Origin of the sequence: Halomonas sp. CSM-2 (genome assembly GCF_002119345.1) — a bacterium.
GTDB classification, from domain to species: Bacteria; Pseudomonadota; Gammaproteobacteria; order Pseudomonadales; family Halomonadaceae; genus Vreelandella; species Vreelandella janggokensis.
On the sequence record NZ_NBYR01000006.1, the window covers coordinates 57,672 to 115,342 of the forward strand.

50 protein-coding genes (2 of these 50 cut by a window edge) are annotated in these 57,671 nt (G+C 57.8%); 31 read left to right on the forward strand and 19 right to left on the reverse strand.

Annotated elements, in window-relative coordinates:
- The 4 genes from cyoC to B7L15_RS06340 all read right to left on the reverse strand — a co-directional run.
- Nucleotides 1-301, reverse strand: the beginning of a protein-coding gene (cyoC, locus tag B7L15_RS06325; protein ID WP_085918158.1) for a cytochrome o ubiquinol oxidase subunit III. The gene continues 320 nt to the left of window position 1, outside the view; 301 of the gene's 621 nt are visible here — the first part of the coding sequence; its start codon is at nucleotides 299-301; its stop codon lies beyond the left edge, outside the window.
- Nucleotides 302-303: 2 nt separating this feature from the next.
- A complete protein-coding gene (gene cyoB / locus B7L15_RS06330) occupies nucleotides 304-2,343 on the reverse strand; it encodes a cytochrome o ubiquinol oxidase subunit I (protein WP_085918159.1) in 2,040 nt (679 codons plus the stop codon).
- Nucleotides 2,344-2,346: 3 nt separating this feature from the next.
- Nucleotides 2,347-3,303, reverse strand: a complete 957-nt coding sequence (gene cyoA, locus B7L15_RS06335) for a ubiquinol oxidase subunit II (RefSeq protein ID WP_085918160.1) — start codon at nucleotides 3,301-3,303, stop codon at nucleotides 2,347-2,349.
- Between the two features lie 308 nt (nucleotides 3,304-3,611).
- The gene (locus B7L15_RS06340; protein WP_085918161.1) at nucleotides 3,612-4,379 is read right to left on the reverse strand and encodes a DeoR/GlpR family DNA-binding transcription regulator; all 768 of its coding nucleotides are present in this window, start codon (nucleotides 4,377-4,379) and stop codon (nucleotides 3,612-3,614) included.
- A gap of 355 nt (nucleotides 4,380-4,734) precedes the next feature.
- Between B7L15_RS06340 and B7L15_RS06345 the strand changes: the two genes are divergently transcribed.
- The 8 genes from B7L15_RS06345 (at nucleotide 4,735) to B7L15_RS06380 (ending at nucleotide 12,803) form a co-directional block, all read left to right on the forward strand.
- Nucleotides 4,735-5,574, forward strand: coding sequence for an outer membrane protein OmpK (locus B7L15_RS06345; RefSeq protein ID WP_085918162.1), 840 nt, complete (start codon nucleotides 4,735-4,737; stop codon nucleotides 5,572-5,574).
- A 33-nt stretch (nucleotides 5,575-5,607) separates the two neighbouring features.
- On the forward strand, nucleotides 5,608-6,891 hold the full coding sequence (locus tag B7L15_RS06350) for a NupC/NupG family nucleoside CNT transporter (protein ID WP_085918163.1): 1,284 nt from the start codon (nucleotides 5,608-5,610) through the stop codon (nucleotides 6,889-6,891).
- Nucleotides 6,892-6,980: 89 nt separating this feature from the next.
- Complete coding sequence (gene deoC, locus B7L15_RS06355; RefSeq protein WP_085918164.1) at nucleotides 6,981-7,784, forward strand: deoxyribose-phosphate aldolase; 804 nt, start codon at nucleotides 6,981-6,983, stop codon at nucleotides 7,782-7,784.
- A gap of 1 nt (nucleotide 7,785) precedes the next feature.
- Nucleotides 7,786-9,111: a thymidine phosphorylase gene (deoA, locus tag B7L15_RS06360; protein ID WP_176243646.1), complete on the forward strand. Its 1,326-nt coding sequence runs from the start codon at nucleotides 7,786-7,788 to the stop codon at nucleotides 9,109-9,111.
- The gene (locus tag B7L15_RS06365) at nucleotides 9,111-10,355 is read left to right on the forward strand and encodes a phosphopentomutase (protein ID WP_085918166.1); all 1,245 of its coding nucleotides are present in this window, start codon (nucleotides 9,111-9,113) and stop codon (nucleotides 10,353-10,355) included. Before deoA ends, B7L15_RS06365 begins: the two co-directional genes overlap by 1 nt.
- Before the next feature lie 14 nt (nucleotides 10,356-10,369).
- On the forward strand, nucleotides 10,370-11,095 hold the full coding sequence (gene deoD, locus B7L15_RS06370; RefSeq protein ID WP_085918167.1) for a purine-nucleoside phosphorylase: 726 nt from the start codon (nucleotides 10,370-10,372) through the stop codon (nucleotides 11,093-11,095).
- 23 nt (nucleotides 11,096-11,118) lie between these two features.
- A complete protein-coding gene (cdd, locus tag B7L15_RS06375) occupies nucleotides 11,119-11,526 on the forward strand; it encodes a cytidine deaminase (protein WP_085918168.1) in 408 nt (135 codons plus the stop codon).
- Between the two features lie 152 nt (nucleotides 11,527-11,678).
- Nucleotides 11,679-12,803, forward strand: a complete 1,125-nt coding sequence (locus B7L15_RS06380; protein ID WP_085918169.1) for an aminotransferase class V-fold PLP-dependent enzyme — start codon at nucleotides 11,679-11,681, stop codon at nucleotides 12,801-12,803.
- An 84-nt stretch (nucleotides 12,804-12,887) separates the two neighbouring features.
- Here the strand turns inward: B7L15_RS06380 and B7L15_RS06385 are convergent, their stop codons facing one another.
- Both B7L15_RS06385 and B7L15_RS06390 read right to left on the reverse strand, forming a co-directional pair.
- On the reverse strand, nucleotides 12,888-13,577 hold the full coding sequence (locus tag B7L15_RS06385; protein WP_085918170.1) for a CBS domain-containing protein: 690 nt from the start codon (nucleotides 13,575-13,577) through the stop codon (nucleotides 12,888-12,890).
- 139 nt (nucleotides 13,578-13,716) lie between these two features.
- Nucleotides 13,717-15,144, reverse strand: coding sequence for a hypothetical protein (locus tag B7L15_RS06390; protein ID WP_085918171.1), 1,428 nt, complete (start codon nucleotides 15,142-15,144; stop codon nucleotides 13,717-13,719).
- A 133-nt stretch (nucleotides 15,145-15,277) separates the two neighbouring features.
- Here B7L15_RS06390 and B7L15_RS06395 point away from each other — a divergent pair, with 133 nt between their 5' ends.
- Together B7L15_RS06395 and B7L15_RS06400 are read left to right on the forward strand one after the other, a co-directional pair.
- Nucleotides 15,278-16,267, forward strand: coding sequence for a J domain-containing protein (locus B7L15_RS06395; RefSeq protein ID WP_085918172.1), 990 nt, complete (start codon nucleotides 15,278-15,280; stop codon nucleotides 16,265-16,267).
- Between the two features lie 37 nt (nucleotides 16,268-16,304).
- Nucleotides 16,305-16,736, forward strand: a complete 432-nt coding sequence (locus B7L15_RS06400; RefSeq protein WP_085918173.1) for a hypothetical protein — start codon at nucleotides 16,305-16,307, stop codon at nucleotides 16,734-16,736.
- On the opposite strand, the gene B7L15_RS06405 is transcribed toward B7L15_RS06400, so the two are convergent.
- Nucleotides 16,653-19,142, reverse strand: a complete 2,490-nt coding sequence (locus tag B7L15_RS06405) for a mechanosensitive ion channel family protein (RefSeq protein WP_085918174.1) — start codon at nucleotides 19,140-19,142, stop codon at nucleotides 16,653-16,655. The two genes, B7L15_RS06400 and B7L15_RS06405, sit on opposite strands and share 84 nt — an antisense overlap.
- 141 nt (nucleotides 19,143-19,283) lie before the next feature.
- Between B7L15_RS06405 and B7L15_RS06410 the strand changes: the two genes are divergently transcribed.
- Together B7L15_RS06410 and B7L15_RS06415 are read left to right on the forward strand one after the other, a co-directional pair.
- Entirely contained in the window at nucleotides 19,284-20,306 is a 1,023-nt protein-coding gene (locus B7L15_RS06410; RefSeq protein ID WP_085918175.1) for an amidoligase family protein, read from the forward strand.
- A 93-nt stretch (nucleotides 20,307-20,399) separates the two neighbouring features.
- Nucleotides 20,400-21,083 carry a gamma-glutamyl-gamma-aminobutyrate hydrolase family protein gene (locus B7L15_RS06415; RefSeq protein WP_085918176.1) on the forward strand — a complete coding sequence of 228 codons (684 nt, stop codon included), beginning with the start codon at nucleotides 20,400-20,402 and terminating at the stop codon, nucleotides 21,081-21,083.
- Here B7L15_RS06415 and tpx read toward each other — a convergent pair.
- A complete protein-coding gene (tpx, locus tag B7L15_RS06420; RefSeq protein WP_085918177.1) occupies nucleotides 21,073-21,576 on the reverse strand; it encodes a thiol peroxidase in 504 nt (167 codons plus the stop codon). The genes B7L15_RS06415 and tpx overlap by 11 nt on opposite strands.
- A gap of 98 nt (nucleotides 21,577-21,674) precedes the next feature.
- Between tpx and B7L15_RS06425 the strand changes: the two genes are divergently transcribed.
- Nucleotides 21,675-22,391, forward strand: a complete 717-nt coding sequence (locus B7L15_RS06425; protein WP_085918178.1) for a glutamine amidotransferase — start codon at nucleotides 21,675-21,677, stop codon at nucleotides 22,389-22,391.
- Here the strand turns inward: B7L15_RS06425 and nfi are convergent, their stop codons facing one another.
- Both nfi and B7L15_RS06435 read right to left on the reverse strand, forming a co-directional pair.
- Nucleotides 22,392-23,084, reverse strand: a complete 693-nt coding sequence (gene nfi, locus B7L15_RS06430; RefSeq protein WP_085918179.1) for a deoxyribonuclease V — start codon at nucleotides 23,082-23,084, stop codon at nucleotides 22,392-22,394.
- Nucleotides 23,085-23,198: 114 nt separating this feature from the next.
- Nucleotides 23,199-24,911, reverse strand: coding sequence for a DEAD/DEAH box helicase (locus B7L15_RS06435; protein ID WP_085918180.1), 1,713 nt, complete (start codon nucleotides 24,909-24,911; stop codon nucleotides 23,199-23,201).
- A 523-nt stretch (nucleotides 24,912-25,434) separates the two neighbouring features.
- On the opposite strand from B7L15_RS06435, the gene B7L15_RS06445 reads away from it, so the two are divergent.
- Nucleotides 25,435-25,632: a CsbD family protein gene (locus B7L15_RS06445; RefSeq protein WP_085918181.1), complete on the forward strand. Its 198-nt coding sequence runs from the start codon at nucleotides 25,435-25,437 to the stop codon at nucleotides 25,630-25,632.
- Nucleotides 25,633-25,737: 105 nt separating this feature from the next.
- Complete coding sequence (locus B7L15_RS06450; RefSeq protein ID WP_085918182.1) at nucleotides 25,738-26,235, forward strand: PRC-barrel domain-containing protein; 498 nt, start codon at nucleotides 25,738-25,740, stop codon at nucleotides 26,233-26,235.
- 86 nt (nucleotides 26,236-26,321) lie between these two features.
- Here the strand turns inward: B7L15_RS06450 and B7L15_RS06455 are convergent, their stop codons facing one another.
- Together B7L15_RS06455 and B7L15_RS06460 are read right to left on the reverse strand one after the other, a co-directional pair.
- Complete coding sequence (locus B7L15_RS06455) at nucleotides 26,322-27,317, reverse strand: glutathione S-transferase family protein (RefSeq protein WP_085918183.1); 996 nt, start codon at nucleotides 27,315-27,317, stop codon at nucleotides 26,322-26,324.
- 76 nt (nucleotides 27,318-27,393) lie between these two features.
- A complete protein-coding gene (locus B7L15_RS06460) occupies nucleotides 27,394-28,308 on the reverse strand; it encodes a LysR family transcriptional regulator (protein ID WP_085918184.1) in 915 nt (304 codons plus the stop codon).
- 528 nt (nucleotides 28,309-28,836) lie between these two features.
- Between B7L15_RS06460 and B7L15_RS06465 the strand changes: the two genes are divergently transcribed.
- On the forward strand, nucleotides 28,837-30,543 hold the full coding sequence (locus B7L15_RS06465; protein ID WP_085918278.1) for a peptidoglycan DD-metalloendopeptidase family protein: 1,707 nt from the start codon (nucleotides 28,837-28,839) through the stop codon (nucleotides 30,541-30,543).
- An 82-nt stretch (nucleotides 30,544-30,625) separates the two neighbouring features.
- Here the strand turns inward: B7L15_RS06465 and B7L15_RS06470 are convergent, their stop codons facing one another.
- Nucleotides 30,626-32,257, reverse strand: a complete 1,632-nt coding sequence (locus tag B7L15_RS06470) for a L,D-transpeptidase family protein (protein ID WP_085918185.1) — start codon at nucleotides 32,255-32,257, stop codon at nucleotides 30,626-30,628.
- A 127-nt stretch (nucleotides 32,258-32,384) separates the two neighbouring features.
- On the opposite strand from B7L15_RS06470, the gene B7L15_RS06475 reads away from it, so the two are divergent.
- From B7L15_RS06475 to B7L15_RS06510, 8 genes are all read left to right on the forward strand, one after another.
- Nucleotides 32,385-33,107 carry a murein L,D-transpeptidase catalytic domain family protein gene (locus B7L15_RS06475; RefSeq protein ID WP_085918186.1) on the forward strand — a complete coding sequence of 241 codons (723 nt, stop codon included), beginning with the start codon at nucleotides 32,385-32,387 and terminating at the stop codon, nucleotides 33,105-33,107.
- 25 nt (nucleotides 33,108-33,132) lie between these two features.
- Nucleotides 33,133-34,179 (forward strand): patatin-like phospholipase family protein, encoded by a 1,047-nt coding sequence (locus tag B7L15_RS06480; protein WP_085918187.1) that lies wholly within the window; start codon nucleotides 33,133-33,135, stop codon nucleotides 34,177-34,179.
- A 296-nt stretch (nucleotides 34,180-34,475) separates the two neighbouring features.
- Entirely contained in the window at nucleotides 34,476-35,828 is a 1,353-nt protein-coding gene (locus B7L15_RS06485) for a NarK family nitrate/nitrite MFS transporter (protein ID WP_085918188.1), read from the forward strand.
- A gap of 67 nt (nucleotides 35,829-35,895) precedes the next feature.
- Nucleotides 35,896-37,158, forward strand: coding sequence for a nitrate regulatory protein (locus tag B7L15_RS06490; RefSeq protein WP_085918189.1), 1,263 nt, complete (start codon nucleotides 35,896-35,898; stop codon nucleotides 37,156-37,158).
- A gap of 100 nt (nucleotides 37,159-37,258) precedes the next feature.
- Nucleotides 37,259-37,945, forward strand: coding sequence for an SDR family oxidoreductase (locus B7L15_RS06495; protein ID WP_085918190.1), 687 nt, complete (start codon nucleotides 37,259-37,261; stop codon nucleotides 37,943-37,945).
- Between the two features lie 141 nt (nucleotides 37,946-38,086).
- The gene (locus tag B7L15_RS06500) at nucleotides 38,087-39,079 is read left to right on the forward strand and encodes an LLM class flavin-dependent oxidoreductase (protein ID WP_085918191.1); all 993 of its coding nucleotides are present in this window, start codon (nucleotides 38,087-38,089) and stop codon (nucleotides 39,077-39,079) included.
- Nucleotides 39,080-39,159: 80 nt separating this feature from the next.
- Nucleotides 39,160-39,654: a GNAT family N-acetyltransferase gene (locus B7L15_RS06505; protein WP_085918192.1), complete on the forward strand. Its 495-nt coding sequence runs from the start codon at nucleotides 39,160-39,162 to the stop codon at nucleotides 39,652-39,654.
- A gap of 114 nt (nucleotides 39,655-39,768) precedes the next feature.
- The gene (locus B7L15_RS06510; protein ID WP_085918193.1) at nucleotides 39,769-41,427 is read left to right on the forward strand and encodes a sensor domain-containing diguanylate cyclase; all 1,659 of its coding nucleotides are present in this window, start codon (nucleotides 39,769-39,771) and stop codon (nucleotides 41,425-41,427) included.
- Here the strand turns inward: B7L15_RS06510 and B7L15_RS06515 are convergent.
- Nucleotides 41,418-41,981 carry a DUF1415 domain-containing protein gene (locus tag B7L15_RS06515; RefSeq protein ID WP_085918279.1) on the reverse strand — a complete coding sequence of 188 codons (564 nt, stop codon included), beginning with the start codon at nucleotides 41,979-41,981 and terminating at the stop codon, nucleotides 41,418-41,420. The two genes, B7L15_RS06510 and B7L15_RS06515, sit on opposite strands and share 10 nt — an antisense overlap.
- 76 nt (nucleotides 41,982-42,057) lie before the next feature.
- The gene (locus B7L15_RS06520; protein ID WP_085918194.1) at nucleotides 42,058-42,726 is read right to left on the reverse strand and encodes a GntR family transcriptional regulator; all 669 of its coding nucleotides are present in this window, start codon (nucleotides 42,724-42,726) and stop codon (nucleotides 42,058-42,060) included.
- A 162-nt stretch (nucleotides 42,727-42,888) separates the two neighbouring features.
- Between B7L15_RS06520 and B7L15_RS06530 the strand changes: the two genes are divergently transcribed.
- From B7L15_RS06530 to B7L15_RS06545, 4 genes are all read left to right on the forward strand, one after another.
- Nucleotides 42,889-43,467 carry a chromate transporter gene (locus tag B7L15_RS06530; protein WP_085918196.1) on the forward strand — a complete coding sequence of 193 codons (579 nt, stop codon included), beginning with the start codon at nucleotides 42,889-42,891 and terminating at the stop codon, nucleotides 43,465-43,467.
- On the forward strand, nucleotides 43,464-43,994 hold the full coding sequence (locus tag B7L15_RS06535; protein WP_085918197.1) for a chromate transporter: 531 nt from the start codon (nucleotides 43,464-43,466) through the stop codon (nucleotides 43,992-43,994). Before B7L15_RS06530 ends, B7L15_RS06535 begins: the two co-directional genes overlap by 4 nt.
- 67 nt (nucleotides 43,995-44,061) lie before the next feature.
- Nucleotides 44,062-45,909 carry an ABC transporter ATP-binding protein gene (locus tag B7L15_RS06540; RefSeq protein WP_085918198.1) on the forward strand — a complete coding sequence of 616 codons (1,848 nt, stop codon included), beginning with the start codon at nucleotides 44,062-44,064 and terminating at the stop codon, nucleotides 45,907-45,909.
- Nucleotides 45,910-46,205: 296 nt separating this feature from the next.
- Complete coding sequence (locus B7L15_RS06545; RefSeq protein ID WP_085918199.1) at nucleotides 46,206-46,454, forward strand: hypothetical protein; 249 nt, start codon at nucleotides 46,206-46,208, stop codon at nucleotides 46,452-46,454.
- A gap of 105 nt (nucleotides 46,455-46,559) precedes the next feature.
- Here the strand turns inward: B7L15_RS06545 and arfA are convergent, their stop codons facing one another.
- Nucleotides 46,560-46,796 carry an alternative ribosome rescue factor ArfA gene (gene arfA / locus B7L15_RS06550; protein WP_254902860.1) on the reverse strand — a complete coding sequence of 79 codons (237 nt, stop codon included), beginning with the start codon at nucleotides 46,794-46,796 and terminating at the stop codon, nucleotides 46,560-46,562.
- Between the two features lie 124 nt (nucleotides 46,797-46,920).
- On the opposite strand from arfA, the gene B7L15_RS06555 reads away from it, so the two are divergent.
- Nucleotides 46,921-48,372: a phospholipase D-like domain-containing protein gene (locus B7L15_RS06555; protein ID WP_085918200.1), complete on the forward strand. Its 1,452-nt coding sequence runs from the start codon at nucleotides 46,921-46,923 to the stop codon at nucleotides 48,370-48,372.
- Here B7L15_RS06555 and B7L15_RS06560 read toward each other — a convergent pair.
- The 3 genes from B7L15_RS06560 to B7L15_RS06570 are packed head-to-tail and all read right to left on the reverse strand — an operon-like array spanning nucleotide 48,366 to nucleotide 53,657.
- The gene (locus B7L15_RS06560) at nucleotides 48,366-50,096 is read right to left on the reverse strand and encodes a bifunctional protein-serine/threonine kinase/phosphatase (RefSeq protein WP_085918201.1); all 1,731 of its coding nucleotides are present in this window, start codon (nucleotides 50,094-50,096) and stop codon (nucleotides 48,366-48,368) included. The genes B7L15_RS06555 and B7L15_RS06560 overlap by 7 nt on opposite strands.
- The gene (cobA, locus tag B7L15_RS06565) at nucleotides 50,084-50,977 is read right to left on the reverse strand and encodes a uroporphyrinogen-III C-methyltransferase (protein ID WP_085918202.1); all 894 of its coding nucleotides are present in this window, start codon (nucleotides 50,975-50,977) and stop codon (nucleotides 50,084-50,086) included. The genes B7L15_RS06560 and cobA overlap by 13 nt, the downstream gene beginning before the upstream one ends.
- Nucleotides 50,937-53,657 carry a nitrate reductase gene (locus tag B7L15_RS06570; protein ID WP_085918203.1) on the reverse strand — a complete coding sequence of 907 codons (2,721 nt, stop codon included), beginning with the start codon at nucleotides 53,655-53,657 and terminating at the stop codon, nucleotides 50,937-50,939. The genes cobA and B7L15_RS06570 overlap by 41 nt, the downstream gene beginning before the upstream one ends.
- 699 nt (nucleotides 53,658-54,356) lie before the next feature.
- On the opposite strand from B7L15_RS06570, the gene B7L15_RS06575 reads away from it, so the two are divergent.
- Nucleotides 54,357-55,652: an NAD(P)/FAD-dependent oxidoreductase gene (locus B7L15_RS06575; protein ID WP_085918204.1), complete on the forward strand. Its 1,296-nt coding sequence runs from the start codon at nucleotides 54,357-54,359 to the stop codon at nucleotides 55,650-55,652.
- Nucleotides 55,652-57,671 carry the 5' portion of a nitrite reductase large subunit NirB gene (gene nirB, locus B7L15_RS06580; RefSeq protein ID WP_303393814.1) on the forward strand. 497 nt of this gene lie beyond the right edge of the window, so only the first 2,020 of its 2,517 coding nucleotides appear in the window; its start codon is at nucleotides 55,652-55,654; its stop codon lies off the right edge, out of view. Before B7L15_RS06575 ends, nirB begins: the two co-directional genes overlap by 1 nt.

Sequence of the window (57,671 nt, forward strand, 5' to 3'; positions counted from 1 at the left end):
TGACCTTGTCGACCTTCTCGGCGGTCATTGCCAGCACCGCCATCCCATAGGTAAAACTACTGATCAGCAGTGCAAAGGTACCGGCCAGAATCAGTGGTAGATCAAAGATCTCTGAGCCGTCGGGTCCACCGGCCGTGCCCCGAAGGAGCACGGCAAAGGTAGCGAATAGTGTTCCGAAGATCACCAAATCGCTCATCAGGTAAACCCAGAAACCGAACACCTTGATGCTGCCGGTATCGTGGTGATCATGCGTCTCGGGATGAGCGTGATCGTCGTGGTTACTTACTGCTTCGTTCGCCATGGTTACCCCTGCATCCGGACCTGTAGATGAGACGCTTCTTCGGGATGCTGCTTCAACCACTCCCGATACTCTTCGAGGCGCTGTTTATGTGCAGTCTCAATACGTTCGACTTCAGCCGCTGGCACGTAGTAATCAATGTCGTCATTGGCAACGCGTGCGATGAAGGCGACAAACATACCGATACCACCGACAATCGCCAGCCACCAGATGTGCCATACCAGGGCAAAGCCAAAGATCATCGAGAACAGACTGATCACCGGTCCCGCAATAGTATTCCGCGGCATGTGGATGTCCTGATAAGGACCGCTGCTGATCGCATCACGACCTTCCTGCTTCTGGCGCCAGAAGTCATCGATACCGCTGATTTTCGGCAGATGCGCAAAGTTGTAGAACGGCGCAGGAGAGGACGTTGCCCACTCGAGGGTACGGCCATCCCAGGGGTCACCGCTCATGTCGGCATACTGCATGCTATGACGATTCTTAATGCTGACCGCCACCATGATCAGGGTCGACAAGATACCCATCAGGATGATGCAGGCGCCGATAAAGGCGACGATCATCATCGGCTGCCACTCAGTGGGTCCGTAAGACGACATGCGACGCACGGCCCCATCGAAGCTGAGCACGTAGAGCGGCATAAAGGCCATGAGAAAGCCGATCAACCAGCACCAGAAGCTGCGCTTGCCCCACTTTTCGTCGAGCTTGAAGCCAAACGCCTTCGGGAACCAGTAGTACATTCCCGCCATCATGCCGAACACCACGCCGCCAATAATCACGTTGTGGAAGTGGGCGATAACGAACAGGCTGTTATGCAGCACAAAGTTAGCGGCCGGCACCGATAGCATGACGCCGGTCATACCACCGATGGTAAAGACGATGATGAAACCGATGAGCCACAGCATGGGCACGGACAGCTCGATACTGCCGCGATACATGGTGAACAGCCAGTTGAATACCTTCACGCCCGTGGGGATGGCGATGATCATCGTCATGATGCCGAAGAAGGCATTGACGTTGGCCCCCGCCCCCATGGTGAAGAAGTGGTGCAGCCACACGACAAACGACAGAATCGTAATCGCGACGGTGGCCCATACCATGGTGTGGTAGCCGAACAGCCGTTTGCGGGCGTACGTCGCCACGACTTCAGAGAACACGCCGAAGGCCGGCAGAATCAGGATGTACACCTCAGGATGGCCCCAGGCCCAGATGAGGTTGACGTACATCATCACGTTGCCGCCAAGATCGTTGGTGAAGAAGTTCATCCCCAGGTAGCGATCAAGGGTCAGCAGCGCAATCGTCGCGGTCAGAATCGGGAACGACGCGATGATCAGCACGTTGGCGCACAGCGACGTCCAGGTGAAGATCGGCATGCGGAACATTTTCATGCCCGGCGCACGCATTTTCAGGATCGTCACGAAGAAGTTGATCCCCGTCAAGGTGGTACCCACCCCGGATATCTGCAACGCCCATATCCAGTAGTCGACCCCGACCCCGGGACTGTACTCAATCCCCGAGAGAGGTGCATAGGCCAACCAGCCGGTCGTACCAAACTCGCCGATAAACAGAGATAGGTTGACAATCATCGCACCGGATACAAACAACCAGAAACTGAGGTTGTTCAGGAACGGGTAGGCGACGTCGCGCGCACCGATCTGCAGCGGCACGATCAGGTTCATCAAACCGATGACCATGGGCATGGCCACGAAGAAGATCATGATCACGCCATGGGTCGTGAACAGCTGGTCGTAGTGCTCCGGCGGCAGGAAGCCTTCTGCCCCGCCAGAGGCAATCGCCAACTGGGCACGCATCATCAGCGCTTCACCAATACCGCGGATCAGCATCACCAGTGCCACGATGAAATACATGATCCCGATCTTTTTATGATCGACCGAGGTTACCCACTCACTCCACAGGTAGCCCCACTTGCGGAAGTAGGTAACACCCCCTAACACTACCGCTCCGCCCAAGGCGGTCATGATCATCAGCGATACGATAATGGGATCGTAAAAGGGGATCGAGTCTAAACCGAGTTTTCCAAACATAGTTTACTCCGCTGCCTCCGCGTTCATCGCCATATCGCCGTCCTGCTCTTGATGATCGCTATTGGCATGTTTGTATCCGGTCTCATCAGGCAACACCTCAACAGGCTCACCGCTGTGGTAAACGTTCAGGATGTCGTCATAGAGGGTTGGCGATACTTCAGAGAAGTACTCGACCGGATGATTACGGCTTGGCTTCAACAGCTCGTTATAGCCATCGTCGAAGCTTATCGATTTGGAGGACGCTTTGACTTCTGCCACCCACTCATCGAAGCCTTCTTCCGATGTCGCATGCGCGTCAAAGGTCATGCCCGAGAAGCCCGAACCACTGTAGTTGGTAGAACGACCTGGGTAAGTGCCTTCCTCGTCTGCAATCAGATGGACGTCGTTATCCATACCCGCCATGGCATAGATCTGGCTGCCAAGCTCAGGAATGAAGAACGAATTCATCACTGACGCGGAGCTGACCCGGAAACGTACGGGCGTATCCGTGGGGAACGCTACCTCGTTGACCGTGGCAACGCCTTGCTCGGGATAGATGAACAGCCACTTCCAATCCATGGCCACAGCCTGGATTTCAAGCGTTTCTTCACCTTCCTCAGCAATGGACTTATGCGGATCCAGGCTGTTCGAGGTGTACCACGTCAACCCCGCGAGGAAGAGAACGATGACGCATGGAATCAGCCACACCACCACTTCAACCCAGGTGTTGTGAGCCCAGTCAGGCGTGTAGGCGGCCTTGTGGTTACTGCGACGATAGCGCCATGCGAAGAACAGCGTCATCCCGATAACGGGAAGCACGACGATCTGCATAATGCCAAAGGCTGTCAGAATCAGGGTGCGTTGCTCTTCGCCGATCTGACCCTTAGGATCCATCAGCGCCGAGCTACAACCACCCAGCAATAAAAATAAAGAAAGCAACAGTAGAATACCTGCCGCTTTGGCGTAGAGGTTTTTTCTCATGTTACGACCTCGTCAGGGCTGGGAGGCAAACATTGTAAACAAGCTGCCATTCTGGATAGCGAGCTAACAAAATCTCTTGAGCAAACGCAGTCGATAAGCAGGTGCTTAACGTCGACGTCTGATCGCGAGAGAGGATCGTTCGGCAGGCTAACACCGAACACAGTTACCGCAGACGAAGGCTATTCTCGCATCAATGACGCAGAAGAGAAGAGACGATTTGCCGCAGGTAAACGCCGCGGATTCTGCCACGATTGGTCCACGGCTTAAAGGTAACTTGGCAAATTTAATCCAAAAAACGACGCTAGAGGCTATGGCGCAGTGATCGTCGGGTGAGCGCTGTGCGCATCGCGCAGCAAGGCCGGGGCGCCCTCCTCGTCGGTGACAATGACGTCAAACTCACTCACTGACGCAAAGTACGCCGGTCGTACCACACCGAATTTACTGGCATCTACGACCAATAGACGCCGCATGGCCGACGCCATCGCCGCCTGCTTGGGCAGCACCTCATGGAAATGGAAGCAACTCACTCCACGCTGCATATCGACACCCGCCGCCGAAATAAATGCCTTGTTAATACCCAGCCGCTCGATGGACTCGGCCATGGTGTCACTGGCAAAAGACTGCGACGCCGGATAAAACAAGCCACCCAGCAACACCAGTCGCACGTTCGGCAAGGGTGCGACAGCATTCGCGATGTTGAGGGCATAGGTAATCACTGTCAGTTCCTGAAAGCCCCCCAGCTGATTCATCAGCGGCATCAATGTCGAGCCACAATCAACAAACAGCGTATCGCCATCCTCTATGAAACGTTGAGCACGTTGGCACAGGCGACTTTTCGCCTGGTAGTGGCTGGCCTGTTGCTCGGTCAAGTCATATACCGGCGTAACTCCCGGTGTATGCGCCATGACTAGCCGACCACCAAGCAGGCTGATCACTTGAGGATAGGCATTTACATCCCGCCGGATGGTCATTTCGGACACACCGCACAGCTCGGCTGCATCGCGCAGATGCAGCGTCCCGCCGCTTGCTAGCGCCTCTTGCAACGTTGCCAAGCGCAACGCGCTTCGGTCTTTCATTGACAGCTTCTCCTGGTAACGGCCTGTTGTCGTTGAATGGGCCTAGGTTATCACTGGGCGTTTCCCCTTGATGGCTGAGGGCTCTCCCCCTTCTTGCAGAGGACCACCCCTTATGCTGAGCGAGCACTCAAAGAATTACCATTAAACCAACGATTCTTGAAACACATGTCAGCCGTTTATCATTTAATGACCGTTGACGGGATAAAAGTTGCAAAATGGCGTTAGAAAAATAACACTAAATGTTATAATTTTAACATTACAATTCCAGAAACCCGCTGACACGGGTCAACGCCAGCCCTCACGTCCGTCGTTGAGGCGGATCAAAACTGCAACTAACAAACCTGTTGAGGCTACCATGACTGCTCGTACTCGTTTTATCTCCGCTACTCCTTCACGCGCGTCGCTAACAGCGCTTGGGGCTGGCGTATTAATCGCCGGTGCCGCCAGCACCGCTAATGCGGACGCCTTTGATCCCATTTGGTCGTTTGCCAATGTGTCGGTCAATTACCTTGACTGGTCTGACGGCACCGAAAACCGTACCGCAAGCAATGCCGCCAAGAGCGATTTCATGTTCCTGGAAATCGAGGGTGGGCTTGGCTACGAATGGGGTGAGTTTTACGGCTTCTTCGATTTTGAAAACCCGACCAACGACCAGTTCGACGAATCAAGCGGCGGCACCGATAACTTCCGTACGGCGGGCAAGTTGACCTCGCACATTTACCTGGGCGACAGCCCGTTATCGATTTATGCCCACCTCTACGACTTTCGCGATTACGGTTTCAATAGCCGCGAGCAAGACCAGATTCTGGGTCTGGGCTATCTAGCCAACTTCGATAACGGCATTTGGTTCAAGCCGTTTCTGGGTGCCGCCCGGGTGCAAAGTAACAGTTACACCGGTTCGAACGGCTTCATGGCCGGCTGGGTCGCGGGCTACGACTTCAATGCCTTTGGCCAGAAGTTTGGTGTCACCAACTGGCACGAGCAGACCTTTGGCCGGGACGACGAATACCTGGAACAGAACTACGTCGGTGGCAAGGCTGACAGCGTGGGCACCAATGGCGCGGTAAGCTTGTGGTGGCATCCTTCCGAGTTGATCACGACCGGCATCCAGTACCGCTATTCTGATGAAAAACTAGGCACGCCTAACAATTATCAGAACGCGATGATTTACACTGTGAAGCTCAACCTGCTGTAACACGCACTTGGCCCACGCGAAGGATCTTTTTTTATGACACTCCTGATGAGCTTGGTCGGCATGGTCACCCTGGTGACCATCGCCCTGATCTTTTCTTATGATCGCAAGTCAATTCGCTTACGTACGGTGTTGGGTGCCTTCGGCATTCAAGCGGGCATTGGCGCTTTCGTCCTTTATGTGCCCTTTGGTCAGAGCGTCTTGCAGACGATCTCGGCTGGCGTTAGCCAGATTCTGGTGTATGCCGATGACGGCATCAGCTTTCTGTTCGGCGGCTTGGCAGATACTGACGAGGTCGGCTTCGTATTCGCCATTAAAGTGCTACCGGTGATTATCTTTTTCTCCTCGCTGATTGCAGTGCTGTACTACATCGGGATCATGCAGTGGGTTATCCGTATTCTGGGTGGCGCCCTGCAGAAAGCGCTGGGCACTTCGCGTACCGAGTCGCTTTCCGCCACGGCCAACATCTTCGTCGGCCAGACCGAAGCACCGCTCGTGGTACGTCCGTTTATTGCCCGGATGACACCTTCTCAGCTGTTTGCCGTGATGTGTGGCGGCTTGGCGTCGGTGGCGGGCTCCGTACTGGCGGGCTACGCCGCGCTGGGCATTCCCATGGAATATCTGGTGGCTGCCTCTTTCATGGCAGCTCCCGGCGGCTTGCTGTTTGCTAAACTGATCATGCCCGAAACGCAGGAAATACAGGATAGAGACAGTGTTTCCAAGGTTGAGGAAGAATTAAAAGAGCAGGAAGACAAGCCCAGCAACGTACTGGACGCAGCGGCGTCTGGCGCGACATCCGGTTTTATGCTGGCTGCCAATGTAGGGGCCATGCTGCTTGCCTTCATCGCGCTTATCGCCTTGATCAACGGCATTCTCGGCGGTGTTGGCGGCTGGTTCGGCTTTGAATCGTTGAGCCTTGAGTGGATTCTGGGCTGGCTGTTTGCCCCGCTGGCCTTTTTACTGGGTGTCCCCTGGGAAGAAGCAACACTGGCCGGCTCATTCATTGGCCAAAAACTGGTTGTTAATGAGTTTGTCGCCTATATCAACCTTGCGCCCTATATTGAAGGCGAGCAGATGGTCGCAGCCACTGGCCAAGCGATGACCGCGCACACCATGGCGATTCTTTCCTTTGCCTTGTGCGGCTTTGCAAATTTATCCTCTATTGCGATTTTGCTCGGCGGCCTGGGTAGCATTGCCCCCTCGCGGCGCAAGGAAATCGCCCGCTTTGGCGTCAAGGCGGTATTGGCAGGCACCTTGTCTAACCTGATGTCGGCCTCTATTGCAGGCTTCTTTATCGCCCTGAGCAGCGTAGCTTCTTAACGTAACCGTCAACGATTACGCGGGCGCTGCTGTCATATACAGTAGTGCCCGTTTTTTTCAGTCGTTCTTAAATCCTAATACTGTGCGAGATGTCCATGACCGCTTCGATTAACATCACCCTTGCTGCGCGCCAGGCGCTTTCACTGATGGACTTGACCAGTCTCAACGATACCGACACCGATGCGTCCACCGAATCGCTGTGCAAAAAGGCAAAAACCCCCTTTGGCTACCCGGCGGCGGTATGCGTATACCCCCAGTTCGTCGTGACCGCGCGTCGCGCCCTCACCGCCCACGAGCTCAACGGTGACGTCAAAATTGCCACGGTCACCAACTTTCCCCACGGCGGAGACGACATCATGGGCGCCGCCCGCGAGACCCGTGAAGCCGTCGCGTCCGGGGCAGATGAAGTCGATGTCGTTTTCCCCTACCGCGCCCTCATGGCGGGCGACGAAGAGACCGGCCGCGAGCTGGTGGAAATGTGCCATGCGGCCTGCGGTGGCCAGGCGCTGTTGAAAGTCATCATTGAGGCCGGCGAGCTTAAAGAGCCTGCGCTTATCAAGCGGGCAAGCGAGCTGGCCATTGAAGGCGGCGCCGACTTTATCAAGACCTCAACCGGCAAGGTGGCGGTCAACGCAACGCTGGAATCCGCCGAGATCATGCTCCAGGCGATCAAGGAAAGCGGCAAGGATGTCGGGTTCAAGGCGGCAGGTGGCGTCAAGACAGCCGAAGAGGCCGCCGAATACCTGGCTCTCGCCGCCAACATCATGGGGGACCAGTGGATCTCGCCACGCCACTTCCGGTTTGGTGCGTCCAGCCTGCTGGGGGACTTGCTCAATACCCTGAGTGGCAACCCGCAGACCGCGTCGCTCTCGCGTAATGACGGAGGCTACTAACATGCTCCCGCAAGAACTGATTCGCCTCAAGCGCGATAACCAGCCGCTGCCGGCAGAAGAAATCAAGGCCTTTGTTCAGAGCATTGCCGATGACCGTATCAGTGATGCCCAGATTGGCGCCTTTACCATGGCGGTGTTTTTAAACGGCATGAGCCGTGAGGAAGTCGTCGCGCTGACCACCGCCACCCGTGACTCCGGTCACGTCATGCAATGGGATTCGCTTGACCTGCCGGGCCCGATCGTCGACAAGCACTCCACCGGCGGCGTGGGTGACCTGGTCTCTCTGGTACTCGGCCCCTGGGTCGCCGCCTGCGGCGCTTTCGTACCGATGATTTCCGGCCGCGGCCTGGGCCACACCGGCGGCACGCTGGACAAGCTGGAATCCATTCCCGGCTATAACCCCTACCCCGCCCCGGAGCGCTTCGGCGATGTGGTCAAATCCACTGGCGTGGCGATTATCGGCCAGACCGGCAACCTCGCTCCAGCGGACAAGCGCATCTACGGTGTGCGTGACGTGACCGCCACAGTGGAATCCATCCCGCTGATCACCGCCTCTATCCTGGGCAAAAAGCTGGCCTCCGGCCTGGATGCCCTGGTCATGGATGTCAAAGTCGGCAGCGGCGCCTTCATGCCCACGCCGGAAAAATCCCGCGAACTGGCCAAGAGCATTGCCAACGTGGCTACACAGGCGGGCACACCTACCACCGCCCTGCTCACCGACATGAGCCAGCCGCTGGCTCCCTGCGCCGGTAACGCGGTCGAAATCGTCGAAACCCTGGCGCTATTGCGCGGCGAACGCTCCAACAGTCGGGTGATGCAGGTAACCCGCGAACTGGCGGTGGAAATGCTGATGGCGGGCAAGTTGGTCAATAGCCGCGAGGAAGCGCTGACCAAGCTTGAAAAAGCCCTCACGTCAGGTGCGGCGGCCGAGGTCTTTGCCCGCATGGTGAGCGAGCTTGGTGGCCCTGCCGACTTCATGGAGCGCTCGGATCACTACCTGGCCAAAGCCGACGTGGTCAAGCCAGTGTATGCCGAACAATCAGGCATCATCCAGCGCATTGACACTCGTGCCGTCGGCATGAGCGTGGTGGAACTCGGCGGGGGACGCCTGCGTAACGACGCCAACGTCGACCACAGCGTAGGCTTCAGCGACATTGCCGAAATCGGCGACCGTGTTGATAGCCAACACCCCATCGCCATGGTTCACGCCAACAGCGAAGACGCCGCCGCCCTTGCCGCCGCCCAGCTTCGCGCTGCGGTCAACTTGGGTGACGCCCCCGCGACCGCCGATACGCTACTTCAAGATACCTTCAGAGGAGAAGCCTGATGCGCCGCGCCATTGTTGTTGTCCTCGACTCATTCGGCATCGGCAGCGCGCCGGATGCCAACCAGTTCGGCGACCAGGGGGCTGACACCCTGGGCCATATTGCCGCCGCCTGCGCCCGCGGCGAAGCGGATACCGCCGAGCGCTCAGGCCCTTTGAAACTGCCCAACATGGCAAAACTCGGCCTGTTTCACGCCCACCGCGATGCCACGGGAAAAGTCGCCGAGGGCGTTGACCTGCCAGATACGCCGACAGGTGCCTACGCCCACGCTAAAGAGGTTTCCAGCGGCAAGGATACGCCGTCGGGCCACTGGGAAATTGCCGGCGTGCCCGTTCGCTTCGACTGGGGCTACTTCCTCGATAAAACCGACAGTTTCCCGACAGAGCTGCTCGACAGGATTGTCGATGCCGCCAACCTGCCCGGCGTGATCGGCAACTGCCACGCCTCGGGCACCGAGATCATCGCCCGCCTGGGCGAAGAGCATGTCGCCACGGGCAAGCCCATCGTCTACACCTCGGCGGATTCCGTGTTTCAGATTGCCGCCCACGAGGAGCACTTCGGCCTCGAACGGCTCTATGAACTATGCGAAACCGTGCGCGGTCTGCTCGAGCCCTACAACATTGGCCGCGTGATCGCCCGCCCCTTTGTCGGCAATGACCGCGACGACTTTGCGCGTACCGGCAATCGCCGCGACTACAGCGTCGAGCCCCCCACGCCTACGGTGCTGCAAAAACTCGCCGAAGCGGGGGGCGAAGTGGTGTCGATCGGCAAGATTGCCGATATCTACGCCCACTGCGGCATTACCCACAAGGTCAAGGCCAGCGGTCACGACGCGCTGATGGAAGCGACGCTTGGCGAGGTAGCGCGCACTGCCAAGGAAACCAGCGACCGCCCGACCATGATCATGACCAACTTTGTCGATTTTGATTCGGTCTACGGTCACCGCCGCGACGTGCCGGGCTATGCGGCCGCGCTCGAGCATTTCGATGCCCGCTTGCCCGAGCTGTTCGCCGCGCTCAACGAGGATGACCTGCTGCTGCTTACCGCCGATCACGGCTGCGACCCCAGTTGGGAAGGTACCGAGCACACCCGCGAATACGTACCGGTCATGGTACGCGGCGCCGGTTTCACCCCCGGCCCCATGGGCGAACGCGGCACCTTTGCCGATATCGGCCAGACGCTCGCCGACTACTTCGCGCTCGAAGCCATGGCCGATGGCGAAAGCTTTTTATCCAGCGCCGCTTAAAGGAGAAACCTACAATGGCGACACCGCATATTAATGCTGAGAAAGGCGATTTTGCCGATACCGTGCTGATGCCCGGCGACCCGCTGCGTGCCAAGTTCATCGCCGAGACCTACCTGGACGATGTCCGCCTGGTCAACGATGTGCGCAGCATGCTTGGCTATACCGGCACCTACAAAGGCCGCAAGATTTCGGTCATGGGCCATGGCATGGGCATCCCCTCGGTCTCGATCTACGCCAAGGAACTGATCACCGACTACGGCGTTAAATCCGTGATTCGTGTCGGCTCCTGCGGCGCGGTACGCGACGACGTCAACGTCCGCGACGTGGTTATCGGCATGGGTGCGTGCACCGACTCCAAGGTTAACCGCATGCGCTTCAACGACCACGATTTTGCTGCGATTGCCGACTTCGATCTGACCCAGCACGCGGTCGCCGCCGCCAACGCGCAAAACGTGCCGGTGAAAGTCGGCAACATTTTCTCGGCGGATCTGTTCTATAACCCGCAGACCGAGATGGCCGAGATGCTCAAGCGCTACGGCATTGTCGGCGTCGAGATGGAAGCGGCAGGTCTCTACGGCGTGGCCGCGGAATTCGGCGCCCGGGCGCTGACCATCTGCACGGTATCCGACCATATTCTGAAAGGCGACTCGCTCTCCAGCGCCGACCGCCAAACCACCTTCAATGACATGATGACAATTGCGCTCGACACGGTATTACGCGACGACGCAGCGCGCACCTGAAGGCCAACACCAAGGAAATCGCCATGAGCCAAGTCGATTCGGCACTGGTTGAGACACTACTGACAGCGCTCGGCAATGCCTACGCGCCCTATTCCAGCCACCCAGTGGCCGCCGTGATGGAGTGCCCGGACGGCCAGCAGTTCGCCGGTTGCAACGTCGAAGTGGCCCACTACAAAGGGCTCTGTGCCGAAGCCTCGGCGATTTCCGCCATGGCAACCGCCGGGCAACGCGAACTTGCCAAGGTCTATGTGATGGGTCCCGGCGAGCATCTGTGTACGCCCTGCGGCGACTGCCGTCAGCGCATCCGCGAATTTGCCACGCCCGACACGCAGATCCTGGTGCTTTCTCGCGAAGGCGAGGTGCTGAAGACCTACACCATGGAAACGCTGCTGCCTGACGCCTTCGGCCCCGAGCAACTGCCGGCGCGATAACGCCCTCTGTATATCTCTAACGACCAGCCCCTTGTGGGCTGGTTTTGTGCGTTTATTGCTCGTACTCTTACGCGTACTCTTACTCTTAAGAAAACCTGATTGTACAAGACAAAATGTGCCGATTGAGAGCGCATCACACACTGGAGAACGCCATGGCTGGACTATTGCCCAACGTCGACCCCGACGGCCTGCTGGAATATTCGGTGGTCTATACCGACCGCTCGCTGAACCATATGTCGCAGCAGTTTCAGGGCGTGATGCGCGATATTTCCGCCACGCTCAAAGAAGTTTACAACGCCCATACGGCTGTCATCGTGCCGGGTAGCGGTACCTTCGGCATGGAAGCGGTTGCGCGCCAGTTCGCTGTCGACCAGCCGACGCTGGTCATTCGTAACGGCTGGTTCAGCTACCGCTGGACGCAGATTATCGAGATGGGCCGACTGACCGACCAGCACACCGTTCTGAAAGCACGGCGCGAAGCTCCCAACGACCCGCACTCCCCCTTCGCGCCGGTACCCGCCGACGAGGTTGCTGAGCGCATTCGTGCTGAAAAGCCAGCGGTCGTTTTTGCCCCTCAGGTGGAAACGTCCGCCGGGATGCTCTTGCCGGACGACTACATCCGGACCGTTGCCCAGGCGACCCGTGATGTGGGCGGCCTGTTTGTGCTCGACGCGATTGCTGCCGGCACGCTGTGGGTGGACATGCAGTCGCTGGGTGTGGATGTCGTGGTCAGCGCGCCGCAAAAGGGGTGGAGCGGCTCGCCCTGCTGCGCCATGGTGATGCTGTCGGACCGTGCGGCCCAGCGTCTTTCCGAGACGCAGAGCAACAGCTTTGCCTGTGACCTGGGAAAGTGGCACAGCATCATGCAGGCCTACGAGAACGGCGGGCACGCCTACCACGCCACCATGCCCACCGATGCCTTGCGCCAGCTGCGCGACATCATGCAGGAAACGCGTGACTACGGCTTTGGCAAGGTCAAAGAGGAGCAGCAGGCGATCGGTCGAGATGTCCGCGCCATGCTCAAGCGCCACGGCTTTGCAAGCGTCGCGGCAAATGGCTTTGAGGCCCCGGGTGTGGTGGTGTGTTACACCGACGACAGCGGCCTGGTTGGCAAGCTCGCCCGGGCTGGCGTGCAGGTGGCCGGCGGGGTGCCACTAATGTGCGATGAGGGCGACCACTTCCAGACCTTCCGGATTGGACTGTTCGGACTCGATAAGCTACACCATACCCAGCGCAGTGTTGATAGCCTGGAAAAAGCCATCGAGGCCGTCAGCTAGGTATGGAAAAGCCTGCTATCCGCGATAGCAGGCTTTTGGCAAGTCGCACCAGCCCACTAGCGAGCCGACCACAACAATCAAGGGCTACATATAGCCCACGCCACGCGGCATCATGCCCAGGTTGTTTTCAACCTGCGTCACCCCTGCAACGTTCTCTGCCACCACCGTCACGGCCTTTTTCTGTTCAAGGGATTCAACCAGCCCCCAGACTTCCACGCCGCCGCCATCGACAATCAGACTGATATTTTCGACGCGCACGTCGGTATGGCGTTCAATGTCGTTAAGGATGGCTTCGCGAATTTGTCGATCGTCTGCGGGCGACTGTGTTGGCCCCACGACGGCATTCGCAATGCCTTGCAATAAATTAGCGCGACTGACGATGCCCACCAATTTGTCATCACGCAGAACAGGCACGCGTTTGATGTGGTGCTTTTCCAGCAGGCGAGCAATGCTGTGTATTGGCGTGTTTTCCTCAATGCTCAGTGGGTTGGGCGTCATGACATCCTGAGCTTTACGACCATGGGATTTCACATAGCCGCTTGAACTTTTGCCGGCCCCCAAAAGCGACAACCAACCTGACTGGGGGTGGCCGTCATCGTCTTTTAACCGACGCATCAAATCGCCTTCGCTGACAATCCCGACCACTCTATGCTCACCATCCACCACAGGGACAGCACTGATACGGTGGCTAAGCAGCAATTGTGCGATATCGCGCACATCGGTGTCGGGCGCCACACTCACCACTTTGGGCGTCATGATATCGATAGCTTGCATGGTGCTCCTCCTGGCAACGGGCCCTTGCGACGTTATCGTCGTAGTTTGCAAAGCCCTATATCTCAGACTAGCCCGCTGCTCTTCAGTTGCCCATGCTGACGGCCATTAGTTGGCGCCTTTTTGATCTAGCGCAGTTTATTCACTGGTCTTTTTCACTGACCTTTTCTGTGCCGCTCTCCCCGACTTTTTCTACGTCGACAATCCCTGATCGGCTGACCACGACCTTCCAGCGGGCCAGGTAAGGCTGATCTTCGCTCCCGGTTTCGCGAATGACCAGGTTGAACAGATGACGACGCTCGACACTTTCACGCACGGCCTGGCCTTCTTTAAGTCGATAGACGGCGTACTTGCCCTTGCTCATCAGCCGGGTCAGCATGGAGATATCCAGCGTTAAGCTTTCCTGGGTATGTTCGTAACCACTCAGGAAGCGGGTCGGCGACATCCGAGAGCGTGAACGGTAATGCAGCACCACCTCCTCACGCTGGGCCACGGTCCGGCGACGCAACTGCTGAATTTCAGCGTCCAGGGATGAATAGCGCTTATAGTCGAACCATTCAAGTTGATGCCCCACCGACACATTGCGGTTGGGGTCGACGTACTGGCGCCGCCACTTAGGCCGTCCACGGCGCAGCCAGCGCCATAGCGTGTTACGTAAATCGTCTTTGAAGACTTCGCGCATGGCATAAAGTACGGCCATGGCAATCACAAACAACGCGGTAATATCGCCGAGGGTATCGCGCAGACGAAGTACGCCAAACGAAACAAAGGCCATCACCACAGCCGTCGCCAAGGCTTTGACGGCTTTTTGCTCACCTCCGCCCAACTCCTGGGGTCGCTGCTTGAGGGTAATGGGATATTCGATCAAGCGCCGCAGCAAACGCATTTTATTCGACATGCGGGTAGGGTCAGCCATCACCCGTTCGGCGTTGTATTCCTGCTCGCGCCGGTAGGCTTCTTCACGCTGGCAAATCGCCACAAACCGGTGACGGATAGGGGTAAACTCACCGCCCCTGGGCATGTGAGCCACCAGCGCCAATAACTGCTGTTCGGTAAACCACGACAGATAATTATCAATGTTGGTGAAATACTTGGTCAGTCGTTCATCCCGGGGCGGATGGCGACGCAGGCGCCTCAGAATGCTTTCACTCAAATCACTGGTTTCCTGCAGCTGGTCACGCAGACGATCGGCGCTTTCCTGGTCGACCTGATGTTTATCTTCGCTTCGGCGTATATCCCGCGCACTGGCCAGCATCGCTTGCGTATTGCGCTCCATGGCGCCAACGTATTGATAAGCATAAAGGCTGAGGCTTAGACGATAGGAGTCACTGCCCAACTGGTTGCGGCTCGCCAGGCGGCTGTGCACCAAGGGCAGATGATATTCGTCACTGTAGTAGGTACGCGACACTTGAATCGCCGCGTGGTAGAACGCCTCCTCCGAAATCAGCTGGGTCGAAAGGCCAAGATCCCCAGGCACGAATAGATAAATATCCAGGTTGTGAGAGGTTTCTTCCTTCAAGCGGCGTGAAATACGCAGTTGAAAGCTATTTTTACGTTCTACATTAATCAACTCACCAATCTCCTGCTTCCCTGGATACGTCAATGCGATAACATGTCATTATCTCGAACCGGTGAAGGCCTTGCCTTAAGGCACGCCTGACGCCACTATTGCCCGCTGTTCTTTTCGCTTTGGGAGCCTGTGGATGTCCATGGCCCGTTTTTCACCCTTTGAGCTGGTGCTGTTAAATAGCCGCAGCCAAGTGGATACGGCAACGCTACTATTGCTGGCTTGGGTACTTGTGAACCGCCAGCACGTGTCGGAAGGTCAGCGACGCCGTCGCCTGGCCCAGGTCACGGCGCAGTTTCGTCATGGACATGAATTGGGGCCGGTCATGAGCATTGCCCATAGTCAGGACCTTCAAGCCATTCAACTGGCCGCCGAGATTCTGCGTAAAGAGTGCTCGCAGGAGCGCAGCTTGAGTGTATTGCACCAGTCGATCACCGTGGCAACCGATGACGGAGAACTGTCGTTAGCCAACCATTATATCCTGCGCTTTCTGGCGGACTTGCTCAATGTGACCCCCACAACCCTGAGCACCTTGTTTCATGAACTAACGGGCCGGCCGTTTGTGTCTCCTGAAGATCCCAGTCGTCATGCCTACTGGCAGCATCACAATCCTGACTATTTTAACCAAAAGGCACGCGAGGCCGCTGCTGAACAGCAGGCTCGGGACGAAGCAGCACAGCAGGCCGATGAGAAACACCAGCAACGCAAACAGAAAAAACAGCGTAAGCAGCAGGAAAAGCAGCGCCAACAGGAAGAGGCTCAAGCGCGTCAGGCGCACGCCCGACAGGAACGTGAACGCCAACGGCAACGCGATGACCAGTACCGCCGCGAACAGGCTCAGCGTGAACAGGCGCATCAAGACCGGTCTCGGTACGAACGCGCCCAGGGTGAACGCCGACAGTGGCAGCGCACCGCACCTCCCCCGGACCGTACCACGCGTGCCCTGGCCGTCCTCGGGCTGCCGCCGGGGGCCAGCCGCAGCGACGTACGCCTCGCTTATCGGCGCATGGCACAGCTTCATCACCCGGATCGTTTTTTTACCGAAAGCGAGCATCAGGTGGCGCTTGCCTCCGCACGTTTCCAGCGGATCAAAAACGCGTATGATTACCTGATGCAAACCTACTAAAAGACGCAGCAGCGACAGACGGAATAACCACAAAACTATGCGCGATTTGTATCAACGCCTATCACTTTCACCAGAGGCAAGTGAGCACGACATCCATAATGCCGTGATGCGCTGCCCCAACAGTGCCCTACGCCAGGACGCTGAGAGTGTTCTCGCGGTCAACGAGCACCGTGAGGCCTACGATACGTTACACCACACGCTCAACGATATTGGCTGCCTGCGTGCGCGACTTGGCTTGACCCACGGAGCGCACTGGCAAGGCGATGTGGCCAACGATTTTTCGCTGCCACCCGATCATGCCATTTCGCGCCACGATGAAATGGTCGACCGCGTCAGCAACGCGGTCTCACTGTACAATCACTGGCGGCGCTGGCGAGGCCCATGGCTACTCGTCACCGTGTTCGCGACCGGGGCCGGTCTCGGCATCATAATGGGATTTGCCCTCTGCATGGGGCTTGCCGCGGGATAGGCGACGGTTCTCATCACCTCCCTTGCGCTGTCGTTCATCTTTCCTGATTTCGGCTTTGGTCGGCATCGGTGCGGGTTTGGGTGGTGTCGGCCTTTCTCTCCCTCCTGATGTCTCCTCAGGGTCACTGACGTCCTCATTGGAGTGACGCTCGTCGGCTGAGTCACCGTCACCCTGCAGCCTCATGTCCACGCTGCCACCCGACGCCGAAGAACCACCTGCCAGACCTTCCATGCTGACGCTCAAACGTGGCACGCCCAGGTCGACCCCGTCGGCTTCCATGCGTTGTTTCAACATCAGGTTAAAGGCGCGGGCTACGTCCCATTGCATTTCGGGTGCGGTACGGAACCGCATGCGCAAGATAGCACCACCATCGTCAAAACTGTCGATTCCCTGCATCTCAAGCGGCGACCAGATATGGTGGCGCATCATCGGATCCTTGCGCAGTTCCTGGGCGGTTTCCTGCATCAGATGGATGGCATCGTCTATGTTCATGTCGTGGGGAATACGGATACGCATCAGCGCAATACCGAACTGCCGGGACATGTTGTGGATCGATTCAATGCGGCTGAACGTGATGATATGCACAATGCCGTCAAGGTCGCGCAGCCTTACCGTTCGTAGAGTCAGGCCTTCTACCGTGCCCATGTGGCCGTTGATTTCGACAAAGTCGTCCACGGCAAGGGAGTCTTCAATCAGGATAAAAATACCTGTGATCAGATCCTGAACCAGCGTTTGCGCCCCAAAGCCGATCGCCAGACCGATGACACCGGCACCCGCCAACAGCGGCGTCACGTTAACGCCCAGATTGGCGAGTCCAGCAATAACGGCAATAATCAGAATCGTGATGAATATGACGTTGCGGATCATCGGCGTGATGGTTTGCGCACGCGCCTGATTGACCCGTTTACCGCGGGAGCGCGTTGATGAGATCAACGCGCGCTGAATGGCCGTATCGGCAAAAATCCATACCAGCCACGCCAGCAGTACGGTTCCGCCCAGGCTCACCAGGGCTGGGCCAAGCTGGGCGCCCGCCAGGCCGCGCTGGCCCAGGCCAAACATCGAGCTACCCCATACCTGCATCGACAGTTCAGCAAAGACCACCCAAGCACAAATGTGTGCCAGCACGAATCCAAAGCGCTCAAGCCGCTTTCGGTACTGACTCTGCCGACGGCGACGGTGGCGGCGCTGACCCAAGCGCTCAGCTTGACGACGCAGCAGGCCAGTCACAACCAGTGTCAGTACCAGCAGGCTCGCCGAAATGATCGACCTGGCAAGTGCCGTGCCCACATCGCCAACGGTAATAAAGATCGCCAGCAAAGAGCCACCTACCAACAGCAGCGCAGGGATATGCCACAGCCCACCGAGCGCGCGAATCATCTCCACAGCAGTGTTTGCATCCCGCCGTTGCTTGTAGGGGCGGTTACAGATCAGGTGACGCACTGGACGTTTGAATTTGATCACGAAGCGGGCCGAGATCAACGCTGCCAGCATATTGGCCAGTACGGAAACCAGGCTGGAAAGCTCGTTGCCCAGCATTTCGACAATGCGGGTCGAGTTCACCGCATCGCCCAGTGCGATCAGCGCACCAATGACAAACAGGCCTCGCAGAGCACGCTGATGCAGCAGTTGCACGGCCGTAAACCGATGCCCACGGCTGAAGAAGGCCACGACGGTTTCAAACACCACCGAGAGCAACCGACCACAAACGCAAATATAAGCCACGACCAACACCATGGTCCGGCCTGGGCTATAAGCCATCAACTGGCCGATCCCCAGCGTAATCGCAAACGCCAGTATCCAGGGCAGGATGCGCCGAAAGAAGTGCACGACCATCAGCCAGCCTTTCGGGTCGCGGGGCAAATCAAGCGGCCACTCGCGGCGATTGGCGATCACCCTTCCTGCACCAATCATGGATACCAGCAGTCCCACCCAGACCACAGCAAGGACCGCGCCTTCGGCCACCGCACGAATCATCTCGCCGCGACTGGCGCTACTGGCCACGGCTTGCAACCCCTCGCCGCCGTTGACCAGTTGACGTTGCCACTCTTCTATTGGTGAACCACCCGCCTGAGCCTGCTCACCGATGTCGGTAAGCGTATCCGCAAGCGCCCCCAGTACCCCCTGGCGAACGACCCCATCATCATTACTGGCTTCTTCCGTCGTGGTTTGCAGTTCACGCAGCGAGTTGATCAATTCGCTGCGCCGCTCTTCGTCTTCAAGCATTGAAATAACGTCATTCAGCGATCCCTGGAAGTCTTCGCTGTTAACATCGTTCTGCTCTTCCGAGTCACCGCCACCGAGGCTTGGCAGCGAGATCGCTTGCGCGTGAGCGTGGGACGTCATGACGCCCATCAGTACAATGAAAACCAAACTAAGAACGGTATTGATTAGCCAGTGCGGTCGCACATGTTACTCCTGAACCAAGGCATCAAAAGGCAATGCCGCATAATTATCCCTCTAAAGGGCTCGCTGAGCGAATATTCTCAGCCCTCGGACGTGACTATGATAGGCTGAGCACATAAATCGTTCACCTCACAGGATGCCGAGATGACGTTAGAAGCGCCACCTAATGGATGGAACTCAAAGGGCAAAACTCGCCAGGTCGGTGTCGAAATCGAGTTTGCCGGTCTGCCCCCACGCGACACAGCCCTGATCGTGCGCGAGCTGTTTGGTGGTGAGCTTAACGTGGTCAGCCCTCATCGGCTACTGGTCGAAGGCACCCGTTGGGGCGAATTTGGCATTGAGCTGGATACCCAATATGCGCACCCTGACCGGGCACTACTGGAGGAAATCCACGAGCAGGACAGCGAATGGTCGCGCCAGCAACACCAACATCGCCTGGAGTTCCACCGTAAAACCCGCGAGTTGATTGGCGATATGGTGACGGGCCTGGTGCCTACAGAGATCGTTTGCCCACCGGTGCCCTGGAACGAGCTTGACGAGCTCGATACGCTGTTTGAGGCATTGCGGACGCACGGGGCCAAAGGCACGGATGCCAGTTTACTCTACGGTTTTGGGTTACACCTCAACCCGGAAGTTGAGCGCGAAGACGTGGATTACTTGCTGGCGATGCTACGCGCCTACCTGCTCCTGGCAAGCTGGCTGCGCAGCGAGATCAAGGTGGATATCACTCGCGAAGTGCTGCCCCACGCCAATCCCTTCCCCAAAGAGTATGCACTCAAGGTATTAAACCGTCAGTACACGCCGGATATCGACACGCTGATTGATGACTATCTGCACTACAATCCCACCCGTAATCGGGAACTGGATTTACTGCCACTGTTTGCTTACCTTCGCCCTGACCACCCGCACAAGCTGTTGCATAGCGAGTTGACCAAACCGCGACCAACGTTTCATTACCGGCTACCTAATGCCCAGCTTTCGGAGCCCCATTGGGGAGGCGTCACGGAATGGAATCGCTGGGTCGCCGTGGAACGTTTGGCAGCCTCCAGGGAAAACCTTGATGCGCGCTGCGACCACTATATCGCCCAGCATAACCGGCCATTGATCACTCGCCTGGCAAGCCGAGCCAAGCGATGGTGGAGTGAGCACGCTTCAACGAAGCGCTGATAGTTTTAACCTCGGGGTATTCCTGTTCAGTCCTTCACGTCGACTATTCATTCACATTGACTATCCATTCACATTAACCAAGAGTGCCGTTGCATGGCCCGCCCGTTAATTGGCATTACTACTTCAGATGCAAAAAGCCAGCTTGCCTGGTGTTTCGACTGGTTTGCGGTCTGGCGTCATGGTGGCCGACCGCTGCGTTTATCGCCTGCCAGACCTCTGCCCGATGATCTTGACGGACTTATCATCGGCGGTGGTGATGATATTGAAGCCTCACTCTATGGTGGTGAGGTGCAGTTGGACGTCCGTTTGGACCCTGCCCGAGACGAACTGGAGCTCAGACTGCTGAAGCATTTCATCCCGCGAAACACCCCCGTACTGGGTATTTGCCGGGGCGCTCAACTGATCAACGTGCACCTGGGGGGAACCCTGGACCCGGATATTTACACGACCCATGAAGGATTGAAGCGTCGACGCACGGTGCTGCCGCGCAAGACCGTCGATATCGTGGGGGCCAGTCAGTTGCACCGCTTGCTCGGCGTTACCTGGTGCCGCGTCAACAGCCTGCACCACCAAGCCGTCAATCGGGCAGGAAAGGGAATCGACATTGTCGCCCGCGACCGCGATGGTCTGGTTCAGGGTATTGAGTCCCGGGACCACGATTTTCTGCTTGGCGTGCAATGGCACCCTGAATGGCTGGTTTTCAACCGCCCCCAACAGCGTTTAGTTCGCGCACTGGTGGCGGCGGCAGAGCGCCGTCAGGCCACTATCAAGCGTTAAGCGCAGCTAGCGCCGCGTCGTAATCCGGCTGGTTTTTCAACTCACTGACCAGCTCGCTGTGCAACACGCGGTTATCGGCGTCCAGCACCACGACGGCCCGGGCACACAGCCCTTCCATAGCGCTATTGCACAACGCAACGCCCCAGGCTTCCTGAAACTCGCGATGGCGGAAGGTGGACAGCGTTTCGACATCGTCCAGGCCTTCCGCGCCGCAAAACCGCTTGGCGGCGAAGGGCAAATCGGCAGACACCACCAACACCACGGTGTTTTCAAGCCTGGACGCCAGCTCGTTAAACTGCCGGGTCGACATCGCGCAAGTCGGCGTATCGACGCTGGGAATGATGTTGAGAACTTTGCGTTTACCTTGATACGTATCAAGGGTGACATCCTGAAGCTCACTGTTGGTGAGCGTCATGGCAGGCGCCACTTCGCCTGGGGCTGGCAAACGGCCGGCAACATCCATCGGCTCACCGGCACGGGTAATCTGTTGCATATCAGACTCCTGAACGTAGTATGGGATGCCTATACTGCATCCTAAACGGAAATTATCCTAGCTGGTTTGTTACACGCCGCGCCAAGACGAGAGCCATCATGCCTTCTTTAGTGATTCTTAAAACCGGTGATGCCTTCCCGGAAGTGGTTGAACAGCACGGTGATTTTGAGCAGCTTTTTATCCAGCAACTGCGCGAGGCGCTACCTGACGACCTGACATTAAGCGTTTGGGATGTACGGGAGAAAACACCAACGGCGTCGCCCGCCTCGTTTGCCGGTGTGGTCATCACCGGCTCGCACAGTATGGTGAGTGAAGCACCGCCATGGAGCGAGGCGCTAAAACCCTGGCTCAAGCAGGCGCTGGCCGACGACGTGCCAATGCTCGGCGTGTGTTACGGGCACCAGCTCATGGCAGCGGCCTTTGACGGCGTCAGCGACTTCCACCCCGCCGGTCGGGAGTCAGGCACACATCGGCTAAGGCTTACCCAGGCCGGTCAGCAGGATCCTCTCTTCAGCCAGTTGCCCGCGTCCTTCACGGCGCATCTCACCCATGCGCAATCAGTGATGCAGTTGCCACCCAACGCCACGGTGCTCGCGCATAACAGCCACGATGCCCATCAGGCACTACGCTATGGACCACGCCAATGGAGCGTGCAGTTTCACCCCGAATTCACTGCACCGGTGATGCGGGCGTATCTGGAGCGTCAGCGGGCAGCGCTACGCGACCAGGGCGAAGATCCCGACGCCCTGCTGAGTGACGTTCACGACACGCCAGAGGCATCAGGCCTTCTGCGCCGCTTCCTGGCGTTTGTATAGTCAATCGCGTCTTTGACCACGTCGGGAGGCCAGCCGGTCTGCCAGACGGGTGGGCTCTGGCAGCTTGGTAGCGCCCAGGCAGCGCAACACCCATAGCAAAGACGTTTCCAGTGACAGGCGATGGCCAGGCGACACATACACCGGTTTCACCTTGGCACGTGACCGTAACACCGCGCCAATCACCTCACCGCCGCGGACAGTGAGCGGCACCCAGTCGCCACGCTGCTCGCCCACCTCAGTATGGCAGCCGATAAGCCGCGACTTGGCAATGCCAATGGTCGGCGTATCCAGCCATAGCCCCAGATGAGAGGCAACCCCCAGCCGGCGTGGGTGGGCGATGCCCTGTCCGTCCACCATCACCAGTTCGGGTTGAACGGTCAGTTTTGTGAAGGCGCCAAGCGCAGCAGGGATTTCTCGAAACGACAGCAGCCCGGGGATATAGGGCATGCGGGTGGGCTCGCGGTGAACCACTTGCTCTATAACGCTTAAGTCAGGCGCAGTATCAGGGTCCCACTTGAGCACCACCACCGCTGCCCGGGTTGTTTCACCGCCATCCTCAAAACCGATATCCACTCCGGCAATATGGCGTACCGTATCGAGTCGGTCGGTCAGCTCAAGCCGCTTTGCCAACTCCGTCTGCAGCGCCACTGCGTCCTTGGGCGCCAGGCTCCATTCATGCAGTGATGCAAGCATGGTTTCCTCCTTGGGCGGGTGAGCGGTGAATATAACAAAAAACGCCCCCGCGCCTGGGAAGGCACGGGGGCGTCGGATGTCACCAGTGACCGCTAAGCGGCGACTGATGGCGCCTTAGGCGCGTTCGCGGCGACGAACCGGCGCATCACCTTCGTCACGGCGACGGCGCGGAGCACGCTCTGGGGCGCTGTCTTCGCTGATTTCCAGCGGACGGCCGGATACGCGAGCACGCGCCATCTTGGTCAGGATTGAAGACGGCAAACCGCTTGGCAGTTCAACTACCGAGAAGGCATTACGGATATCGATACGGCCAATACGCGCGCCTTCGATGCCACCTTCGTTAGCCAGCGCACCGACCAGTTGACCGGGCTTGACGCCGTCTTTATGGCCGACAGAAACGCGGTAGCGGGTCATGCCTTCGCTGGGCGTGCTTGAACGCTCACGGCGAGCACCCGGCTTGCCGCCAGACGCGCCATCACGTGAAGGCTTCTCTTTGCGCGGTGCCTGCAGGCGACCAATAGGCGCTTCATCAGCGCGGGCCATGGCAGAGAAGGCACAGGCCAACTCGACCGGATCATGGCCTTCTTCTACCAGACGCTCGATCAGCGCACGCTGTTCTTCTGCCCCTTTGGTTAACGAAGCAATGACGCGCTGATGGAAAACTTCATCACGGTGCGCACGAATAGCAGATTCGTCAGGTAGCGGCATTTCGGTCATTTTCTGGCCGGTTGCCTGCTCCATCCAGCCCACTTTGCGTCCTTCGCGGAAACCGGCAAAGGTAATGGCGATACCGCTGCGGCCGGCACGGCCAGTACGACCGATACGGTGGGTATACGCTTCCGCATCCTGGGGAAGATCGTAATTGATGACGTGGGTGATCCGCGCTACGTCCAGACCACGTGCGGCCACATCGGTGGCGATCAGCACGTCGACCTTGCCACGCTTCAAACGGGTGATGGTGCGCTCACGCAGGCTCTGGTCAAGGTCACCCGAAAGGCCTGCCGCATTGATACCGCGCGCCGTCAACTGCTCTACGAGGGTGGTACAGGCGGCACGGGTACGGACGAAGACAATGGCGCCATCGACCGGCTCGACTTCGAGAATACGCGCCAGGGCTTCAAGCTTGGCGCCACCGTCAACACGCACGATGCGCTGCTCGATGTTTTCACCCGTCGTTGTGCCTTTCTCGATCGCGACTTTAACCGGGTCGACCAGATAGCGGTTAACAATACGCTCGATTTCAGTCGGCAGGGTCGCGGAGAAGAACACGCGCTGCGCATTTTTCGGGGTATCGGCAACCACGCGTTTTACGTCGTCGATAAAGCCCATACGCAACATTTCGTCCGCTTCGTCCAGCACCAGCGCAGAAAGACCGTCAAGTTTCAGACTGCCGCGGTCGAGATGGTCGATAATCCGACCAGGGGTGCCGACAATAACCTGGGCACCGCGCTTCAGCGCGCCGAGTTGCTCACGGTACTCTTGACCGCCACACAGGGTAGCAACTTCGAGGCCTTTAAGGTTTTGGCCGTATTTACTGAACGAGACAGCCACCTGCTGAGCAAGCTCGCGAGTCGGTGCCATGACCAACACCTGAGGCTCACGGCGCGTCAGTTCCAGACGCGATAACAATGGCAATGCAAACGCAGCGGTTTTACCGGTACCGGTTTGCGCCTGGCCCAGCATATCCCGCCCTTCGAGCAACGCAGGAATGGTCTGCGCCTGAATGGGTGAGGGAGTTTCGTAGCCCTGAGATTCAACAGCCGTCAGAACGGCAGGCAATAGAGCAAGATCGCCGAAGCTCGGCGAAGCGACAGAAGTCGAGGTCATTAATCACACCTTGGTAGGCCGGTTGTTCCGGCAAAAAACATCGTAAGCGTCTCTGACTCGTTAATGATGCGCACGTCAAGGCAGCATCAAAGAACATGGCTCCGCATAGCGGATATCGTCATCGGTGGAGTCGGAGACGCCGGTCGCACCCAGCATCCGGATTGGCGCTTTGATAGCGGTTCAATCCGCCGTGGCGACCTTGTTGCGCCGATTTCACCCGTTTGGTGAAATACTGGAGGCGCGCCATCTTCACAGCAGTCAACATCTGGCGTTAGCAAGATGTTCCAGCAAACGTTGCTTCGTAGGGAGCGGTTCTTGGGAACGACTCGTGACTACGCAGGCAAACGCTTATCGTCGTGATGGTGGGGTCAGCACATGCGAGGAGTGCGCATGCTAACACCGCCTTCGGTACCTGACCAGTCATTTCAGTGTTTTTTCGTTCGCTGCCTCCTTGCACCATGCCATATTTCGTCTAGCCTAATGGGTGCCTTATCAATTTCATGGCACCTCAAGGAGTGATTCGATGAACTGGGATCAAGTCGAAGGAAGATGGACCGAAGTGAAAGGCAAAGCACGCGCCAGCTGGGGCGAAATCACCGACGATGAACTTGATCAGATCGCCGGCAAACGTGACCAATTGGTGGGCAAGCTGCAGCAAAAATATGGCTTGGAAAAGGAAGAAGCCGAGCGCAAGGCGGACGACTGGGCCAATTCCCTGTAATCGTTCAACGCGCCAATATATTCTCTCAATATTCTGTTGCCTGTCGCCTAGTCGACACGGCTACCCAACCAGATATTGAGGTTCGTAGCCACAAGGAGAGATGCTATGCGTAAATCAATGATCACCACTGCCGTCAGTGCAGCCCTACTCAGCAGTGTTGCCCTCAATGCCAATGCTGCTTCAGACGAGCCACAAGGCATGTATTCCGCCGACGACATCATGGATGCGAGTGTTTATCTCGAAGGCAATTCCAATGAAGAAATCGGTGATGTCGACGACATTCTACTGAACGAAGATATGCAGGTAAGCGCCCTGGTCGTCGAAAGCGGCTCTGTCCTCGGCCTGGGCGGTCGCGAAATAGTCGTCGACACTGACTACTTCAGCCTGGAAACCGATACTGGCGGTGACGAAACCGAGCACCGTGTCCTCATCAGCGCCTCGGAAGAGGAAGTAACGTCGTTCCCGACTTATGACCGCGACTGGTGGGAGCAGACCAAGGCAAATGCCCGTGATGCTTGGCAAAGTACCGAGGAAGGGGTTCAAAGCGCCTGGCAAACAACTCGCGAGGCCATTGATCCTGACGAAGAAATCAACGAAGAGTAACTTCAGCGTTGATATCGTAGATTCCCTTTTAGGAATAACGTCAAAAAAGCCACCGCGAGGTGGCTTTTTGATTTCCAGACGTTTGATCAGGCCTTGCGGCGTATCCCCTTCCCCGATAACCGCTCGCGATCATGGGGACGATCGAAGTTCAACGCTGGCCCAACCGGCACGATACGCGTGGGGTTGATGGTGTCGTGACTGTAATAGTAGTGGCGTTTGATGTGGTCCATGTTGACCGTTTCGGCGACGCCCGGCCACTGATAAAGCTCGCGCACATAGTTGGCTAGGTTAGGAAAGTCCTCGATGCGCTTCACGTTACACTTGAAGTGGCCGTAATACACTGCATCGAAGCGTATCAAGGTGGTGAACAGTCGAATATCCGCCTCGGTCAACCACTCACCTGCCAGGTAACGATGCTGTGCCAGACGCGTTTCCATACGTTCCAAGGCATCGAACAGCGCCTGTACATGTTTTTCGTAAACGCGCTGTTCGGTAGCAAAGCCTGACTTGTAAACACCGTTATTGATGTGGTCATAAACGTCGGCATTGACCTCGTCAATGACATCGCGCAGATCATCAGGGTAGAAATCCAGGTCATTGCCGGTCAACTCGTCAAAGGCGCCGTTAAGTATACGCACCAAATCGGCCGATTCATTATTGACAATCGCATCACGCCGCTTGTCCCAAAGCACAGGGACGGTAACGCGCCCGGTGTAGTGGGGATCGGTCATTGTATAAAGCTGGCGATGAAACTCGACCCCATTGACAGAGTCGCCGCTGGCACCTTCGTCTTGATGATAGGTCCACCCTTGATCAAGCATCAACGGGCTGACGTGGGAAGTCCCGATAATCGACTCAAGTCCCTTTAGAGCGCGCATGATAAGCGTACGGTGCGCCCACGGGCAGGCTAGCGATACATAGAGATGATAACGGTTCTTTTCAGCCGGGTAACAGCTACCTTCAACACCTGGATGATCGCCCACCCAGTCGCGCAGCTGGGCGGATTCGCGCACGAACTCCCCCCCATGTTTCTTGGTGTCGTACCACTGGTCGTGCCATTCGCCATCAATCAGCAGCCCCATGGTGTATCTCCTCAAAGCGGTTAGCGTCGATTCAGCATACGCTTGGGGGTACGCGACTCAAGCGGATGTTTTAGCGCTATTCATTCGACGCAATCGAATCCTCGGAAGCACACTCACGTACCGCCTGGCGCAACGCTGCAGCCATGGCATGAGCCGCCGGGCCAGCACGGTCCTGATCACGAAAAATTAATTGGATAGGGACTTCCCGAATACTGCCCGCTGCCAGTGGTAATGGCTTGAGCTGGCCATCACGGAGTTCTTGTTCGATACGCGTTTCTGGCATCCAAGCAAAACCAAGGCCCCGCTTGAGCATATCGAGCGAGGTATTCAGGTGGCTGACCGTCCAGCGCTGTTCGGCTTTCAACCAACCAGCGTTAGTCGATTGGCGAAGCGCGGAATCCCGGACGACTAGCTGACGGTGCTGGGCAAGGTCGCGCAGATCCAGCGATCTACCCAATCTGTGCAGCGCATGAGCGGGATGGGCGACGGCAACAAACTTCACCATCACCAGCGGCTCCCCAAGAAACCCTTGCGCCTCAATACCTGAAATCACCAAGTCCGCGCGGCCATCGTATAGCATTTCAATGCCGCCATTTAAGACGCTTTCAAACAGTTGTACCCGTACCTGGGGATAGGTTTCAGAAAAACGCTCCAGCGCTTTCGCCTGGGCGCCAGCAGGAAACACCTGATCAATTGCGAGAACAACTTCCGCCTCCAGTCCGGCTGCCAACCGCGAGGCCACATCTTCCAGCGACTCAGAACTTTCAATCAACTGACGTGCCCGGCGCAGCAGTAACTCGCCGGCCTCCGTCAGCCGGACCTGGCGCCCTACCGGTTCAAGCACCTGAACCCCTAACTGCTCTTCCAGTTTATGTACCGCATGGTTCAACGTTGAGGGACTTTTATGCACGGCCTCGGCGGCCCGAGCAAACCCTCCATGGTCAACCACGGCGGCTAACATCTGCCACTGTGCAAGTGTTACCCGAGACATTTCGATTTCCCCGACGCAAAACAGCGAAACAATCGCCAAACTTTCGATAAAACCATAGTGCCAGCTTATGGCCCGGATTACCGTAACCCGAACCAACTATTCTGCAAGACGCTTTCTACAAGCCCCTTACCTGAAAGCCCCTTCAGGTGACGCAATAGCTTGTCGTCGGGCAGAGCAACTTATGGAGTTATGGAGAGATTTTAGCGCCAATATTAGTTAGACATCACTTATATAGATACTTTACAAAAAGCCAAATACAGCTATGCTTTGCTTGCTAAGCACATGGAAGCTCGCAAAATTTTTTCACTCTATAAAGCTTACAACAAGGATGTTTATCGCCTAGCATTACATTTGTTAGCAAACAGTGTTCAAAAAACTGTAGAATCTGCTATGTTCTTGCGCGATTGGGCGTAAGTTCCCTTTATGTATGGATATACAGTCTAGGCACCCCCGCTATCATGGGTTATGGTTCATGGGTTTATTCGCTTTTGTTACTTTAAAATCACGAACTCGGCGGTCTATTTACCCATGTTGCGAATCCTTCATTCTCTGCCCCGCACGCATAAATTGTTATTGTTACCGGTAGCCACCATGGTTACGGTGCTGGGCACACAAAAATTGTTAACGACATACAACGAACTGAATCAACCTGACGCTCCAATGGAGAGCGTTCTGGTCCCTCTTCCAAGCGATTCTACCCCTGGCGTCCCCGTGCTTCATAAAGAACGCACCCCGGTGGCTGATGCCATCGACCGCGCCTCCCGCGCCCTTGATGCCACTCGCGATAACATACCGCTGAGCGATCTGAAGGCGACCGAGATTGTCGATCTGGACGTTATTGATGGCGCGCAAGCCGATGTAAAACTACAAACTGCAAGCGTGCCAGCTCCCTCGTCCGCTGTACTCAGCGCTTCAGACACAAGTAAGACAAATGACGTCATTCTTAATGATGGCGCGCTGCACATGGCGGTTGTGATCGGCACCCTTACCAGCGGCATGCTGGATGTCGACGACGAATCATCTACCCAGATAGCCGACGCCACGTCCTATGAAGACTATGGCGCTGAATTGTTTGGCGATGTGTCTTTCCTTGATTTGGAACTTGCCGCAGAAGAGCCGTTTGTCCCGCAGTGGGAAACCCATATCGTTGAGCCGGGAGAAACCTTTGCGGTTCTGGCCCAGAACCAATTAGGCCTGGGTTACAGCGAAGTCCTCGAGCTGCTTGACGACGTTCCCGATCCCAAAATGCTGACCCACTGGCGTGCAGGCCACAGCTTCGATTACCAGCTTGACGAAGAAGGTCGCCTGCTGTCGCTGCGTATGATGAAAAATACCCGTGAAGGGGTATTGGTTGAACGCCAAGATGACCAGTACGCCATCACCGGCATTGAGCGCAAAGGCGAGCCGGTTCAACGCCTTTACGCGGGTACCGTCAGCGGCAGCTTTGCCCGCTCCGCCCAGTCGACGGGTCTTAGCAGTAGCGCCGTTACGGCATTGACCCTACTGCTCCAGAAAAAACTCGATTTTCGCCGCGACAGCCGTCGCGGCGATCATTTTCAGGTGCTCGTCGAATCTGACATGATTGAAGGCGAAACGCTTGACTCACGTGTACTGGCGGTTAAATACCAGGGCGAACGCATGAATTTGACAGTCGTTCGCAATGCTACCGACGATAAATTCTATACGCCTGAAGGTGCTAGTCTGGACCCGGCCTTTGCACGTCGACCGTTTGAAGGCAACTACCGCCTGAGTTCCGGCTTCAACCCACGCCGTAAACACCCGGTAACCGGGCGCATAAGCCCGCATAACGGAACCGATTTTGCCATGCCCATCGGCACCCCCGTCACGGCCCCGGCTTCGGGCCGGGTCGAGAAGGTCGCCAACCATTACGCCGCCGGCCGCTATATTGTCGTTCGCCACGACAACGGCTACCGCACCCGTTATTTACACCTTTCAAGACCTCTGGTCAGCCAGGGCGAACGGATCAAAATGGGCGAGCGCATTGCGCTATCGGGCAACTCCGGCCGCAGCACTGGCCCGCATCTGCACTACGAGGTCATTGTCAACAATTCTCCGGTCAACGCGATGACCGTTGAGCTGCCTGAGAATACCAGCCTGAATGGCGATACGCTCATCGCATTTCAGCGCCAGGCCGAGCCCATACTGGCGGCACTGGATAGCGGTGAAACCGGCACTATCAGTTTGGTCGGCAACACCTCAGAAGACGACGAATAACTCTCGCGTTCCAACAAAAAAGCGCCACACACGTGGCGCTTTTTTTATTTCCTTACTCGGCAATCGGCCGCTTACAGGGTCATTAACCCGATAGCTGCATGGGTTGGCTAAGTGCCGACTCCACGGCTGCGTCGTGGCCGTATATATCCGGCCGAAACTCGACCTCGCCCTCAGCATTCGGCCAAGCCGTCAAATAATGCAGCGCAATGGGCACGCGACGCGGCAAGCTGAGCTGCCGATCGCTTTGACTACTGGCCACCAAGCTCGCCACCTGTGCCGAACTGCCGGTATCCTCTAACAACAGCTGGGCAAACTGGGTAACACCCTCAACCCTGACGCAGCCTGAGCTGAGCGCGCGCTGATGCCGCTGAAAAAGCCCCTGGGCTGGGGTATCGTGCAGATAGATCATATGGTCATTGGGAAAGCGCACGACGATGCTCCCCAATGGGTTCGCGCTACCTGCTACCTGGCGCAGCATGACACTGCCCGGCTGCTGCCAATCGACCTCCTCAGCATTCACCGGGTTACCGTCAAAATCAACCACCTGAATATTTTCCTCGGCTAGATAGCCCACGTCCTCACGAACACGCGGTAATACGTCCTCACGCATGATCGTCGGCGGGATGGTCCAGCTTGGATTTAACGTTAGATGAGTAATCGCCGATTGAATCACCGGCGTTGCACGCTGGGGGGAACCTACCACGACGCGGGTCTGCCAATGCTCGCCGCCTGGCCGATTGTAATGCAAGCGGTAGCCGGCAAGGTCGACCCACACCCTTGGCGCATTGTCCGGCTGAGATCCCATCCAGCGCGCACGCTCAAGGTTCACCTTGAGCTGTTTGGCCCGCAATGACAGCGGGACGTTAAGCGCGCGTCGGGTTTGTTCGCCGACCACGCCATCTTCCTGAAGCAGATGGCACCGTTGAAAACGTTTGACGGCCGCCGCCAGCGGCGCATCAAAATGTCTTTGATCAGGGGTGTCGACGTCTACCAGCGGATAAGCCTGCGGGTTAGCCGCCAGCAGGTGAGGCTCGCCCCAGTGCGTCAGTCGACGACGCAACGTTAAAACATCATCATGTTGATCGCCAGGTCTGAGCGATTCTTCACGATGATCAAGGTAAGGCACGCTCGACTGCAATGACCGCGATTGGAAATCAATAAACGCAGCTCTTAGTCGACGGTACGCCGAGGAGTCCGGACGTGCCTGGTCAAACGCCGCCGCCATATCCATCTGATTAACGGCCTTGGCCACCGCCCCCATCGAGTAACCTCGCGATGGCCGCTCAGCATCCCATTGAGCACTTAACTCTCGGGGATTCACCTGGCCACGATTCAAATGATCAAGCGCCTGCAAAAGCGCCTGGCTCGCTTGCAACTCAAACGTCACCTGGGCAGACTCCCCACCTGCCTGGCTGCGCTCAAACGCTTCCATGAGCGACGCTGACGCGTAGTTCTCAGGGTTTATACCGTCCTGCTCAAGCGCATTGAGACCTGCCACAAGCGCTTCCACGCTTGCCGCCGTCGTCCATACAGGCTGATAATCGCGGTATTGATAGAAACTTTTGATCGGCAACTGTTGTTCACTCGCCGTCACACGCACTTCCAGCGTGTCGCTAATGGGTGTTGTGTCTGCACCAGCACCACCCACCGCACCTACGCTCAGGCAAAGCGCCACCCCCATCGCCCATCGTCTTAATGGCTGCCGCTCGTTCATTGCCCTCTCCTTGCGTTACTATGGCTGTCCCAATAATGTACGTACTTACTTGTTATCATAGCGCGTTAGTGACTGCCTAACCGCGTTGTACTTTTCAGTATGGACCTATCTTTCAGGATGGACTTATATGGTGCCATTTTTTTCGCCGCGTGCCTGGCTTATTTACCTGCCCGCCACGTTATTGTCACTCCCGATCCATGCCTCCAGTTTTTATAGCCACATCGATAGCGCACCGCCCAATGGCGTTCTGCCGTTAAACCACCAACTGCTTCAGCTCGCGCCAGACGCCAGTCCGGAGGCGCTTCGCCTCGCTGCTAAAGCGCTCAGCTGTCGCGACCCTCACGCCGAGCGCTTGGCGGTGATCGATTACTCTCTACCGTCAACCGAGCCGCGGCTGTGGGTGTTCGATCTGGCCCAGCACGAACTGATGTTCCAAGAGCTCGTCTCCCACGGTCAAGGGTCGGGGGACGCCCTGGCGGAGACGTTTTCCAACATCCCCGACAGCCACCAATCCAGCATCGGGCTGTTTAAGACCATGAACAGTTACTACGGCCGCAATGGCTATTCACTGCGCTTGGAAGGCCTGGAGACCAACGTTAACGACAACGCCTACGAACGAGCCATCGTCATTCACGGTGCCGACTATGTCAGCGAAGCCTTTATTGACCAGACGGGGCGACTGGGTCGCAGCCACGGCTGCCCGGCGGTTCGCGAAGAAGTCACCTACCCCTTGATCGACAGCTTAAAGGGCGACCACTATGTGTTTGCCTACTACCCTGACCAGGAATGGGTGGCAACCTCACAGGTGATCAACTGCCCCAACGCACCGTCACTTGCCCACCGTTTTTAACGACTTATACCCAGGAGGCAAGTCGATGACGCAACCTAAATCGTTAGACCTGGCATTACAGGGCGGTGGTTCTCATGGCGCCTACACCTGGGGCGTCATTGACCGCTTACTGGCGGACTCAAGGGTCGAGATCGAGGGCATCAGCGGCACCAGTGCCGGTGCGATGAACGGCGTGGTCATGGCCGACGCGCTCACCCGGGGCGATAAAGAAACCGCCCGCGAGGCCTTGCACGATTTCTGGCGGGCCGTCAGCCGAGCGGGGATGGCAAGCCCTATTCGTCGCTCACCGCTGGACAAGCTGACCGGGAACTGGAGTCTCGAACACTCGCCGGGTTATATCGCCATGGACCTGATGAGTCGGCTGGTCTCGCCCTATCAGTTCAATCCTCTCAACGTGAATCCTCTACGCAACATTGTGGCCGAACGGATCGACTTTGATCGGGTCCGCCGCTGTGAACAGCTCAAACTCTTCGTTACTGCCACCAACGTCCGTACCGGTAAGCAGCGGGTCTTTCGTCGGCATGAGATGAGCCTTGATGCGGTCATGGCCTCCGCTTGCCTGCCATTTGTGTTCCAGGCCGTTGAAATTGACGGAGAAGCCTATTGGGATGGCGGCTACATGGGGAATCCGGCGCTTTTCCCGCTGATGGAGGAATGTAGCGCACGCGATATTCTGCTCGTTCAGATCAACCCCATTCGACGAGACGACTTACCCACCACGGCGTCAGCCATCATGAACCGCCTTAATGAAATCACCTTCAATTCAGCGCTGATCAAAGAGGTGCGCATGATCGCCATGCTTAAACAGGTGCTTGACGCCCAGGGTATCGAGAACTGCTATCAGCAGGCGTTGTTCCACCGCATCAGCGGTGAAGGTGCGTTACTGCCACTGTCGGTATCCAGCAAGCTGAATGCCGAGTGGCCCTTTCTATGCCACCTGTTTGAACAGGGCCATGCCGCCGCCGACCGCTGGCTGGAAGACAACATCGACGCGCTCGGCGAACGCTCCACGCTGGATATCGACGATGTCTATCTGGATGAAAGCCCGGCGCCTGCTACAGCACCAAACTAAGCCAAACCAGGCCTGCTGATGCCCAATGATGCAGCATTAGCATGATATTTATCTTTCAACCTGTTCCTCAAACACTCTCCCTTCAATAGTAACCAACTGATTAAAATAATAAAAAATAACCATGGCAACCACTTTGCATAAATGTAAGCAGTGGTGGTAGGCGTGGACCAGGCCCAAGCGGGTACGAGTGCGTCGAACCTGACCTTCAATGAAGAAGGCATGTTCTCGTGAACCGATGACGCTGCGTGTTCACGCGCAGGGTGTTGAACTCGTAACAGAACCCGTGAGGCCATCCCATGGATATTCGCAACAAAGCCAACCGTATTCGGTTGCTCAATTTCTCTACGCCACAAATGCGCGCTTTCCATTTTTCGTGGTTTGCTTTCCATCTCTGTTTTTTTGGCTGGTTTGGCATTGCGCCGCTCATGGCGGTGGTACGTGAAGACCTAGCTCTCACCCAGACCCAGATCGGTAACACCATCATCGCCTCGGTCGCGATCACCGTCATTATCCGCCTGGTGATCGGCGTATTATGCGACCGTCTCGGGCCACGCAAGACCTATTCCGGCTTGTTGCTGCTCGGTTCCATCCCGGTGATGGGCATCGGCCTGGCCGACAGCTTTGAAACCTTCCTGCTTGCGCGCCTGGCGATTGGGGCCATCGGTGCGTCGTTCGTTATCACTCAATACCATACATCCATCATGTTTGCGCCCAATGTCGTGGGTACCGCCAACGCCACCAGTGCCGGCTGGGGGAACCTGGGCGGCGGCACGACACAGATCGTCATGCCGTTGATATTTGCCGGTATGTTGATGCTTGGAGTTAACGAGGCGTTGGGCTGGCGGTTAGCCATGGTCGTGCCAGGCGTTGTGCTGTTCTTCACCGGCATTGCTTATTGGCTATTTACCCAGGATGCGCCCGATGGCAACTTTGACGAGCTGCGCGCTCTTGGCGAGCTACCGCCCGCCAGCGGCGAAAACGGCGCGCTACAAAGCTTTACCGTCGCGGCAAAAGATATTCGCGTGTGGGCGCTGTTCGTCGTGTATGGGATTTGTTTTGGGGTGGAACTGACGATCAATAACATCGCCGCCATCTACTTTTTCGATAATTTTGACCTGACACTTGCCACCGCTGGTCTGATTGCCGGCCTGTTTGGCTTGATGAATATCTTTGCCCGTACGCTGGGCGGCATATTTTCTGACTTGTTTGCCAAACTGGGGGGCCTGAAGGGGCGCGTGCGCTGGTTACTGGTCGCTCTCATTTGTGAAGGCATCGCCCTGATCGCTTTTTCACAAATGCATGTACTAAGCCTGGCGATCGGTATCATGCTGGTGTTCAGCCTGTTTGTGCAGATGGCCGAAGGTGCGACTTACGGGGTGGTACCCTTCATCAATAAAAAAGCCCTGGGCGCGGTGGCCGGTATTGTGGGCGCAGGCGGCAACGTTGGCGCCGTCTCTGCCGCCTTCCTGTTCCGCAGTGAAAGCCTGACCTATCAGCAAGGCCTCTTCTACCTGGGGTTAGCCGTCCTGGCCTTGGCCTCGTGCGTCCTGCTGGTACGCTTCTCCGATGCGCAAGAAGCCGAAGAGGCAGCCGCCTACCGAGAGGCGGTGGGCGACGATACCGGGGCGGGTGCCCTATCGTTACGCTAAACGACGCCGATTGCGCACTTCCAGGGAAGTGCGCAATCAATGGCGGTGAGCACAAAGGAAACGCATTATGTCTTCAGCTCAACAGCTACTGTTAACCGCCAAACGCTGCGATATCGACAACCTGACCCATCTGGCGACAACCTGTGACATTGTGGGCGACATCAGCCACTTCATTCACATGCTGCAGCGTGAGCGGGGCGCGTCGACGGTTTTCCTGGTTTCCCAGGGCAGCCGCTTTAAAGAACGTCGCGCGACTTACCGCCAGCATAGCCAGGATGCCGAAGCACTGATGCGTCGTCGCCTCGAGGCATTAAGCAAGGAAGCGCGTCCCCAGGCGGCTGCGCGCCTGCTGCGCCGCATTGCCATGGTATGGGCGGCGCTGGATGAACTCAGCACGCTGCGCCACGCCATTGACACCTTAGCCATTACACCCGACGCGGCAACTCAGGCATTCAATCAATTGACCAGCGGGCTGCTGGCGATTGTCTTTGAAGCAGCCGACACGGCTGTCGACCCTGACATCACCCGCGCCCTGGTCGCCATTTTCCATTTAATGCAAGGCAAAGAACTGGCGGGACAGGAACGCGCATGCGGCGCCTTTGGCTTTACCCAGGGGTATTTTGACGATGCCCATAGTGCATTGCTTGGCCAACTGATCGACGACCAGCAGCGCTGCTTTGATACCTTTGAGGAATTCGCTTCTCCCGAAGCACAGCAACATTGGCAAGCGGAGCTGTCGCCACGCACGCTCTCAGGCATCCATCAATTGCGCGATATTGCCCGCCAGCGGGCCTCGCATCCAGACACATCGGATTCACTGGGTGAAACCTGGTATGAGCTCACCACGCTGCGCATCGACAGCATTAAAAACGTGGAAGATGCCTTCAACGCTCAGTTGACCGCCCTGTGCCATAGCAAGATACAACAAGCCAATGTCGCGCTGGAAAAAGCCAAGACGGAGCCTTGCCGTAATTCGCCGGCGCCTTGCGAGCAACTGCTCGCCTTGAGCAGCGGTGAGCCCCTGGGAGACTTGACCGCCAATGCGCTTAATTCCCCCTTGGGCCGATCATTGATCGAATTGACCCAGGCACAATCAAGCCGCTTACAGGGGCTGAGCGACGAGCTGGAAAATACGCGCAAGGCCCTTCGCGAACGCAAGCTGATCGAACGGGCGAAAGGCCTGATCATGGCCCACCAGGACATGACAGAAGAAGAAGCGTACCGGTTTCTGCGCACTACCTCGATGAATCAGAGCAAAAGCATGGCGGACATGGCGCAGTCGATTCTCGACCTATCCACCATGCTCAAGCGCAAAGAAGGCGGGCATTAACGCTTTCACCTTCTTCGTTCGCAGGCTTACGATTTGCACAACGGCGCTCAATTAGCCATGCTAGATAGGATGTTATGGTTAATCGTCAGGAGCGCAAAGGATGCATAGAAACGTCTTACTGATTACCGGTGCCTCCAGCGGAATTGGGGCTGCCACCGCCCGAGCAGCCGCCCGTGAAGGTTACAAACTGGTGCTGGCCGCCCGCTCGACTGACAAGCTCACCGCGCTTGCCCAAGAGTTAGGACCAGAAAATGTGCTGACCTGCGAGCTGGATGTCACCCAGATGGACGAACAGCGCGCCATGGTCGACGAAGCATTGGAAACCTTTGGCAGGATCGATGCCGTCTTTGCCAACGCCGGTTGCGGTGGTTCGCCGGGCGGCTTCAGTGGTGCCGATCACGAGCACTGGCAGGAAATGATCTTAACCAACGTATATGGCGTTGGCCTGACTCTCCAGGCATGCTTACCGGCACTCAAACGAAGCAAAGGCCACGTGCTGTTAACCGGCTCAGCCGCAGGCCGTGCGACCATTCCGGGTTCCATGTACAGCGCGACCAAGTGGGCCGTTACCGGCATCGGCTATAACCTGCGCGAGGAGCTACGCGGTACCGGCATGCGGGTAACGCTGATTGAACCCGGCATGGTCGATACCCCCTTCTTTGACGAACCGCCCGAACATGCGCTGGAAGACCGCGATATTGCCAATGCCGTCATTTATGCGCTATCACAGCCTGCCCATGTCGACGTCAACGAAATCCTGATTCGCCCTACCCCGCCATTGGAATAATGTGTTTTGCCGATACCCTGCCTTGTAATTCATCGATGCTGGCCGCATAACCCTTAATTAACAAGCGTGCTAATGATTCGTTCGACTCCCATGCGTCGGCATCTCATTAGCCGCCCCATCTTCCGGCCTTATAGGTGATGCATGAGCGCACTCGCGTCTACCGCGCTATCCGTACTGGACCTCGCCCCGATTCGTCAGGGGGGCAGCGCTGCCGAAACCTTTCAAGACAGCGTTTCGCTTGCCCAGCGCACCGAACAACTGGGTTATCAGCGTTACTGGCTGGCCGAGCACCACAACATAGATGGCATCGCAAGCGCTGCGACAGCGGTACTGATCGGCCATATTGCCGGTCAGACCTCGCGTATTCGCGTGGGTAGCGGTGGGATCATGTTGCCCAACCACCCGCCACTGGTGGTGGCCGAGCAGTTTGGCACGCTGGAAACTCTTTATCCCGGGCGCATCGACCTGGGCCTTGGCCGTGCGCCGGGCTCGGACGGCGCGACCATGCAGGCGATGCGCCGCCATCCCCACGCTGGCGTGGATGATTTCCCGGCCCAACTAAACGAGCTGCGGGGCTATCTGGGAGACCCTGCGCCTCACCAGCGGGTAAAAGCAGTACCCGGCCAGGGTACTCACGTGCCGATTTGGCTGCTCGGCTCCAGTGGCTTTAGTGCACAGTTAGCCGCCAAGCTTGGCCTGCCCTTTGCCTTCGCCGCGCAGTTTGCGCCAGGCTACCTGTTTGAAGCGCTGCGCCTTTACCGTGAGAACTTCCAGCCCTCGGAGCACCTGGATGCCCCCTACGCCACCGTCGGGTTGCCCGTCATTGCCGCGGAAAGCGACGCCATGGCGGAATACCTGGCAACCACGGCCCAGCAGAAATTTCTCAACCTGATCCGCGGCAAGCCAACGGTGTCGCTGCCTCCAGTGGAGCAGCTTGACTGGTCACCCATGGAGCGCGCCCAGGTCGAGCAGTTTCTGGGGGCAGCGATCATCGGTGGCCCCGACACGGTAAAAAACCAACTTGCCGACTTCCAGGAACGCACAGGGGCCAATGAGTTGATGATCAATAGTGATCTCTATGACCATCAGGATCGGTTAAGAAGTTATCAGATTGTTGCTGAAGCGGCACAATAACTGCCTACAATGGTCGGCAGCCTTGCATAGGGGCTGCTGATTTCAGCCGAGCTAACCCGAAGGATCAGGTACACAGAACCATGTCTGCGCTCACTTATTCTCCAATGTCACACGCTGACTTCATGGCGTTCTGGCCAACCTTTCAACACATTGTGGCGGCCCAGGAAACCTATGCCATCGACCCGGATATATCCGCCGAAGATGCCTACCAACTGTGGTGTAAAGCCCCACAGGCAACGCTTGCGGTCAAGGATGAAACAGGCACACTTCTCGGTACCTACTATTTAAAAGCCAATGCGGCCGGGCCGGGTGATCATGTCTGCAACTGCGGTTATATGGTGGCCCCTGCCGCGCGTGGCAGAGGCGTCGCCCGGAGCATGTGCGAGCATTCACAGCAGTTCGCTCGCGAGCTGGGTTTCAGGGCCATGCAGTTCAACGCGGTTGTCTCTACGAATGAGGTGGCGGTCGCACTCTGGCAGCGCCTGGGGTTCGCCATTGTGGGCACGGTGCCTAACGCTTACCGTCATGCCCGTCTTGGCGAAGTCGATACCCACGTCATGCATAAAACGCTTTAAGCCTTCAACGTTAACGTCACCCACGTCAAGCGCATTAATGTGGGTTGTCTATCGGCATCCTTCGTGGTTGGATAACAGTCGTTAGCTGACCTCACCCCCCGACGAGATGCCGGAATGCCCTACGCCCCCCTGCGGCTAAACCAAATATCCCTGCGTACACGTTTTATGCTGCTGATTATTGGCTTGGTGTTTAGCACGACCATCCTGCTTGGCTGGGTCGCTGCTCGACAGTCAGCTGATCAACTGGAAGCCAATATCGGCGCCTCTACGGCAGAATCGGCCTATCAGATGGTCGATAAGCTGGACCGCAGCATGGATGCCCGCATTAAGGAAGTAAAGTTACTTCTGGGCATTGAAGCACTGACCGACGGTACCGATAACGATACTCTTCGCTCTCAGTTGGAAACTCTTCAAGATAACTACAACGTGGTGTCATGGATTGGCTTTATTGACCCAGACGGCGTTGTACAAGCCGCAACCGGTGGTGTATTGGAAGGGACTTCCATTGCCCAGCGCCCGGTCTTTCAAAACGGCCGCGATGGTATGTGGATTGGCGATGTTCACGACGCCGTCTTGCTGTCGCAGCTATTGCCTAACCCGTATGGTAAAGCCATACAGTTTGTCGATATCGCCACCCCGGTCCATACCCAGGATGACACCTTGCTGGGGGTGCTGGCCGTTCACCTGAGCTGGGAATGGGCCGAGTACATTCAACGTGCGATGTTCTCGCCTGCGCAACAGCGCCAGGGCACCGAAATACTGTTACTCGCGGCCGATGGAACAGTGCTGCTCGGACCGGACGATATGCTGGGACAGCCTGTGCCGGGCCTATCCACCCTGCATTTACAGGCCAGCGCCAAGCCTTCATGGTCAATTGAGACATGGCCAGATGACCAGCGCTATGTGACGGGTGTAGCCCGCAGCCAGGGTTTCGAGGATTTCCCGGGGCTGGGATGGGTGGCTGTTAGCCGTCAGCCGATTGAGCAAGCATTTGCCCCCGTGGAAAGACTAAAACGTGTGATCATGGGCATAGGCGTGCTATTGGCCATCGTGTTTGCAGTGGTTGGCTGGTTTGTCGCGTCGCGGCTAACGACGCCTTTAACCCGTCTTTCTCACGCCGCAGACACTATCCACGATGCCAGCCAACCCACTAACGAGATTCCCCTGGAAACAGGTTCGCCGGAACTGATGCGCCTCTCCACGTCAATGCGCAACATGGTCGGACGCTTGCTCGACCAAAACCGCACTATTCGCCGCCTTGAAGACATCGCTAATAGCGACCCGTTGACCGGGTTGCCGAACCGCGCCTTCCTTGATCGTTATCTTTCGCACGCCCTGCCCGAGGCCGAGCGCCAACAGCAAAGTATTGCGCTGGTATATATTGACCTGGATGGCTTTAAAGACGTGAATGATGAGCTGGGTCACCATGCGGGCGACCTGCTGTTAATCGACATTGCCAATCGTCTGCAGGAAGTGCTCCGAGCCAGCGATGTCGTCGCTCGGTGGGGCGGTGACGAATTCGTCATGGCCTTGAAAGCCCCCGCGGACCAACTACCGACGCTCACCCAGGCGATAAGCGAGCGACTGCTTGCCTCCACTTCTCAACCAATATCGCTGCCCGAGCATCAAGCGGTGACCGTCAACTGCAGCCTGGGGGCCGCGTGGTGGCCAGAGCATAGCCATGACATAAAGGAAGTCATGCAGTTTGCCGACGCTGCCCTGTATGTTGCCAAGCAAGAGGGCAGGCATCGGCTGGTGATCCATCAGCCCTGATCATCGAGGCGGCAGCTGCGTTGCCACAATTGCTCCACGGCCTCAATGCCCATGCCGTTCAGCAGGGCCACATTACGCTCAGGTATCGCGTCGGTATCGCCATAAAACTCGATCGCCTTTTCGACGCTCTCTTCACGCAGCAGATGCACCATCGGGTAGGGTGAGCGATTGGTATAGTTGGCGGCATCATCAGCACCCGCATCGTCAAAACAGTAATCCGGATGAAACGATGCGAGCTGATAGATGCCTTCATACCCCTGGTCAATCAGGATGCTTTCAGCGAGCTCAACAAAATCCAGATAATGATCAAAGCTTTTAAATAAGGTGGGAAATACCAACAGGGTGGTTTCTGTTTCCGGGTGTTCGTCTAGCCAATGCACCTCCACCATCAGCTCTTCCAGCGCCACTTCCAGCTTTTTTGAGCGCACAACTTCAACGCGAACCGCATCCCGCGCCAGCTCGCGGCTGGCAAACGGGCATATATCGTGAACCACAACAAAGCGGTTCACCCAGTTCAATGTCTGCGCGATGACCCTGTTATCTGCATCTTGCATGCCTGTCCCGTCCCCTTCGGTAATCTCGCCGATGCCTACCATCGCCGACAGCGCAACAGTTTACACGCCATACACACTAGGCGTGTTCCTGATAGCGCTTGAGGGCCACCTGATAGGATTTATGGATATGGTCGTCCAGGAGTGCACGGGCAGCTTTACTATCACGCTGTAAGGCAAGCTCCACCAGTTCGTGATGCTGTTCATCGAGTGTTTGCCTTACCGTCGGTATTTTGGGACCGAGGCGACGGTAGCGATCGAACTGGTCGTGCAGCTGTTCGATAAAACGCAACAGCCAAACCGAGCCGCAGGGCGCCACAAGCGTGCGGTGAAACTGGCTGTGCAACACCTCCCACTCCTCGCCTTTTTCCAGCGATAAATCCGCGCGTTTCAGGCGATGGGCGGCGGCCAAAAGTTCGGCTTCCCATACGTCGTCACCGTGCTGAATGGCGCGTTCAAACGCCATGCCCTCAAGTTCCAGCCGCATATTGGCAATATCATCCAACTCGCTGCGCGATAATGTCGGTACTCTAAAGCCACGCTGATTTTCCTGAATCAACAGGCCATAGGCGGCCAGCTTGTTGAGCGCCTCGCGCAGCGGACTCAAACCAACGTGATAATGGTCCTTGAGTGCGTTGATCGCCAATTTTTCGCCCGCGACAAAGCGTCCGCCAACTAAATCTCGGCGTAGCGTCTCGTAAATGCGGCTGGATGCCGTACTGATAACCGGTTGAAGATGCTGGTTCATATAAGATCCTTTTTCATCCTGACGCCCATGCCTTTAAACGCTGGAGTTGACGCCCTGGGAAGCCCTCGCTTATATTCTATTTTATACATAATAATCGATTTTTTAACTGACAAACGATAAACAAGGGTCGACCATGCGTTGTTTCTCATCATTGACCTTGCGATGTCATCGCCCATGACGTCGTCGGCATCCTGGCAACTGTTCTGGGCATTCTTGCGCGTTGGCCTATTGGGTTTCGGCGGTGGTCCCGCCATGATTCCATTGGTACGAGCCGAAGTGGTCACCCGCCACCACTGGCTGACCGATGAAGAATTCGCCGATGTACTGGCGATCGGCAATACCCTACCCGGCCCTATCGCCACCAAGATGCCGGGCTACATCGGCTACCGGGTGGGCGGTATCAGCGGCTGTATTGCCGCTGTCGTCGCCATCATTCTCCCCATGATTGTCGCCATGATTGTCATGTTAGGCATTTTCAGCCGTTATCGCGATGTTGGCTGGATTCGCGGCATGGGTCAGGCCGTGGTGCCCGTGGTCATGATCATGATGGCACAACTGACGTGGGACTTTTTCGATAAATCAAAAGCGTCCCTGGGCTGGCTAGTCAGCATCGTGATGGCCATTACCTCTGGCGGACTTATCTATTGGCTCGGTGTTCATCCGGGCTGGGTGATTGGCGCTATTCTGCTGGCTGCCCTGCTACGCCCTAAAAGCAATAAAAAAGCGGAGGGGTCGGCATGATCTACTGGGAACTGTTTCTTGCCTTTTTCATCCCCAATATTATCGGTTACGGCGGCGGCCCGGCGATTATTCCGCTGATCGAGACCGAGGTCGTTGGCCGCTACGGCTGGATGACCGCACAGACCTTCGCCGAAACCCTGGCGCTGGGTAATGCTCTGCCCAGCCCTATCGCCACCAAGATGGCCGGGTATATCGGCTATGAAGTCGCCGGCATCGGCGGTGCCTTCGTGGCAGTGGCCGCTACGGTCATTCCGACGCTGCTGCTCATGCTGGGCGCGCTGGGCCTCTTGTATCGCCACCGCAACTCTCCCCGCGTCAAACGCATGAGCCAATGGGTACGCCCGGTTATCGCCATGATGATGGGCTGGCTGACCCTGGGGTTTTTGCTCGAAAGTGTTAATTCAAGCGGCACGATTCACACGCTGATTATCGGCGTGATTGCTGGCATTGCGCTGATTCGCTTTAAAACGCATCCCGCTTTTGTCGTCGTGGGGGCGTTGGTTTATGGCGGGCTTTTCCTGGGTTGAACTGGCTATCTACGCTTAACCATCGCATCATGGCAGTCCTTTCTGCCAGGTATCAGCTTGTTGTCATATGTCGCCACCCTCTTCTTACGCCTCCACCGCGCCGCTAAGCAGTTTTCTTAGCGTCTTTGGCTATAGCCGCCGAGCGCTGGGCCTGGTATGGGAAACCTCCCGCTGGATGATGCTTGGCTTAGCGCTGTGTACGCTCGTGGCCGGCGTGCTTCCTGCCGTCGCCGCCTGGGTCGGCCAGTTGATTGTGGATGGCGTGGTGAGCGCCATGGACGCCCATCAAGCAGCCACTGACCCCAACTTGCTGATGTCGATTACCCCGGTACTCAAGCTGGTTGCTTTCGAGGCACTCATCATTGCCCTGATTGCGCTTGCCCAGCGCGGGCTTGCCGCCCAGCAGTCGTTACTGCGCGCATTGCTGGGTCAGAAGGTCAATGTGATGATTCTGGAGAAAGCCGGCCAGCTCTCGCTTAGCCAGTTTGAGGACTCGGAGCTTTACGACCAGTTGACGCGGGCGCGGCGAGAGGCGTCAACCCGCCCTCTCGCTCTGGTGAATAAAACCTTTGGGCTTCTGCAAAATGCGATTTCGCTGGGCAGCTTCGGGGTCCTGCTGGTGCAGTTCTCCCCCTGGGCACTGCTGATTCTGGTCGCCGGCGCCCTGCCGGTGTTTATTTCGGAGGCCAAGTTTTCAGGAGATGGCTTTCGGCTGTTTCGCCGACGCTCGTCGCAAACCCGCATGCAGATTTATCTGGAAACCGTACTCGCCCGGGAAGACAGCATCAAAGAGGTCAAACTGTTCGGCCTGGAAGGGCTTTTTCTCAAACGCTATCGCGATATCTTTACCCAACTGTTCGCTGAAGACCGGCGCCTGACGCTCCGCCGGGAAAGCTGGGGATTTGTGCTGGGATTGCTGGGCACCCTCACCTTTTACGCTGCCTATGCGTGGGTGGTAATTGAAACAATTACCGGGACGCTGACCCTCGGCCAGATGACCATGTACCTCATGGTGTTCAAGCAAGGACAGGCCGCGCTTTCCGCCAGCCTGACCGCGATTAGCGGCATGTACGAAGATAACCTCTACCTTTCCAACCTCTACGAGTACCTGGAACAGCCGGTCGAAGCGGACACAGGCACCCTGACCCGGGGCGTATTACCCGGCGACGGCCTGCGCTTTGAAAACGTCAGCTTCGCCTACCCCGGCAGCGCACCGGTGTTGCACGATATTTCCCTGCACCTATCCCCCGGGCAAAGCCTGGCCCTGGTGGGAGAAAACGGCTCGGGCAAGACAACGCTGATCAAGCTGTTGACGCGGCTTTACCAACCGACCAAGGGACGCATCCTGCTGGACGGCAGCGACTTGCGCGATTGGCAGGCAAAAGCACTGCGCGAACGGACTGGGGTGATTTTTCAGGACTTCGTGCGCTACCAGTTGCAGGTGGGCGAAAACCTGGGCGTGGGCGATACCCATGCCTATCACGACGAGCAACGTTGGCAGCAGGCCGCCCGCCACGGGATGGCAGATGACTTCATCGCCAACATGGCCAGCGGCTATCAAACCCAACTGGGCCGCTGGTTCAAAAACGGCCAGGAGCTCTCCGGTGGCCAATGGCAGAAAATTGCCCTTTCCCGTGCTTATATGCGTGAAAACGCCGATATTCTAGTGCTGGACGAACCCACCGCTGCGATGGATGCCGCTGCCGAAGCAGAAGTGTTTGCCCGCTTCCGCGAGCATAGCCGCGACAAGATGGCGATTCTGATCTCCCACCGTTTCTCCACAGTGCGCAGCGCTGACCTTATCTTGGTGATCGATCAAGGGCATATCATCGAGCGCGGCACCCACGAGGAATTGCTCGCCGCAGACGGCCGCTATGCCAAGTTGTTTCGACTTCAGGCGGCGGGTTACAGATAGCTAACTAAACTTGACGCTCTCATGAGCATCGGTTATAAGGTAAGAGCTGCCTTTTAAAGGCAGATCTTATTAACGAGACTTTCTAGAGACCTCATCATGCGCTGGCAAATCCCCGCGACACGAATGAACAAGCTACATCGCATTATGAATAATGCGGTATCAGCTTGTTGCTGTCGCGCGCCAGGGATGTAGTGAGGAAATTGGCCGCGGCAAGTGTCGCGGCCATTTGTTTTATCGTTACCTTTGATATTTCCTGATCGCGATGTTGCCCGGCCTCCCAACCCAGGAGACCGACAATGGCAATCGCAACCATTACCCGCAAACTACTCAACGCTTTAAAGCACTCGCGCACTCAGCGTCGTCTTTACGAAGATCTGCGTTTTCATGACCCGCACCTGTTAAAAGATATCGGCTTACGCTGGGAGCAGGGTCAACTGGTATCGATTCATGGGGTAGAAGAACCAAGTCAACGCCATCAGCGTCATAAAGCTGAAATTCGTGACGCTCACGAAACCTGTCCCTATTGTGGGAGCCAATTGACCTAGCGAACGCCCCGACCACAGGAAGTGGTCGGGGCGAGTTATTGATTGTGTAAAGCAATCAAAAAGAATGATGGAGGTATGGCCAAATCGCCTAGCGTCAATGCTGGCTCAAGCAACTTGGCGATACCCCCTCAGGACCTTGTGGCTTTTAAGGGAATTGCGTCCTTTACGGGAGTAGCTGCCTTTGCCTTTTTTCGGCGTTTGCTGCTGCATTTTAAACATCGGGGTTCGCAGCTGTGCCTGCAGTGCGTTATCGCGAATGGAATGTTTCTTCACCGTTATCTCCTGATCGAATGGATATACTTGGCACTGGCTAGCGCCGACAATTACGACACCTTGGCTCACCAAGCGTTCCTTTTACCGTGGTACAAAATCTGCGTCTATTGCATTGCAGCTTTTAGCGTACGCACTATCTTAAAGGCACACTCAGCAACGTTATTGCTGACCATACCTTAGCTTGGGGATTCGGGTGACATTCTTTAAACATTTTGTTCGTTGGTTACGACGTCTGGGTGTCGTTGTTCTGGTCATACTCACTTTCTACTTCACCCTCATGGCGTACCACCAGCTAAAGCCGCTGCCACCCGGCATTTCCCACACCAGCCCAGTTTATCAAATCGATAATGTCGGGTTCTTCCGTGACTTGACGCACCACACAAATGGCGAACGTCATGTAGATCAGGAAATTTTTGACCAAGTCGAGCGTATGATCGAACGCGCCGACGACTTTATCGTGATCGATAATTTCATGGTCAATGGCTTGGTCAATGATCCCTCCGAAGATTACCCGCCGCTGAGCGACAACCTGGTTGATCAATTGGTTCGCAAACGCGACGCCAATCCCGACATGCCGATTGTGCTTATCAGCGATGCGATTAATTCGGGCTACGGCTCCTATCCCGCCGAATGGCTTGACCGCTTGCGCGACACCGACATCGACGTGGTGATCTCTAATCTGACGCCGCTGCGCGATTCGACTCCACTCTACTCGTCTTTCTGGCGCATGGGGCCGCAGTGGCTGGGCGATCTAGGTGGCGAATGGTGGGAAAACCCGTTTGTTGACGATGGCCCCAAGTTCAATCTGGGCGGCTACCTGGAATTGTTCAACATCAAGGCCAACCATCGCAAGGTGGTCATTACCGAGCGCGCGGCGCTGATCGCCTCTGCCAATGCCCATGACGAATCCGGCTTTCACGAAAACGTAGCGTTCGAAATCGATGGGCCCATTATCGCTGACTTATTGCGCGCCGAGCAGGCAGTCATCGACCTCGGCGACAGCGGTATTCAACTGCCCAACTACGCGCCGCGGGAGATGCCCGCAACCGGTGAGTTAAACATTCAGTACACCACTGAAAGACAAACGCTTTACAACGTGCTCGACACCATAGAGCGTGCCGCGCAAGACGACGAGCTTTGGCTTGCCATGTATTACCTTGCCGACCGGGAAATCGTCAATGCACTGACCCAGGCCAGCCAGCGCGGGGCTCAGGTTTCACTGATTTTAGACCCCAATAAAAAAGCTTTTGGGCGTAACAAAAGCGGCCTGCCCAACCGCCCGGTAGTCGAAGAACTGATAGAAGATACCGATGGACACATCAATGTGCGCTGGTACGACGTTGAGATAGAACAGTTCCATCCCAAAATGATGATGCTGCGCCAGGCCAACCAAAGCACGATTATCAGCGGCTCGACCAACTTCACCAGCCGCAACATGGATAATTACAACCTGGAAGCCAGCCTGATGATATCAGGCCCTAACGATGCCGAGGTGATGCGGGAGGTGGACGATTATTTCCTGATGCTATGGCATAACGAAGGCGGCGATTACACAGTAGAAGTCGACGAATACCAGAATACCCTGTCCGAATGGCAAAGAGTGCTTTACGGCGTCCAGGCATATCTCAAACTCACGACTTATTGAGGCATATTGACCAAAAGCACCACAATAATGACACCCAGCAAGACACATAGCCACTGCCAGAAACGCACCGGGTCGCGCTCCAGGAGCGGCGGGCGCGATTGCTTCAGGATGCCTGGACTTGGCGAGCGCAGTTCGAAAATAAACTCCGAAAGCGCCGGATAGCGGTGTTGAGGGTTAGGGTGCAGGGCTTTCTTGAGCACCTCATCCACCCAGGCGGGCAGCGCGCGGTTTTCGCTGACCGCTGACTGATAAGCGAGCTTGCGCTGGGCAGCCCGGGTGCGGGTTTTGGCCACCTCGGTGCCGTAGGGCAGCGTGCCGGTTAGCATTTGATAGGCAATCACTGCTAGTGAATAAAGGTCGGACTGCTCAGTGCCGCCCTCGCCCAGAAAATATTCCGGCGCCGTGTATTGGGCGGTTCCGAGTATCGGGTCAACCTCGCCGGCGGAATCCGTTGCTTCTGCAATTCCCGCGATTCTTGTGGCGCCAAAATCAATCAGCCGGACCATACCGTGGCGGTCGATCATGATGTTGTCCGGACGCACGTCCTGATGGAGCATTTCCAGCCGGTGAAAGGCACGCAGCCCCTTGGCCACCTGCTCGATAATATCGCGCACGTCGGCCAGGTCCGGGTCTGGATGGTCGCGCATCCACTGGGTCAACGTCTGGCCTTCAATGTATTCCCAGACGGTATAAAGGTAGCGCCTTGGGCCGCGCTGCACGGGCGCGGATAGCACATGGGGATTATGCAAGCGACGCGCGATCCACTCCTCCCGCACAAAGCGCTCGACGCTGGCGGGGTCCTCGGCAAGCTCGGTGGCCAGGGTCTTGACGACCACATGCTGGTCGGCCTGAGGGTCGTGCGCCAGGTAGACGTGACTGCGGGCGCTGGCATGCAGCGGGCGGATGATCTGCAGGCCATCCAGCTCGCTATTCGCACGCAGCTCGGAGGGTGACGGCAGGCGGCCCAAGGACTCGAAAAGCTCGTCGGCCTCGCGGTCGGGTAACGTCTCGATACGCACCAGCTGTGCGGTCAGGTTATCGTCGCTGCCGTTGGCCAGCGCGGCCTCCACCAGGGCTTTTGCGCCGGCCTCAAGGTCTGCCGCGTGGTCCTGGATCAGCGTGGCCATCACCTGAGGGGACAGCCATTCGTAAACGCCGTCGCTGGCCAGTAAAAACACATCGCCCTCACTGAGCGAGACGGCACGGTAATCAAGCTCGAGATGCTGGCTTGCCCCCATCGCGCGGCTCAGGTGGCTGACCTCACGCGAGGCCCAGAAACGGTGATCTTCGGTCAAGGGCTCAAGCGTCTTGCCTGCTAACTGGTAAATGCGGCAGTCGCCGACGTGGAACAGGTGCGCCGTGGCCGACTTGATCACCATCGCGCTCAGCGTACACACGTACCCCCGATCCATATCGTAGCGATACTGGCTTTGCCGCGTTTGGGCATACAGCCACGCATTGGTGGCCTGAAGCACCCGCTGCGCCGAACTTTTGACGCTCCACGGGGCGGGGGTCGCGTAGTAATCGGTCAGGAAGCCGCCCACCGCGGCTTCGGCGGCGTCGCGGCTCACGGCGCTGCTGCTGATGCCATCCGCCAGGGCAACGGCAATGCCTTTTTGTCGCCGCTGGGTGTCGTCGGGCAAACAGGCGCCGTAGAAATCCTGGTTGCTGGGCTTTTGGCCTTTATCGGACCACTGGCCGAGGGAAATGCTCAGCGTTGACATGCATAGCGCGCTTTATTCTCATGGGTTGCAGGGCTTGCTTCGACGCGTTTGACGACGCTACCCACGACAATCACACAGGGCGACGGCAGAGGCTCGGCGGCCAACCGCCCCGGCATATCGGCCAGGCTGCCGACCAGCGACCGCTGGTCAGGCTGACTGGCATTGGCCACCAGCATGATCGGCCAGTCGTCGGGCAGCCCCGCCTCGCGCAGGCCCGCGCAGATCGCGTCCACCTTGGAAAGCCCCATGTAAAACACCAGCGTTTCGTCGCGGCGCGCTAGCGCCGCCCAGTCCGGCGTGCCGTCCTCGCGGCACAGCTGCGCGGTGACAAAGCGCAGCTGCTGGGCATGGCCCCGGTCGGTCAGCGGAATGCCCATACAGGCCGCCGCCGAGGAGGCCGCGGTAATCCCCGGCACGATGGTGGCCGGCACCTGCGCGGTGGCTAAGGCATCAAGCTCTTCGCCCATGCGTCCGAAAACGGCCGGGTCGCCGCCTTTCAGGCGCACTACCGATTTGCCCTGCCGGGCCAGGCGCACCATGAGTGCACCGATCTCGGCCTGGGGAACACTATGATGGCCCTTGGCCTTGCCCACATAGTGGCGCTCGCCGCCGACGGGCAGCAGCGCCAGCACGTCATCGCCCACCAGGCGGTCGTAGACCACGGCATCCGCCTGCTGCAAAAGCCGCGCGGCCTTGAGGGTCAGCAACTCGGCGTCGCCGCTGCCGGCGCCCACCAGGTACACGTGCCCAGGCCGGCAGTCGTCGCCCAGCGGGAGGGACCGCGACGCATCACGGCCACTGCGGGGCAGCTCAAAGCGGCTCGCCAGGCGCGCCAAGGGGTTACACCATTTCAGAAGCTGGGATTTGCTCAGCGCGCGCATGGGGGCGTTCCTCTTCAAGTAATGATTTCAACTCAGGAATGCAGCTACCGCACTGGGTACCGCACGCCAATCGTGCGCCTAACGCCTCGACGCTGGTATCGCCGCGCCGGATGGCCTCGACAATCGACGTCTGGCCGACCTGATGGCAGCTGCATACCACCGGGCCACTATCCACCGCGCCGTCGTCGCAGCCCGCCAGCAGTCGGCGGCGGTGGGCATCACTCACCGCGTCGTCGTTGAAGCGCGCTTCCAGCCAGGCAAAGCCCGGCAGTTCGCTGGGCGGCCCCACCATCAGCCACCAGCTGAGGCGACCGTTTTCGACGCCTGCGGCGCGCAGGCGACCGGTAGCGGCATCTTCACACCACAGCGCCGGCGACGCCGACAGCCATTCGCCCATCTGGCGGAACCAGTCGCTGACCGCCCTGCTACCGGCCAGTTGCCAGCGCTGGCAGCCGCGCATCGGGATTCGTGTCCAGTAGTCGCTTGCACACCAGCTCGGCGCGTCAGGCAGCGACGCCAGGGCGTGATCAGCAACAAACAGCGTCGCCTGCCAGGCGGTCGGCAGGGCCGCCAGAGCCACGGCACCGTGCTTGGCTTCCGGCTGTCCGGACAGCGGGTCAGTGATGCCTTCGATCAAGGCGCTGCTGCGCGCACTGTGGGTAAAGCAGTCGGTCCAATGAATCGGCACGAACACCTCCCCGCGCCGCTGTCCATGGGCCACCCTCACCCGGGCGCGGTATTCGCCGGTGGCGGCGGTCAACACGCCAAGCGACTGGTCGGTGACGCCCGCCTGGGCGGCATCGTCCGGATGCACCTCCATGAAAGGCTCGGCGCGGTGGTTCATCAGCCGCGGCGACCGCGCGGTCCGCGTCATGGTATGCCACTGGTCGCGAATCCGTCCGGTATTCAGACGCAGCGGAAAGGCGGCACTCAGGGCTTTCTCCGGCCCACGCGGGGTAATCGGCAACAGCTTAGCCCGGCCGTCGGGCGTGGCGAACCGCCCATTTTCAAATAAGCGCGCGGTACCCTGGGGGGCATCGCGATTCACCGGCCACTGGATCGGCGCGAGCGCATCATAGCCCTCGCGGCCAAGCCCGGCCAGCCCTGAAATATCGAAAAGGCGCTGCGTGGCGCCGGTATTGTCCACGCCGGAGAGCCGTGCGTGCTCGTCGAATATCTCGCTTGGGTGAGTGTAATCAAACGCCCCCCCGAAACCCAACTGCTTAGCCAAATCGCAGATAATCTGCCAGTCGTGGCGCGCCTCGCCGGGGAGTGGCAGCATGCCCCGCTGGCGCGAAATGCGCCGCTCGGAATTGGTCACGGTGCCATCTTTCTCGGACCACCCGGACGCGGGCAGCACAATGTCGGCGTAGGGCAGCATATCGGTATCCGCCGCGCATTCCGAGACGATCACCAGCGGGCATTTTTCCAGTGCGGCCCGCACGCGGGCGGCATCGGGCAGGCTAATCGCCGGGTTGGTGGCCATCACCCACAACACCTTGATCTCGCCGCGTTCGATCGCATCAAAGAGATCGACCGCCTTGTGGCCGGGGCCTTCCGGCAGGATGGGCGCGAGGTTATCGGTTGCCCAGAAGCGGCTGACCAACTCGCGCGCGCCGGGGGTATCGTAATCCATGTGCGCGGCCATCTGGTTGGCCAGACCACCGACTTCACGCCCGCCCATGGCGTTGGGCTGACCGGTGATCGAGAACGGCCCAGCCCCGGGCAGGCCGATCTTCCCACCGGCCAAATGACAGTTAATGATGGCGTTGCACTTGTCCGTTCCGCTGGACGACTGGTTGACCCCCTGGGAATACAGCGTCACCACGTGGAGCTGGCTTGCAAACCAGTAATAGAAGGTTTCCAGGCGTTCGGCATCCACGTCGCAGGCCGTCGCCACCTCGGCGAGCGAACCCGCCGTTTGTTGCGCCGCGTCCAGCGCCGCGTCAAGGCCTTGGGTGTGGCGCTCGAGGTAGACATGGTCCAGCTTGCGCTTGGCCGCCATCCACGAAAGCAGCCCGTTGAACAAGACCGCATCACTACCGGGCTTGATGCCCAGATACAGATCGGCAATCTCGCAGCTGTCGGTCACCCGCGGATCAATGACGACGACCCGCATCAACGGATTGCGCTCCTTGGCGACTTTGATCCGCTGATAGAGCACCGGGTGGTTCCAGGCCAGATTGGACCCCACCAGCACCACCAGCTCCGCCTCTTCCAGATCCTCGTAGTTGCAGGGCACAGCGTCGGCACCGAAGGCGCGCTTGTAGGCGGCCACCGCCGACGCCATGCACAGCCGCGAGTTGGTATCCAGGTGCGGCGTGCCCAGAAAGCCCTTGAACAACTTGTTGGCTACGTAATAGTCCTCGGTCAGCAGCTGCCCTGACAGATAGGCCGCTAAACACTGATTGCCGTGGGCGTGACGCAGCGTGTTCATGCGCTCGGCGGTGGCGCTCAAGGCGGTTTCCCAGGACACATCCTTGCCATCCACCCGCGGTCGTGTCAGGCGGCCCTGTTCGCCCAGCGTTTCGTGCAGCGCCGAGCCTTTTACGCATAGCCGGCCGAAGTTGGCGGGATGGTCGCGGTCGCCCTCCACGGCGCTGAGGGTGCCGTCTGCCACGGTCGCGGTAACGCCGCAGCCAACGCCGCAGTAGGGGCAGGTCGTTTTGGCTTGGTGCATGGTGACTCCTCGGCTGATTGCCAACGCCGCACATAAAAAAACGCCCAGGCTGCTGACCCTGTTGCGCAAAGCGCAAGGCGATCAGCAGGCTGGACGTCGTTGCCGCAGCGGGCACCGTTAAAGGTGCCAAACGTATTGTGTAAAGATACTTATTTGTCTAACAACGTTATTGGGCTTATTCGCTGCCACTGTTTTCTTGATGAACACACTGCAATGTGCGTTTGTTGCTTATGCCTGGATAATTGCAAAGGCTACGCCGTCACCGCGAACTTTCAGAAAAAAATTAAATAAAACAGTATTTTAAAAAATCTCAACAGCACCTTGCGATCACCACCCTACTGCACACGGCTTGGTAGTTTGGGTGCTGAGGGTGCAACCCCACACCCGATACGCACCAACAGCGTGCACCTCGCCTGGGAAGCGACTTACAGGCACTTTTTTCTACTTATTTTCAACGTGATGAAAATAAAGCAAAAAAACGTAATGCACTGGGTTTGGCCGTGGGTTTGCTTACTACTAACAAGACATTCGTTGGTAATCGTAAATCTGTCGGCAGCCAATGGCGGCTGCCCCGCATTACCAGACGCTGCCGGGCAATGGCGCCCCTGATCCCGTTTTTCCTGATGCTAGGTAAAACGCTGGGTCGGGGGCGTTTTTGTTTGGCGCTCAAGCAGCCGCAACGACACAGAGGAGTCACCTATGGAAACCGCTTCCCGGTGCTCACCTAATGATCATCTCGTCATAATCGGTAACGGCATGGCCAGCCACCGTTTGGTGGAAGCCCTGGTCAACCAGCCGCAACGCCCCAGGGCGATTACCGTGATAGGTGCAGAGTCAACGCCTGCCTACAACCGCATTCTGCTGTCGCCGCTGCTGGCGGGCGACATGCAGCACGATGCACTCACCCTGCGCGATGCCGCCTGGTACGCCGAAAACGACGTGACGCTTCGCCTGGGGGAACAGGTAGAGGCCATCGATCGTGAGAAACGCCTCCTGTCCACTGACAGCGGCCATGCCATTCACTACGACCGACTGGTGTTGGCCACCGGCTCGCGCCCGACGCTGCCCAACGTGCCCGGCATCGAGCTTGGCGGCGTTCACGGCTTTCGCGACCTCGACGATGCCGCCGAGCTGGAGGCGATCGCCAAGCGCGGCGGTCATGCGCTGGTCATTGGCGGTGGTCTTCTGGGCCTGGAAGCCGCTGAAGGGCTGCGTAAGCGCGGCAACGGGCTGAACGTCAGCGTGCTCCAGCGCAGCGACCGCTTGATGAATCGCCAGCTCGATGCCACCGCTGCCGATCTACTCAAAGACGCGCTGACAAGTCGCGGGCTGAACATTCTCACCAACGCACAGCTCGCAAGGCTCGAAGGCGACGCCAACGGCCAGGTATGCGCCGCGGTGCTCAAGGATGGGCGCCGCCTGCCCACCGACAGCGTGATCATCGCCGCGGGTATTACGCCCAACGCCGACATCGGGCGCAACGCCGGGCTCACCACCGAGCGGGCCGTGATGGTCGATCCCTTTCTGACGACGTCAGACCCGGCGATTTATGCCCTCGGCGAATGCTGCCAGTTTGAGCAACATACCTATGGCCTGGTCGAACCCATTTGGCATCAGGTCGAGGTATTGGCGGCGACCCTCAGCGGTGAACCCACCGACGGCTACCGCGAAGTGCCCACGGCCACCAAGCTCAAGGTAAGCGGCGTCGCGCTTTATGCGTTCGGCCCCACCGACCCTGAACCCGAGCACGACGAACTGCGTTACCAGGACCCGCAAAGCGGCGACTACCGCCGCCTGCTGCTACGCGATGGGCGCCTCGAAGGCGCCGTGCTGTACGGCGATACCCGCCACGGCCCGTGGTATTTCGAGCAGGCCTTGGCTGGCACCGACCTGAGCGCCTCTCGCCAGGCGCTGCTTTTTGGCGCCGCTGACGCAGAAGTGCTCAAAGATCAGCAGAACGACACACCCCATTTATCAACCTCAGAGGCGGCATAATGATGTCTTCCAAGACTCCCGAACAGCTTATTATTATTGGTAATGGCATGGTCGGCCACCATCTGGTCGAACAGCTTGTCGACAACGGTGCCCTCGAGCGCTATCAGGTCACCGTGTTTGGCGAAGAGCGCCACCGGGCCTATGACCGGGTGCATCTGTCTGAGTACTTCAGCGGCCGCGATGCCGATTCGCTGGCGCTTTGCGAGGCGGATTACTACGCCACCAGCGGCGTGGAATTGCACACCAGCGAAGCCGTCATCGAGATCGACCGCAGCGCGCAGGAAGTGGTCACCGACCAGGGCCGCTACCGTTACGACAAGCTGGTGCTGGCCACCGGCTCCTATCCCTTTGTGCCGCCGATTCCCGGCAACGACCGCGACGGCTGCCTGGTGTATCGCACCCTGGATGATCTTGACGACATTCGTGCGGCGGCGGAAAACGCCACCAACGGCGTGGTGGTCGGCGGCGGGCTGCTGGGTCTGGAAGCGGCCAACGCCTTGCGCGGACTGAACCTGGATACCGCCGTGGTGGAGTTTGCCTCTCGCCTGATGCCCATGCAGGTGGATAACGAAGGCGGCGAGCTGCTGCGCGAAAAAATCGAAGCGCTGGGTGTGCAGGTACTCACCGAGCGCGCCACCCAGCGAATCGAAGACGGCGACAACAGCCATCACCGCATGGTCTTCCAGGACGACAAAGTGCTGGAAACCGACCTGATCGTGTTTTCCGCGGGTATTCGCCCTCGCGACCAGTTGGCCCGGGACTGCGACCTTGAGATCGGCGAGCGCGGCGGCGTAGTGGTCGACGACCAGTGCCGCACCAGCGACCCGGCCATCCTGGCGATCGGCGAAGTGGCGCTGTGGAACCAGAGCATTTTCGGCCTGGTCGCGCCCGGCTATCAGATGGCAAAAGCGGCGCTCGCCACGCTTACCGACGGCGACACCCGCTTTGGCGGCGCGGACATGAGCACCAAGCTCAAACTGCTCGGCGTGGATGTGGGCTCGATTGGCGACGCCCACGGCAACCAGAACCCGGGGGCGCGGATGTTCCGCTACCTTGACCCGCTGACCCAGGTGTACCGCAAGATGGTGGTATCCAGCGACGGCAAGAAGCTGCTGGGCGCCATGCTGGTGGGTGATAACGCCGCCTACGACACCCTGCTGCAGTATTACGCCAACGGTATTGAACTGCCCGACGAACCCGCCTCGCTGATTCTGCCGCAAAGCAGTGGCGCCGCGCCCACGCTCGGCCCGGGTGCACTGCCGGAAACCGCCACCATCTGCTCGTGCCACAACGTCACCAAGGGCGATATTTGTGCCACCATCGATGACGGCGCCGTCGACCTCGGCGGTGTCAAAGACGTCACCAAAGCCAGTACCGGCTGTGGTGGTTGCACCGCACTGCTCAAAAGCGTGGTGGACCACGAGCTTGAAGCCCGCGGTGTCGAAGTCGACAAATCGATTTGCGAGCACTTCGCCCATACCCGCCAGGGGCTTTACGACATCGTGCGCGTCGAGGGTATCAAGACCTTCAGCGAGCTGATCGACAAGCACGGCAACGACGATACCCATCGCCTGGGCTGCGATATCTGCAAACCCGCGGTGGCTTCGATTCTCGCTTCCTGCTTCAACGAGCCGATCACCGACGCCGCCCACGTGCCGCTGCAGGACACCAACGACACCTTCATGGCCAACATGCAGAAAAACGGCACTTACTCGGTGGTGCCGCGTGTCGCCGGTGGTGAAATCACCCCTGATAAGCTGATCGTGCTCGGCGAAGTCGCCAAGAAATACGGCCTCTATTCCAAAGTCACCGGCGGTCAGCGCATCGACCTGTTCGGCGCGCGCCTGGAAGACCTGCCGGATATCTGGGGCGAGCTGATCGAAGCCGGCTTCGAGACCGGCCACGCCTACGGCAAGTCGCTGCGCACGGTGAAGTCCTGCGTGGGCAGCACCTGGTGCCGCTACGGCGTGCAGGACAGCGTCGGCATGGCGATCCAGCTGGAAAATCGCTACAAGGGGC

Bases quoted from the DNA above. Each gene is read 5' to 3' on its own strand.
- cyoB (WP_085918159.1), bottom strand. From the start codon at position 2,343: ATGTTTGGAAAACTCGGTTTAGACTCGATCCCCTTTTACGATCCCATT.
- B7L15_RS06570 (WP_085918203.1), bottom strand. From the start codon at position 53,657: ATGCACCAAGCCAAAACGACCTGCCCCTACTGCGGCGTTGGCTGCGGC.
- B7L15_RS06455 (WP_085918183.1), bottom strand. From the start codon at position 27,317: ATGGGGCTGCTGATTGATGGCGAATGGCACGACCAGTGGTACGACACC.
- B7L15_RS06485 (WP_085918188.1), top strand. From the start codon at position 34,476: ATGGATATTCGCAACAAAGCCAACCGTATTCGGTTGCTCAATTTCTCT.
- deoC (WP_085918164.1), top strand. From the start codon at position 6,981: ATGTCCATGACCGCTTCGATTAACATCACCCTTGCTGCGCGCCAGGCG.
- B7L15_RS06395 (WP_085918172.1), top strand. From the start codon at position 15,278: ATGTCCATGGCCCGTTTTTCACCCTTTGAGCTGGTGCTGTTAAATAGC.
- cdd (WP_085918168.1), top strand. From the start codon at position 11,119: ATGAGCCAAGTCGATTCGGCACTGGTTGAGACACTACTGACAGCGCTC.
- B7L15_RS06510 (WP_085918193.1), top strand. From the start codon at position 39,769: ATGCCCTACGCCCCCCTGCGGCTAAACCAAATATCCCTGCGTACACGT.
- B7L15_RS06415 (WP_085918176.1), top strand. From the start codon at position 20,400: ATGGCCCGCCCGTTAATTGGCATTACTACTTCAGATGCAAAAAGCCAG.
- B7L15_RS06365 (WP_085918166.1), top strand. From the start codon at position 9,111: ATGCGCCGCGCCATTGTTGTTGTCCTCGACTCATTCGGCATCGGCAGC.
- B7L15_RS06500 (WP_085918191.1), top strand. From the start codon at position 38,087: ATGAGCGCACTCGCGTCTACCGCGCTATCCGTACTGGACCTCGCCCCG.
- B7L15_RS06540 (WP_085918198.1), top strand. From the start codon at position 44,062: ATGTCGCCACCCTCTTCTTACGCCTCCACCGCGCCGCTAAGCAGTTTT.
- tpx (WP_085918177.1), bottom strand. From the start codon at position 21,576: ATGCAACAGATTACCCGTGCCGGTGAGCCGATGGATGTTGCCGGCCGT.
- B7L15_RS06465 (WP_085918278.1), top strand. From the start codon at position 28,837: ATGTTGCGAATCCTTCATTCTCTGCCCCGCACGCATAAATTGTTATTG.
- B7L15_RS06475 (WP_085918186.1), top strand. From the start codon at position 32,385: ATGGTGCCATTTTTTTCGCCGCGTGCCTGGCTTATTTACCTGCCCGCC.
- deoA (WP_176243646.1), top strand. From the start codon at position 7,786: ATGCTCCCGCAAGAACTGATTCGCCTCAAGCGCGATAACCAGCCGCTG.
- B7L15_RS06400 (WP_085918173.1), top strand. From the start codon at position 16,305: ATGCGCGATTTGTATCAACGCCTATCACTTTCACCAGAGGCAAGTGAG.
- B7L15_RS06425 (WP_085918178.1), top strand. From the start codon at position 21,675: ATGCCTTCTTTAGTGATTCTTAAAACCGGTGATGCCTTCCCGGAAGTG.
- nfi (WP_085918179.1), bottom strand. From the start codon at position 23,084: ATGCTTGCATCACTGCATGAATGGAGCCTGGCGCCCAAGGACGCAGTG.
- B7L15_RS06575 (WP_085918204.1), top strand. From the start codon at position 54,357: ATGGAAACCGCTTCCCGGTGCTCACCTAATGATCATCTCGTCATAATC.
- B7L15_RS06340 (WP_085918161.1), bottom strand. From the start codon at position 4,379: ATGAAAGACCGAAGCGCGTTGCGCTTGGCAACGTTGCAAGAGGCGCTA.
- B7L15_RS06535 (WP_085918197.1), top strand. From the start codon at position 43,464: ATGATCTACTGGGAACTGTTTCTTGCCTTTTTCATCCCCAATATTATC.
- B7L15_RS06345 (WP_085918162.1), top strand. From the start codon at position 4,735: ATGACTGCTCGTACTCGTTTTATCTCCGCTACTCCTTCACGCGCGTCG.
- B7L15_RS06380 (WP_085918169.1), top strand. From the start codon at position 11,679: ATGGCTGGACTATTGCCCAACGTCGACCCCGACGGCCTGCTGGAATAT.
- B7L15_RS06480 (WP_085918187.1), top strand. From the start codon at position 33,133: ATGACGCAACCTAAATCGTTAGACCTGGCATTACAGGGCGGTGGTTCT.
- cobA (WP_085918202.1), bottom strand. From the start codon at position 50,977: ATGCGCGCGCTGAGCAAATCCCAGCTTCTGAAATGGTGTAACCCCTTG.
- B7L15_RS06490 (WP_085918189.1), top strand. From the start codon at position 35,896: ATGTCTTCAGCTCAACAGCTACTGTTAACCGCCAAACGCTGCGATATC.
- cyoA (WP_085918160.1), bottom strand. From the start codon at position 3,303: ATGAGAAAAAACCTCTACGCCAAAGCGGCAGGTATTCTACTGTTGCTT.
- B7L15_RS06450 (WP_085918182.1), top strand. From the start codon at position 25,738: ATGCGTAAATCAATGATCACCACTGCCGTCAGTGCAGCCCTACTCAGC.
- B7L15_RS06495 (WP_085918190.1), top strand. From the start codon at position 37,259: ATGCATAGAAACGTCTTACTGATTACCGGTGCCTCCAGCGGAATTGGG.
- B7L15_RS06560 (WP_085918201.1), bottom strand. From the start codon at position 50,096: ATGTCAACGCTGAGCATTTCCCTCGGCCAGTGGTCCGATAAAGGCCAA.
- B7L15_RS06505 (WP_085918192.1), top strand. From the start codon at position 39,160: ATGTCTGCGCTCACTTATTCTCCAATGTCACACGCTGACTTCATGGCG.
- B7L15_RS06470 (WP_085918185.1), bottom strand. From the start codon at position 32,257: ATGAACGAGCGGCAGCCATTAAGACGATGGGCGATGGGGGTGGCGCTT.
- B7L15_RS06515 (WP_085918279.1), bottom strand. From the start codon at position 41,981: ATGCAAGATGCAGATAACAGGGTCATCGCGCAGACATTGAACTGGGTG.
- B7L15_RS06520 (WP_085918194.1), bottom strand. From the start codon at position 42,726: ATGAACCAGCATCTTCAACCGGTTATCAGTACGGCATCCAGCCGCATT.
- deoD (WP_085918167.1), top strand. From the start codon at position 10,370: ATGGCGACACCGCATATTAATGCTGAGAAAGGCGATTTTGCCGATACC.
- B7L15_RS06445 (WP_085918181.1), top strand. From the start codon at position 25,435: ATGAACTGGGATCAAGTCGAAGGAAGATGGACCGAAGTGAAAGGCAAA.
- B7L15_RS06385 (WP_085918170.1), bottom strand. From the start codon at position 13,577: ATGCAAGCTATCGATATCATGACGCCCAAAGTGGTGAGTGTGGCGCCC.
- B7L15_RS06410 (WP_085918175.1), top strand. From the start codon at position 19,284: ATGACGTTAGAAGCGCCACCTAATGGATGGAACTCAAAGGGCAAAACT.
- B7L15_RS06530 (WP_085918196.1), top strand. From the start codon at position 42,889: ATGTCATCGCCCATGACGTCGTCGGCATCCTGGCAACTGTTCTGGGCA.
- B7L15_RS06545 (WP_085918199.1), top strand. From the start codon at position 46,206: ATGGCAATCGCAACCATTACCCGCAAACTACTCAACGCTTTAAAGCAC.
- B7L15_RS06350 (WP_085918163.1), top strand. From the start codon at position 5,608: ATGACACTCCTGATGAGCTTGGTCGGCATGGTCACCCTGGTGACCATC.
- B7L15_RS06435 (WP_085918180.1), bottom strand. From the start codon at position 24,911: ATGACCTCGACTTCTGTCGCTTCGCCGAGCTTCGGCGATCTTGCTCTA.
- B7L15_RS06460 (WP_085918184.1), bottom strand. From the start codon at position 28,308: ATGTCTCGGGTAACACTTGCACAGTGGCAGATGTTAGCCGCCGTGGTT.